The sequence below is a fragment of the Streptomyces sp. NPDC102283 genome (assembly GCF_044766265.1).
GTDB lineage: Bacteria > Actinomycetota > Actinomycetes > Streptomycetales > Streptomycetaceae > Streptomyces.
Genome location: NZ_JBIWLQ010000005.1, coordinates 402,504 through 457,824, shown reverse-complemented (window position 1 = coordinate 457,824; position 55,321 = coordinate 402,504). Strand labels below are relative to the sequence as shown.

General features: G+C 71.5%; 52 protein-coding genes and 1 pseudogene (2 of these 53 only partly in view). 23 read left to right on the top strand and 30 right to left on the bottom strand.

Features of this window, described 5'->3' with window-relative positions:
- From ACIRJT_RS13515 to ACIRJT_RS13500, 4 genes are all read left to right on the top strand, one after another.
- Positions 1–541 carry the 3' portion of a TIGR03089 family protein gene (locus tag ACIRJT_RS13515; protein WP_403908190.1) on the top strand. It extends 212 nt beyond the left edge of the window, so 541 of the gene's 753 nt are visible here — the last part of the coding sequence; its start codon lies beyond the left edge, outside the window; the stop codon is at positions 539–541.
- 177 nt (positions 542–718) lie between these two features.
- The gene (locus tag ACIRJT_RS13510; protein WP_403908188.1) at positions 719–2,245 is read left to right on the top strand and encodes an LCP family protein; all 1,527 of its coding nucleotides are present in this window, start codon (positions 719–721) and stop codon (positions 2,243–2,245) included.
- A gap of 224 nt (positions 2,246–2,469) precedes the next feature.
- A complete protein-coding gene (locus tag ACIRJT_RS13505; protein WP_403908186.1) occupies positions 2,470–4,281 on the top strand; it encodes an LCP family protein in 1,812 nt (603 codons plus the stop codon).
- 37 nt (positions 4,282–4,318) lie between these two features.
- On the top strand, positions 4,319–6,070 hold the full coding sequence (locus ACIRJT_RS13500; protein ID WP_403908184.1) for an LCP family protein: 1,752 nt from the start codon (positions 4,319–4,321) through the stop codon (positions 6,068–6,070).
- Positions 6,071–6,175: 105 nt separating this feature from the next.
- Here the strand turns inward: ACIRJT_RS13500 and ACIRJT_RS13495 are convergent, their stop codons facing one another.
- The gene (locus ACIRJT_RS13495; RefSeq protein WP_403908182.1) at positions 6,176–7,204 is read right to left on the bottom strand and encodes a glycosyltransferase family 2 protein; all 1,029 of its coding nucleotides are present in this window, start codon (positions 7,202–7,204) and stop codon (positions 6,176–6,178) included.
- 342 nt (positions 7,205–7,546) lie between these two features.
- Between ACIRJT_RS13495 and ACIRJT_RS13490 the strand changes: the two genes are divergently transcribed.
- A complete protein-coding gene (locus ACIRJT_RS13490; RefSeq protein ID WP_403908262.1) occupies positions 7,547–8,929 on the top strand; it encodes an LCP family protein in 1,383 nt (460 codons plus the stop codon).
- Positions 8,930–9,049: 120 nt separating this feature from the next.
- Here ACIRJT_RS13490 and ACIRJT_RS13485 read toward each other — a convergent pair whose 3' ends face one another.
- Positions 9,050–9,598 carry an acyl-CoA thioesterase gene (locus ACIRJT_RS13485; RefSeq protein WP_018961270.1) on the bottom strand — a complete coding sequence of 183 codons (549 nt, stop codon included), beginning with the start codon at positions 9,596–9,598 and terminating at the stop codon, positions 9,050–9,052.
- A gap of 117 nt (positions 9,599–9,715) precedes the next feature.
- Here ACIRJT_RS13485 and ACIRJT_RS13480 point away from each other — a divergent pair, with 117 nt between their 5' ends.
- Positions 9,716–11,011: an LCP family protein gene (locus ACIRJT_RS13480; RefSeq protein ID WP_403908180.1), complete on the top strand. Its 1,296-nt coding sequence runs from the start codon at positions 9,716–9,718 to the stop codon at positions 11,009–11,011.
- A 70-nt stretch (positions 11,012–11,081) separates the two neighbouring features.
- Here ACIRJT_RS13480 and ACIRJT_RS13475 read toward each other — a convergent pair whose 3' ends face one another.
- The 3 genes and pseudogenes from ACIRJT_RS13475 to ACIRJT_RS13465 all read right to left on the bottom strand — a co-directional run.
- Entirely contained in the window at positions 11,082–12,128 is a 1,047-nt protein-coding gene (locus ACIRJT_RS13475; RefSeq protein WP_403908178.1) for a DUF5954 family protein, read from the bottom strand.
- A gap of 143 nt (positions 12,129–12,271) precedes the next feature.
- Positions 12,272–12,454: a DUF397 domain-containing protein gene (locus ACIRJT_RS13470; protein WP_403908261.1), complete on the bottom strand. Its 183-nt coding sequence runs from the start codon at positions 12,452–12,454 to the stop codon at positions 12,272–12,274.
- A 35-nt stretch (positions 12,455–12,489) separates the two neighbouring features.
- Positions 12,490–13,347: pseudogene (locus ACIRJT_RS13465) on the bottom strand (helix-turn-helix domain-containing protein); the annotation flags it as partial.
- 382 nt (positions 13,348–13,729) lie between these two features.
- Between ACIRJT_RS13465 and ACIRJT_RS13460 the strand changes: the two are divergent.
- Together ACIRJT_RS13460 and ACIRJT_RS13455 are read left to right on the top strand one after the other, a co-directional pair.
- Positions 13,730–14,689 carry a hypothetical protein gene (locus ACIRJT_RS13460; protein ID WP_403908176.1) on the top strand — a complete coding sequence of 320 codons (960 nt, stop codon included), beginning with the start codon at positions 13,730–13,732 and terminating at the stop codon, positions 14,687–14,689.
- A 66-nt stretch (positions 14,690–14,755) separates the two neighbouring features.
- Positions 14,756–16,048 (top strand): erythromycin esterase family protein, encoded by a 1,293-nt coding sequence (locus tag ACIRJT_RS13455; protein WP_403908174.1) that lies wholly within the window; start codon positions 14,756–14,758, stop codon positions 16,046–16,048.
- A 45-nt stretch (positions 16,049–16,093) separates the two neighbouring features.
- Here ACIRJT_RS13455 and ACIRJT_RS13450 read toward each other — a convergent pair whose 3' ends face one another.
- Positions 16,094–16,663 carry a TetR/AcrR family transcriptional regulator gene (locus ACIRJT_RS13450; protein ID WP_403908172.1) on the bottom strand — a complete coding sequence of 190 codons (570 nt, stop codon included), beginning with the start codon at positions 16,661–16,663 and terminating at the stop codon, positions 16,094–16,096.
- A 103-nt stretch (positions 16,664–16,766) separates the two neighbouring features.
- On the opposite strand from ACIRJT_RS13450, the gene ACIRJT_RS13445 reads away from it, so the two are divergent.
- Positions 16,767–17,708, top strand: a complete 942-nt coding sequence (locus ACIRJT_RS13445) for an alpha/beta hydrolase family protein (RefSeq protein ID WP_403908170.1) — start codon at positions 16,767–16,769, stop codon at positions 17,706–17,708.
- A gap of 22 nt (positions 17,709–17,730) precedes the next feature.
- Here ACIRJT_RS13445 and ACIRJT_RS13440 read toward each other — a convergent pair whose 3' ends face one another.
- From ACIRJT_RS13440 to ACIRJT_RS13430, 3 genes are all read right to left on the bottom strand, one after another.
- Positions 17,731–18,345, bottom strand: coding sequence for a hypothetical protein (locus ACIRJT_RS13440; protein WP_403908168.1), 615 nt, complete (start codon positions 18,343–18,345; stop codon positions 17,731–17,733).
- A 122-nt stretch (positions 18,346–18,467) separates the two neighbouring features.
- On the bottom strand, positions 18,468–19,346 hold the full coding sequence (locus ACIRJT_RS13435) for a class I SAM-dependent methyltransferase (RefSeq protein ID WP_403908166.1): 879 nt from the start codon (positions 19,344–19,346) through the stop codon (positions 18,468–18,470).
- Positions 19,343–19,813 carry a hypothetical protein gene (locus tag ACIRJT_RS13430; protein ID WP_403908164.1) on the bottom strand — a complete coding sequence of 157 codons (471 nt, stop codon included), beginning with the start codon at positions 19,811–19,813 and terminating at the stop codon, positions 19,343–19,345. Before ACIRJT_RS13430 ends, ACIRJT_RS13435 begins: the two co-directional genes overlap by 4 nt.
- 159 nt (positions 19,814–19,972) lie before the next feature.
- On the opposite strand from ACIRJT_RS13430, the gene ACIRJT_RS13425 reads away from it, so the two are divergent.
- Positions 19,973–20,545: a dihydrofolate reductase family protein gene (locus ACIRJT_RS13425; RefSeq protein WP_403908162.1), complete on the top strand. Its 573-nt coding sequence runs from the start codon at positions 19,973–19,975 to the stop codon at positions 20,543–20,545.
- A 64-nt stretch (positions 20,546–20,609) separates the two neighbouring features.
- Here the strand turns inward: ACIRJT_RS13425 and ACIRJT_RS13420 are convergent, their stop codons facing one another.
- Positions 20,610–21,134, bottom strand: a complete 525-nt coding sequence (locus tag ACIRJT_RS13420; protein ID WP_403908160.1) for an AAA family ATPase — start codon at positions 21,132–21,134, stop codon at positions 20,610–20,612.
- A 133-nt stretch (positions 21,135–21,267) separates the two neighbouring features.
- Here ACIRJT_RS13420 and ACIRJT_RS13415 point away from each other — a divergent pair, with 133 nt between their 5' ends.
- The gene (locus tag ACIRJT_RS13415) at positions 21,268–21,852 is read left to right on the top strand and encodes a 1,4-alpha-glucan branching protein (protein WP_403908158.1); all 585 of its coding nucleotides are present in this window, start codon (positions 21,268–21,270) and stop codon (positions 21,850–21,852) included.
- Positions 21,853–21,931: 79 nt separating this feature from the next.
- Here ACIRJT_RS13415 and ACIRJT_RS13410 read toward each other — a convergent pair whose 3' ends face one another.
- Entirely contained in the window at positions 21,932–23,089 is a 1,158-nt protein-coding gene (locus ACIRJT_RS13410; RefSeq protein WP_403908259.1) for an acyl-CoA dehydrogenase, read from the bottom strand.
- Positions 23,090–23,296: 207 nt separating this feature from the next.
- On the opposite strand from ACIRJT_RS13410, the gene ACIRJT_RS13405 reads away from it, so the two are divergent.
- On the top strand, positions 23,297–24,640 hold the full coding sequence (locus tag ACIRJT_RS13405) for a UDP-glucose dehydrogenase family protein (RefSeq protein ID WP_403908156.1): 1,344 nt from the start codon (positions 23,297–23,299) through the stop codon (positions 24,638–24,640).
- A 98-nt stretch (positions 24,641–24,738) separates the two neighbouring features.
- On the opposite strand, the gene ACIRJT_RS13400 is transcribed toward ACIRJT_RS13405, so the two are convergent.
- From ACIRJT_RS13400 to ACIRJT_RS13390, 3 genes are read right to left on the bottom strand one after another with little or no spacing between them, the layout of a single operon-like run.
- Positions 24,739–25,938, bottom strand: coding sequence for a dipeptidase (locus ACIRJT_RS13400; RefSeq protein WP_403908154.1), 1,200 nt, complete (start codon positions 25,936–25,938; stop codon positions 24,739–24,741).
- 10 nt (positions 25,939–25,948) lie between these two features.
- On the bottom strand, positions 25,949–26,497 hold the full coding sequence (gene purE / locus ACIRJT_RS13395; RefSeq protein WP_403908152.1) for a 5-(carboxyamino)imidazole ribonucleotide mutase: 549 nt from the start codon (positions 26,495–26,497) through the stop codon (positions 25,949–25,951).
- Positions 26,494–27,624: a 5-(carboxyamino)imidazole ribonucleotide synthase gene (locus tag ACIRJT_RS13390; RefSeq protein WP_403908257.1), complete on the bottom strand. Its 1,131-nt coding sequence runs from the start codon at positions 27,622–27,624 to the stop codon at positions 26,494–26,496. Before ACIRJT_RS13390 ends, purE begins: the two co-directional genes overlap by 4 nt.
- A 199-nt stretch (positions 27,625–27,823) precedes the next feature.
- Here ACIRJT_RS13390 and ACIRJT_RS13385 point away from each other — a divergent pair, with 199 nt between their 5' ends.
- Positions 27,824–28,348 (top strand): GtrA family protein, encoded by a 525-nt coding sequence (locus ACIRJT_RS13385; RefSeq protein WP_403908150.1) that lies wholly within the window; start codon positions 27,824–27,826, stop codon positions 28,346–28,348.
- Positions 28,349–28,442: 94 nt separating this feature from the next.
- Here the strand turns inward: ACIRJT_RS13385 and ACIRJT_RS13380 are convergent, their stop codons facing one another.
- A complete protein-coding gene (locus ACIRJT_RS13380) occupies positions 28,443–29,708 on the bottom strand; it encodes an ATP-binding protein (protein WP_403908148.1) in 1,266 nt (421 codons plus the stop codon).
- A 106-nt stretch (positions 29,709–29,814) separates the two neighbouring features.
- Positions 29,815–30,492 (bottom strand): response regulator transcription factor, encoded by a 678-nt coding sequence (locus tag ACIRJT_RS13375; protein WP_007450117.1) that lies wholly within the window; start codon positions 30,490–30,492, stop codon positions 29,815–29,817.
- A 489-nt stretch (positions 30,493–30,981) separates the two neighbouring features.
- Between ACIRJT_RS13375 and ACIRJT_RS13370 the strand changes: the two genes are divergently transcribed.
- Positions 30,982–32,481, top strand: a complete 1,500-nt coding sequence (locus ACIRJT_RS13370; protein WP_403908146.1) for a peptide MFS transporter — start codon at positions 30,982–30,984, stop codon at positions 32,479–32,481.
- Positions 32,482–32,630: 149 nt separating this feature from the next.
- Here the strand turns inward: ACIRJT_RS13370 and ACIRJT_RS13365 are convergent, their stop codons facing one another.
- The 6 genes from ACIRJT_RS13365 to ACIRJT_RS13340 form a co-directional block, all read right to left on the bottom strand.
- Entirely contained in the window at positions 32,631–33,995 is a 1,365-nt protein-coding gene (locus ACIRJT_RS13365) for a hypothetical protein (RefSeq protein ID WP_403908144.1), read from the bottom strand.
- Positions 33,996–34,009: 14 nt separating this feature from the next.
- Complete coding sequence (locus ACIRJT_RS13360) at positions 34,010–35,155, bottom strand: hypothetical protein (RefSeq protein ID WP_403908142.1); 1,146 nt, start codon at positions 35,153–35,155, stop codon at positions 34,010–34,012.
- The gene (locus tag ACIRJT_RS13355) at positions 35,152–36,252 is read right to left on the bottom strand and encodes a hypothetical protein (RefSeq protein ID WP_403908141.1); all 1,101 of its coding nucleotides are present in this window, start codon (positions 36,250–36,252) and stop codon (positions 35,152–35,154) included. The genes ACIRJT_RS13360 and ACIRJT_RS13355 overlap by 4 nt, the downstream gene beginning before the upstream one ends.
- Before the next feature lie 51 nt (positions 36,253–36,303).
- Entirely contained in the window at positions 36,304–37,026 is a 723-nt protein-coding gene (locus tag ACIRJT_RS13350) for a peptidase (RefSeq protein ID WP_403908139.1), read from the bottom strand.
- 203 nt (positions 37,027–37,229) lie between these two features.
- A complete protein-coding gene (locus tag ACIRJT_RS13345; protein ID WP_403908137.1) occupies positions 37,230–37,721 on the bottom strand; it encodes an ATP-binding protein in 492 nt (163 codons plus the stop codon).
- 202 nt (positions 37,722–37,923) lie between these two features.
- Complete coding sequence (locus ACIRJT_RS13340; RefSeq protein WP_403908135.1) at positions 37,924–38,292, bottom strand: STAS domain-containing protein; 369 nt, start codon at positions 38,290–38,292, stop codon at positions 37,924–37,926.
- A gap of 286 nt (positions 38,293–38,578) precedes the next feature.
- On the opposite strand from ACIRJT_RS13340, the gene ACIRJT_RS13335 reads away from it, so the two are divergent.
- A complete protein-coding gene (locus ACIRJT_RS13335; RefSeq protein WP_403908133.1) occupies positions 38,579–39,550 on the top strand; it encodes an RNA polymerase sigma factor SigF in 972 nt (323 codons plus the stop codon).
- Between the two features lie 194 nt (positions 39,551–39,744).
- A complete protein-coding gene (locus tag ACIRJT_RS13330; protein ID WP_403908131.1) occupies positions 39,745–40,326 on the top strand; it encodes a hypothetical protein in 582 nt (193 codons plus the stop codon).
- Between the two features lie 8 nt (positions 40,327–40,334).
- Here the strand turns inward: ACIRJT_RS13330 and hutI are convergent, their stop codons facing one another.
- The 4 genes from hutI to hutU form a co-directional block, all read right to left on the bottom strand.
- Positions 40,335–41,507, bottom strand: coding sequence for an imidazolonepropionase (gene hutI / locus ACIRJT_RS13325; RefSeq protein WP_403908129.1), 1,173 nt, complete (start codon positions 41,505–41,507; stop codon positions 40,335–40,337).
- A gap of 74 nt (positions 41,508–41,581) precedes the next feature.
- The gene (locus ACIRJT_RS13320; RefSeq protein ID WP_403908127.1) at positions 41,582–42,949 is read right to left on the bottom strand and encodes a formimidoylglutamate deiminase; all 1,368 of its coding nucleotides are present in this window, start codon (positions 42,947–42,949) and stop codon (positions 41,582–41,584) included.
- Complete coding sequence (locus ACIRJT_RS13315; protein ID WP_403908126.1) at positions 42,940–44,253, bottom strand: allantoate amidohydrolase; 1,314 nt, start codon at positions 44,251–44,253, stop codon at positions 42,940–42,942. Before ACIRJT_RS13315 ends, ACIRJT_RS13320 begins: the two co-directional genes overlap by 10 nt.
- A complete protein-coding gene (gene hutU / locus ACIRJT_RS13310; protein WP_403908124.1) occupies positions 44,253–45,911 on the bottom strand; it encodes a urocanate hydratase in 1,659 nt (552 codons plus the stop codon). Before hutU ends, ACIRJT_RS13315 begins: the two co-directional genes overlap by 1 nt.
- A 145-nt stretch (positions 45,912–46,056) precedes the next feature.
- Between hutU and ACIRJT_RS13305 the strand changes: the two genes are divergently transcribed.
- From ACIRJT_RS13305 to ACIRJT_RS13285, 5 genes are all read left to right on the top strand, one after another.
- The gene (locus ACIRJT_RS13305; protein WP_403908122.1) at positions 46,057–47,457 is read left to right on the top strand and encodes an APC family permease; all 1,401 of its coding nucleotides are present in this window, start codon (positions 46,057–46,059) and stop codon (positions 47,455–47,457) included.
- 151 nt (positions 47,458–47,608) lie between these two features.
- Entirely contained in the window at positions 47,609–48,022 is a 414-nt protein-coding gene (locus ACIRJT_RS13300; protein WP_265601218.1) for a hypothetical protein, read from the top strand.
- The gene (locus ACIRJT_RS13295; RefSeq protein WP_403908120.1) at positions 48,019–48,828 is read left to right on the top strand and encodes a winged helix-turn-helix domain-containing protein; all 810 of its coding nucleotides are present in this window, start codon (positions 48,019–48,021) and stop codon (positions 48,826–48,828) included. Before ACIRJT_RS13300 ends, ACIRJT_RS13295 begins: the two co-directional genes overlap by 4 nt.
- 38 nt (positions 48,829–48,866) lie before the next feature.
- The gene (locus tag ACIRJT_RS13290) at positions 48,867–49,337 is read left to right on the top strand and encodes a roadblock/LC7 domain-containing protein (protein ID WP_403908118.1); all 471 of its coding nucleotides are present in this window, start codon (positions 48,867–48,869) and stop codon (positions 49,335–49,337) included.
- Between the two features lie 143 nt (positions 49,338–49,480).
- Entirely contained in the window at positions 49,481–49,855 is a 375-nt protein-coding gene (locus ACIRJT_RS13285; protein WP_398068452.1) for a hypothetical protein, read from the top strand.
- A 57-nt stretch (positions 49,856–49,912) separates the two neighbouring features.
- Here ACIRJT_RS13285 and ACIRJT_RS13280 read toward each other — a convergent pair whose 3' ends face one another.
- The 3 genes from ACIRJT_RS13280 to ACIRJT_RS13270 form a co-directional block, all read right to left on the bottom strand.
- The gene (locus ACIRJT_RS13280; RefSeq protein ID WP_403908116.1) at positions 49,913–50,452 is read right to left on the bottom strand and encodes a hypothetical protein; all 540 of its coding nucleotides are present in this window, start codon (positions 50,450–50,452) and stop codon (positions 49,913–49,915) included.
- Positions 50,453–50,596: 144 nt separating this feature from the next.
- Positions 50,597–51,442 (bottom strand): MurR/RpiR family transcriptional regulator, encoded by an 846-nt coding sequence (locus tag ACIRJT_RS13275; protein WP_403908114.1) that lies wholly within the window; start codon positions 51,440–51,442, stop codon positions 50,597–50,599.
- Between the two features lie 206 nt (positions 51,443–51,648).
- Positions 51,649–51,792, bottom strand: a complete 144-nt coding sequence (locus ACIRJT_RS13270) for a hypothetical protein (RefSeq protein ID WP_403908112.1) — start codon at positions 51,790–51,792, stop codon at positions 51,649–51,651.
- Between the two features lie 326 nt (positions 51,793–52,118).
- Here ACIRJT_RS13270 and ACIRJT_RS13265 point away from each other — a divergent pair, with 326 nt between their 5' ends.
- Positions 52,119–52,538 (top strand): hypothetical protein, encoded by a 420-nt coding sequence (locus ACIRJT_RS13265; protein ID WP_403908110.1) that lies wholly within the window; start codon positions 52,119–52,121, stop codon positions 52,536–52,538.
- 422 nt (positions 52,539–52,960) lie between these two features.
- Here ACIRJT_RS13265 and ACIRJT_RS13260 read toward each other — a convergent pair whose 3' ends face one another.
- Positions 52,961–54,367 carry a cystathionine beta-synthase gene (locus ACIRJT_RS13260; RefSeq protein ID WP_403908108.1) on the bottom strand — a complete coding sequence of 469 codons (1,407 nt, stop codon included), beginning with the start codon at positions 54,365–54,367 and terminating at the stop codon, positions 52,961–52,963.
- A gap of 159 nt (positions 54,368–54,526) precedes the next feature.
- Here ACIRJT_RS13260 and ACIRJT_RS13255 point away from each other — a divergent pair, with 159 nt between their 5' ends.
- On the top strand, positions 54,527–55,321 hold the 5' portion of the coding sequence (locus ACIRJT_RS13255) for an SGNH/GDSL hydrolase family protein (protein WP_403908255.1). Its footprint extends 207 nt past the window's final position; only the first 795 of its 1,002 coding nucleotides appear in the window; the start codon lies at positions 54,527–54,529; its stop codon lies beyond the right edge, outside the window.

Here is a 55,321-nt window from a genome sequence, read left to right as displayed (position 1 = left end):
CGCGCACTGGCAGTCCGCGGTCTGGCTGCTCGCCTGTTCCTCCGTCGGGGTCGTCGCCGAGGTCCAGGGCGACCCGGCCGCCGCCGACCTCGTCGTGACCGGCCCGGACACCCTGGAGCGGGCGCGGGCCTGCCGGGGCGAGCGCGTCGCCCTCGCACTGCGGCCGCTGGGCGGCCGGTTCCCGCAGACGCCCGAGGGGTTCATGGACTACGCGGTGGAGGTGCCGAGCCAGGGCGACCGCTTCGCGCCCTTCGCCCCGGTGGACCCGGACGCGCCCGCGCTGGTCGTCGGCGGGATCGAGCTCACGGGCGCGCGGCTCGTCGCCCGGGCCCGCGAGGACGCCGACGCCCTCGGACTCGTACCGGGGTCCCGGCTGCTCACCGGGCGTACGTACGACAGCTGGGAAGGGCTGAGCGCCGGGCTCTTCGCGCCACTGGCGGCCGGGGGTTCCGTCGTGCTCTGCCGCCACCTCGGGCAGCTCGGCGGAGACGGACTGGCCAAGCGGACCGAGAGCGAGCGGGTCACCAACACCGCGGTATGACAAGCGCTCTGAGGTGCACTCGTCCGGCCCACAGCGGGCCGAGTCCTCGGTAATCGGCTCCGGAGCGGGTAGATGATCGGGCGGTACAGACCACTCTCCTGGCCGTGCACAACCAAGCGTGAGTTTCAGCCGTCTACTCCTGCGACCGGCGGCCCCTCGCGCCGCCGAACGTGAAGGATGGACGCAGACGTGACCGACAGTGCTGGCCCGCCGTCCGACCCGGACCACTCGGCCGGGGACAAGCCGCAGGGCAGGTCGCAGGAAGAGCCCGGACCCGAGGACGCGAACCCCGAGAAGGGGACCCCCAAGGACGGGACCCCCGAGGATGTGAACCCCGAGGACGGAGCCCCTGAGGGCGGGACACCGGCGGCCGGGGAGGAGACCCCGGCCGCCGCGGATCCCGAGCCCGAGGCGGGCTCCGAACCCGAGCCGGGCGCCGAACCCGAGCCGGATCCCGCGAAGGCCGGCAGCGGCGAGAGCGCCGGGGAAAGTGACGGCGCACCCGAGGCAGGGGGCGACGCCGGCGTGCGGACCTGGGCCGACCGGCCCAAGGACGGCATCGTCGCGGCCCGCAAGCGCCGCTGGCTGCGCTGGACCGCGCTCGGCGCCTCGTTCCTCGTGCTGGTCGCCGCGGGCGTGGGCTGGTGGATGTACCAGAAGCTCGACGGGAACATCACCACCGACACGAGCGCCGCCGCCGAACTCAAGGCGTACGAGAAGGAGCGGCCGACCCCGGTCGTCATGGACGCCCAGAACATCCTGCTCATCGGGTCCGACAGCCGGGCCGGGGACAACCGGAAGTACGGCCGGGACGACGGCGGCAGCCAGCGCTCCGACACCACGATCCTGCTGCACCTCGCGGCGGACCGGAAGAGCGCGACCGCCGTGTCCCTCCCCCGCGACCTGATGGTGGAGATCCCCAGCTGCCGCACCGAGGACGACAAGGAGACGCGGGAGCAGTTCACCCAGTTCAACACCGCGTTCGAACTCGGTGGAACCGCCTGCACCATCCGCACCGTGGAGCGGATGACCGGCATCCGCGTCGATCACCACATGGTCGTCGACTTCAACGGCTTCAAGGACATGGTCGACGCCGTCGACGGGGTCGAGATCTGCCTCAAGGAGCCGATCGACGACAAGGACGCGCACCTGGAGCTCCCGGCGGGCCGGCAGACGCTGAACGGCGAGGAGGCCCTCGGCTACGTACGGGCGCGCAAGACCCTCGGCGACGGCAGCGACACCGAACGCATGGAGCGCCAGCAGCAGTTCCTGGGCGCCCTGGTGAACAAGATGCAGAGCAACGGCGTCCTGCTCAACCCGACGCGGCTCTACCCGGTGCTGGACGCGGCGACCAAGTCGCTGACCACGGACCCGGGGCTGGACTCGCTGCGCGACCTGTACGACCTGGTGCGCGGGATGCGCAACGTGCCGACCGAGCAGGTGCAGTTCCTGACGGTGCCCCGGCAGCCGTACCGCAACAACGCGAACCGGGACGAACTCGTCGAACCGGACGCCGGTGACCTGTTCAAGCAACTCCGCGAGGACCGGCCCGTCGCCGTGGTCCCGGCAGACGAACTCAAGGAAGCGCGGCAGGGCCAGGAGGGGAAGCAGGACGGGAAACCGGACGACACGGGGTCCGGGAGTCCGACGCCCACACCCACCTATTCGGGGTCGAGTGCGGCAGACGACCTGTGCAAGCAGTAAAGCAATTGCCAAGACACAGAACACAATCGACGCCTAATGGGAAGAATGCCCGGTTGTAAGGGGCGTGGAATGTGTCACGCACGTCGCTCGACGCGGAATCGGCCGGATAGTGTGACGCGATCCGGTGCTTCCGGCCGTCAGGTCGTGCACTGCTGGAGCGAAGGAACGAGCGCCTTGCCGGGGGAGGGCGCCTCGCGTGGCACCGACGGAGGACGCAGGCAACCGTGGACGCGCACAGTCGTGGACGGGCGGACGATATCGACCCCGCCGACCAGTGGGTACTCAACCCGCACACCGGCAATTACGAACTGCGACTGGATCACTCCACTGGGGAGTCGAGCAGTCCTTCGCGTACGGCCACAGCCGAGGGAACCGGTCGCCGCGGCGGCTCCCGGACCGGTTCGTCCCGCGAGGGCTCGTCCCGCGAGGGCTCGGGACGCGAGGGCTCGGGACGCCGCGGGTCCGGTTCGCGTGAGCGCGAGGGCGCCCCGGACGGGCCGCGGCAGGTACCGGGTCAGCGCAGCCGCCGCAGCTCCCCGGGGGGACGCGGGGCCGCCGAACCGCCCTCGGCCGGCCGCCGGAAGCGCAAGCCCCAGAAGTCGCGCAAGAAGAAGGCGCTGCTGTGGACCGGCGGGGTCATGGCGTTCGTCGTGGTGGGCACCTCGCTCGGCGCGTACCTCGTCTACCAGAAGCTCAACGGGAACATCGACGCCATCGACGTGGGCGACGCCGGCAGCAAGAACGTCGTGACCGACGGCCCGATGAACATCCTGATCATCGGCACCGACAAGCGCACCGGCAAGGGCAACGAGGGGTACGGCGACAAGGGCAGCGAGGGCCACGCCGACACCACCATCCTGTTCCACGTCTCCGAGGACCGGACCAACGCGACGGCGATGAGCATCCCGCGCGACCTGATGACCGAGATCCCCGAGTGCGAGTCGAAGAACGGGGACGGCACCTCCACGGTCATCCCCGGCACCCCGAACCAACGCTTCAACACCAGCCTCGGCCAGAACGGCCGCAACCCCGGCTGCACCATGAAGACGGTCGAGAACATCACCGGGGTCAAGCCCCACCACTTCATGATGGTCGACTTCAACGCGGTCAAGGACCTCACCACCGCGGTCGGCGGCGTCAAGGTCTGCATGGCGAAGCCGATCGACGACCCGAAGTCGCATCTGAAGCTGCCCGAGGGCGAGTCGAAGGTGCAGGGCGAGAAGGCGCTGGCCCTGCTGCGCACCCGGGACAGCTTCGGCAACAGGAGCGACCTCGACCGGATCAAGGTGCAGCAGCAGTTCCTCGGCTCGATGATCCGCGAGATGAAGTCGAACGACACCCTGACCAACCCGAAGAAGCTGTACAAGCTGGCCGACGCCGCCACCAACGCGCTGACCGTCGACACGGCCATCGGCGACGCGACGAAGCTGATGACGCTGGCCGAGGAGATCGGCAAGGTCGACACCAAGAACATCAGCTTCCTCACCATGCCGGTCATAGACAACCCGGCCGAGCCGAAGCCCGTCACCGTGGTCGTGGACCCGGTCAAGGGCGAGCAGCTCTTCGCAATGATGCGCTCGGACACCTCGCTGACCGAGGTGAAGCAGAAGGAGAAGGCCGCCAAGGGCAAGCAGGCGGCCCTGCTCAAGGGGCCGAAGGCCGAGGCCGCCGACGTACGCGTGGACGTCCTCAACGGCGGTGAGATCCCCGGCGCGGCGGGCTCGACCGTCACCTGGCTCCAGAACGAGCAGGGGGTGCTGAAGTCCACCAACAAGGCCAACGCACCCGAGAAGATCAAGAAGACGACGCTGGAGTACGCGCCCAACCAGGCCGATCAGGCCCGGGCGCTCGCCGAGATGATGGGACTTCCCGCAACGGCCATGAAGCAGGGCACCGCCGACGCCGAGGGACTCGAGGCGATGGTGCTCACGCTGGGGGCGGACTTCAAGGGCGCGGGCCAGCTCATCACCGGACCGGCGAAGCCGCCGAAGGACATCGAGAAGGCAAGCGCCGACAAGGCGGTATGCGCCCAGTGACACCGGGTCACCGCGTCACAGCGGAAATCTGAACAGCATGGGGGGTCCGGTGGGACGGAGCAGCACGCCCGGGGCGAGGACGCGATCACGCGGCCGCCGCGCCGATCAACTCGGCCGGGACGGGAGCCCGCACGGCGACGGCGGACGGAGCGGGGGCGACGGGCCGGGGGACGGCGACGGGCCGGGTGGCCGTGAGGTGCCGGAGGGCGGCCGTGAGGTGCCGGAGGGCGGCCGTCGGACGGCGCGGGGCCAGGGTGGGAGCGGGGGCGGCGTCCAGGGGCGCAGCAGCCGCCGCGCGCCCAAGAGCGCCAAGCGGCGCGTGCTGCGCTGGAGCGCCTCCGTGCTCTCGGTGGTCATACTCGCCACCGGCGCGACCGGTTACCTCTACTACGAGCACCTCAACGGCAACATCAAGAAAGAGGATCTGACCCTCGGCGACAAGCAGATGGCCGATCACAAGGCCAACGCCGCCGGGCAGACCCCGCTCAACATCCTGCTCATCGGTTCCGACGCCCGGGACTCCAAGGCCAACCAGAAGCTGGGCGGGGCGAAGGAGACCTTCGGCGCACCGCCGCTGGCCGATGTGCAGATGCTGCTCCACATCTCCGCGGACCGCAGCAACCTCTCCGTGATCAGCATGCCCCGCGACACCATGCTGAAGATGCCCAAGTGCACGGCCCCGGACGGCGAGGTCTTCCCGGCCAGCACCACGGAGGTGCAGACCAACCAGAGCCTGGGCCGCGGTGGTCCGGGGTGCACGGTGGCCACCTGGTACGAGCTGACCGGCATCAGGATCGACCACTTCATGATGATCGACTTCGCCGGTGTGGTGTCCATGGCCGACGCCATCGGCGGCGTCCCGGTCTGCGTCGACGCCAACATCAACTCCCGCGGCCGGGACGGCAAGGGCTCCGGGCTGAAGCTGGAGAAGGGCACCACCTCCGTCCAGGGCGAGCAGGCCCTCCAGTGGTTGCGCACCCGGTACGGCTTCGAGGACAACACCGACCTGGGGCGGGCGAAGGCCCAGCACCAGTACATGAACTCGATGGTGCGTCAGCTGCGCAAGGGCACCAAGCTCACCGACCCGGCGAAGCTGATGAACCTCGCCGAGGCGGCCACCGAGGCGCTGACGGTCGACAAGGGCCTCGACACGGTCAAGAAGCTCTACGACCTGGCCGAGGAGTTCAAAAAGGTCCCCACGAAGCGCATCACGATGTCGACCATGCCCAACGTGTACGGCACCGGCACGAACAACGGCCGGGTCTACCCGAAGGCGGGCGACGCGGAGCAGCTGTTCCGGATGGTCCGCGACGACGTTCCGCTGGACGGCAAGGCCTCCAAGCGGAAGAAGCCGGAGGTCACGAAGGACCCGTCGGCGCCGGTCGGCGAGATCGCGGTCGCCGTGCGGAACGGGACCGCCACGGACGCGCTCGGGTCGGCCTCGGGGCGCGCCGGTGACGTGATGGAGCAGCTGAAGGACGCGGGCTTCGCGAAGGCCACCGTCGACCCGGGGAACGTGACCGGGGCCGCGCGGACGGCGATCCTGTATCCGAGCGCGGATCTGGAGGGGGACGCGCAGGCGGTCGCCAAGGCGCTCGGGATTCCGCTGTCGCAGGTGAAGAAGTCCACCGATGTCTCGGGGATCTCGCTCGCCGTGGGCGCGGACTGGCGCGAGGACGGGACGTACCCGGTGTCCAAGGGCAAGGAGAAGACCCCGGATTCGGCGGGCGCCCTCAACGGCGACGACGAGAAGGCCTGCATGAAGGTGAACCCGAACTACACCTGGTGACGTCGCGAACGGCACGTGTACGCGGCCGAAGGGCCCCTGGAAACCGCTGGAACTCCAGGTCCCGGCGGTGGCGGTGGGGCCCTTCTGTCGTGTACGGCTGCCGGGTCAGACGGTCTCGCTGCTGCCGGTCATCGCCGGGCGGCGGCTCGCGATGACCCGCTTGGCCAGGGACCGGGGGCTGGTGAGGAAGCCGAAGCCCCAGCACATGTGCATCGTCGCCAGCGCCACCGGGATCTGTGCGCGGGCCTTCAGCGAGAGGCCCTTGCCCGCGGGCAGCGACCCGGCGACGATCGCGGCCACGTAACCGCCGGGGACGATCAGGGCCCACGGGGTGACGGCCGCGCCCAGGACCAGGCCCGCCGCGATGGCGACGACGGCGGTCGGGGGTGCCAGGTAGCGGAGGTTGATCGAGCCGGAGTGGTAGCGGGCGACGACGTGGCGCCAGCGGCCGTAGTCCTTGTACTGCTTGGCGAGCGCCTTCACCGTGGGGCGCGGGCGGTACTGGACCTTCAGCTCGGGCGAGAACCAGATCAGCCCGCCGGCCTCGCGGATGCGGAAGTTCAGCTCCCAGTCCTGGGCGCGGATGAACTCGACGTTGTAGCCCTCCGCCCGCTCCAGGGCCTCGCGGCGGAAGACGCCCAGGTAGACGGTCTCGGCCGGGCCGGCCTGGCCGCCGGTGTGGAAGGCTGCGTTGCCGACGCCGATCTTGGAGGTCATCGCGGCGGCGACCGCGTCCTCCCAGGCGTTCTCGCCCTCGGCGTGCATGATGCCGCCGACGTTCTGCGCGCCGGTCTCCTCCAGGAGGCGGACGGCGGTCGCGATGTAGTTCGGCGAGAGCATGCCGTGGCCGTCGACCCGTACGACGACGGGGTGGCGGGAGGCCTTGATCGCCGCGTTCAGGGCGGCGGGGGTGCGGCCGGTGGGGTTGGGCACGGTGTGGACCCGGGGGTCCTCGGCGACCAGCTCGGCGGCGATCTCGTCGGTACGGTCGGCGGAGGGGCCGAGCGCGATCACGACCTCCATCTCACCGGGGTACTCCTGCTCCAGGATGTGCCGGACCGAGTTCCTGAGATGACGTTCCTCGTCGAGCACCGGCATGATCACGGAGACGGCGGGGTACTGCGCGGCAGACATGTGGTCCTCGGGTGGTCCTCGGGGGCGCCGGGGGTGCCGCACCGCTGGAGGCGGGCGCCCCGGGAGGTGGCGCTATTCGGCCGCCACGTTACCGCGAATGGGGGATACCGGTGCGCGCCGCCGGGTCGTGGGCCGGGACGGAGATCGTATGGGCCTACCGTGCGATGGTCCCCTTGCACCGCAGAGGTGTCTCCCTTGCACCCCGGAGGTGTCTCCCCCGTGCCCGCACCGCAACGACCGCAGCGTCCGCCGCATCCCCGCTCCACTCCCCCGCGCCGCCGCCCGCCCCAGGGCACCCGGCCGGTCCGCCGCCGCAAGCAGGACGAGCGGCCGCGCTGGGGCATGCGGGTGGCCACGGGCCTGTCGGTGCTGGTGCTGGGGGCCGGCGGGATCGGGCACGCCGTGGTGAGCAGCCTGGAGGGCGGGATCGGCCGGGTCGATCCGTTCAAGGACATGAAGAACCGCCCGCAGGGGGGCCACGGCACGAATCTGCTGCTCGTCGGCACCGACGGCCGGGACACGATCACCGAGGCCGAGAAGAAGAAGTACCGGCTCGGCGGTGCGCCCTGCCACTGCACCGACACGATCATGCTGGTCCATCTGTCGGCCGACCGGCAGCGGGCGAGCGTCGTGAGCCTCCCCCGGGACAGTTACGCCGAGATGCCCGCCCACACCGACCGCACCACCGGCAAGCACCACGAGAGCCATCCGGTGAAGCTGAACGCCGCGTACGCGGAGGGCGGGCCCACGCTGACCGTGCGGACCGTCGAGAGCATGACCAAGGTCAAGATCGACCACTATCTGGAGGTCGACTTCACCAGTTTCATGAAGACGGTCGACGCGGTGGGCGGGGTGAAGATCTGCACGGCGCGGCCGATGAAGGACTCGTACACCGGGCTGGACCTCCCCGCGGGCACCCATGAGCTGGACGGCGGCCGGGCGCTCCAGTACGTGCGCTCGCGCCATGTGGACGTCGGCTCCGACCTGGGCCGGATGCAACGCCAGCAGAAGTTCGTGGCGGCACTGATCAAGCAGGCGACGAGCAGCGGGGTGCTGCTGAACCCGGTGAAGTTCCAGCAGGTCTCGGCCTCGGCGCTCGGCTCGGTCCGGGCGGACGAGGGATTCGGTACGGAGCAGATGCTGGCGCTCGGCAAGGCGATGAAGGACTTCGGGCCCGAGTCGTCGGAGTTCGCCTCCGTGCCCGTCGGCAACCCCAGCTTCCCGGTCAAGGGCATCGGTTCGACGGTTCAGTGGGACGCGGAGAAGGCGGAGAAGCTGTTCCGGGCCCTGCGCGAGGACAAGCCGCTGGCCCCGGCGAAGCAGAAGCCCGCGGCCGGTCCGGAGAAGCCTCCGGCCACGCTCGTGGACGTGGCGCCGAAGCAGGTCCGGGTGCAGGTCTACAACGGGACCCCGAAGGACGGTCTCGGCCGGACGGTGGACGAGGCGCTGCGGGCGACCGGTTTCGCCACCACCGAGGCCCCGCTCAACGGGGAGGCGCGGGAGCTGAAGCGGACGCTCGTGGAGTACGACCCGCGCTGGGACCGGTCGGCGAAGTCGCTGGCCACGGCGCTGCCCGGGAGTGAGCTGAAGGCGGTGAAGGGCCAGGGCCCGCAGATGAAGGTGACGGTGGGCTCGGACTTCACGAAGGTGCAGCGGGTGAGGGCGGAGAGCCGGCAGACGGGCGACTTCTCCACGGTGCGTGGCGACGAGGTGGTCTGCCCGTAACCCGGTGACGGCGAGTCGGGGGCCGTACGGGCGGGTCCAGCCGGTGACCGCGACTCGGCAGCCGTACGCGCGGGTCCAGTCGTCACCGGTGACCGCGAATCGGCAGCCGTACGCGCGGGCTCAGTCGTCGATGCCGTCGGCGGCGCGCTTCTCGCGCAGTTCCTTGATCGCGCGGCGGCGGGCCAGCCGGTGGGTGCGCCGGATCTGCGCCTCCTGGTAGCGCCGGTTGTCGCGCTCGGTCTCGGGGATCACCGGCGGTACGCGGCGCGGCTTGCCGTCCCCGTCCACGGCGGCGAAGACGAGATAGGCACTGCCGACCTGCTGGGCGGGGGTCGACTCGTTCCAGCGTTCGGCCATCACCCGGACGCCGACCTCCATCGAGGAGCGGCCGGTCCAGTTGACCTGAGCGCGTACGTGAACGAGGTCGCCGACCCTGACCGGCTCCAGGAAGACCATCTCGTCCATCGAGGCGGTCACCGCGGGCCCGCCGGAGTGCCGGCCGGCCACCGCGCCGGCGGCGTCGTCGACCAGTTTCATGATCACGCCACCGTGCACCGTGCCGAGGAGGTTGGTGTCGCTGCCGGTCATGATGTGGCTGAGGGTGGTCCGGGACGCCGCGGTCGGCTTGCCCGGAATCTCGCCCTCCGGGCGGGTGGCCTGATCTGTCATACAGTCCACCTTATGCGGGGGCCCGCGTCCCGCAGAATGCATCAGGTTCGCAACAGCCCTGGTGCGATTTCCCTTACACCCTGTAATACCTGTGGGCCGGGACGGCACACTGTGCGGATGAACGATTGGCCCGATCGACGGACCGGCGACCGCAGCGAGCGCTACGGGCGGGGCAGTGCCAACCCCCAGCCCGAGAGTGCGCGGGCGATGCCGCACATCCAGCGCCGCCCCGCCCCGCGGAGGCCGTCGGCGCCGCCGCAGAGGCCGCAGGTGCCGCAGCAGGGCCAGGGATACGACGACCGCTACGGCAACAGCCCCGACCCCGGGTACGACAGCGGCTACAACACGGGCCAGGTCTACGGCTCGGGCGGCGGATCGGGCGGCGGCGGAGGCGGTCGTCGCGGCGGTGGTGACGGGGGTTACGTCCACGGCCGCCCGGACTGGCGTCGCCGGATCAAGCTCGGCGCGCTCACCCTGGTGGTCGTGGTGCTCGCGGTCTCGATCTCGACGTACTTCTGGGCCGACTCGAAGCTGAAGCGCGAGGTCGACCTCTCCAAGGTCATCGAGCGCCCGGAGTCCGGCGACGGCACGAACTACCTGATCGTCGGCTCGGACAGCCGTGAGGGCATGTCGGCCGAGGAGAAGAAGCGGCTGCGCACCGGTTCCGCGGAGGGCAAGCGGACCGACTCGATGATGATCCTGCACGACGGCTCAGGCGGCCCGACGCTGATCTCACTGCCGCGCGACTCCAACGTCGAGATCCCGTCCTTCGTGGGGTCGGAGTCCGGGAAGAAGTTCCAGGGCACCGGCCGGCAGGTGAAGCTGAACGCCGCTTACGCCGAGGACGGCCCCGAACTCCTGGTCCGCACGGTCGAGTTCAACACCGGGCTGCACATCGACCACTACGTCGAGATCGGCTTCGGCGGCTTCGCGAAGATCGTGGACGCGATCGGCGGGGTCGAGCTGGACATCCCGAAGGCCTTCAAGGACAAGAAGTCCGGGGCCGACTTCCAGGCGGGCAAGCAGACGCTGAACGGCGAGCAGTCCCTCGCCTTCGTCCGGACGCGGTACGCGTTCGCGGGCAGCGACCTGGACCGTACGAAGAACCAGCAGAAGTTCCTCGCGGCGCTGGCGAGCCAGACGGCGACCCCGTCCACGATCATCAACCCGTTCAAGCTGTACCCGACGATGGGCGCCGGCCTGGACACGCTGATCGTGGACAAGGACATGTCCCTCTGGGCACTGGGCAACATGTTCTTCGCGATGAAGGGCGTCACGGGCGGTGAGGGCACGTCGATGAACATCCCGATCTCGGGCAGCGTCGGCGGCAACCTGGTCTGGGACAAGGCCAAGGTGAAGCAGTTGGTGGAGCAGCTCAACAACGACGAGAAGGTCACGGTCAAGGGCAACTGAGGCCGCGAGCAGAGCCGTTGAGGGGCGCCGGGCTGTTGCCCGGCGCCCCTCTTCCGTCTGCCGGGGCAGCCTACGAGCCGTGGGTGATGTTCCCCTTCTCGTCCATGAGGGGGTGGATCTGGGAGGGGCCGTAGTCGTCCACGTCGGAGGGGCGCGACTTCTCCGGCCCGTCCGGACCGATCCGCATCACCCTCTCGACCCGGACCACCTCGAACCGCCGGCCCCGCAGGACGAGTTCGTTGGGCCTCCGGCGCGCGGTGAACTTCTTCGCGGCCCGCGCGCGCAGGGCCGCCTCCTTCTCGTCCACCTTCATCCAGGCGGGCAGCTCCGGCGTGTCCGGCAGATCCGGAAGCTGGGGCACGGGCCGGGTGAGGTGGTGGACGAGGGCACGGCGGGCTCCCTGCGGGGTCGAGTACTGCCCGGTCACCATCGACCAGGTCAACTCCTTCCGCTCCACCACCCGGAACGTCGTCGGGAGGAGCACGACCCCGGGATGAGTGGTCAACGCCCGCCGGGAGTCGGCCCGTACGTCCTCGGGGAAGCGGGTGGCGGTGTAGGAGAGCCCCAGCAGCCCGGCCCGGTCGATCCCCTCGGTCAGCCCGACGGCGGCCGCGTGGTCGACGACGAAGCCCTCGGTGCGACAGGTGTCGGGTGCGTCCAGGTCCCAGCTGTCGTCGTCCGGGTCGGTGGCCCGGGGCGGCTCCAGGCGGTCGCCGCCGATCCGGGCGAACTCGTCGGCGCGCACGACCCGGTAGCGGACTCCGTCCGCCGACACCTCGTCGGTCGCCTCGACCTCCAGCCGCGCCACGGCGTCCAGCAGCGACCTCCGCACCGCCGGGTCCTCGGTGTCGTCCCTCGCCCTGAACCACAGGAGCGAGTTGAGCTCGTCCCGGGCCATCTGCGGGAAGCCGCAGTCCAGTTCGCCCAGCAGCCGCCAGCGCGGCCGGTCGCCGCGCCGCTGCTCGGCAAGCCCGAACAGGGGCCCCCGGACCACGATGTTCGGGTACTTGCGGACCGAGGCGAAGGCGTCCGCCTCGGTGACCTCGGAGACCGGGTCGTCGTGACGGGTGACGTTGATCGTGAGGTGGTCCGGCGATTTCTCCGGGTGAGCATTCATGCACTCAGTGTGCCGAAGGGGGGTGTCGGTGTCAGGGTTTCCGCCGTAAAGGGTCCCCGTCGAACGGAGTTGACGCCGACGAGCGCGCCCGGCCGTCCGTGGGGGCCGAGCGCGCTCGGAGCGTGCGGGTTGGCGCGTGAGCTTCAGCTGCCGGAGGCCGAACCGGAGGCGTACGGGACGAAGTCGGCCCAGGCGGCGGAGGTGAAGCCGAGCTGCGGCCCGGCCAGGTCCTTGGAGTCACGGACGTGCACGGCGCTGCGGGCGGCGGCGACCTCGACGCAGGCAGGGCCGTCGTTGCTGCTGTAGCTGCTCTTGAACCACTCCAGAGCGGAGCTGTCTCCACCCGTGTTCTTGCGCGTCTTGTCTCTCCCAGCACTTTCTCGACGAAGGCCATCGACTCCCGGGGAGTGAGACCCTGCGCCCGGACGAGACCGAGCCGCTGCTCCAGGACCCTTAGCCCCTTGGGGGCGAAGGTCAGGCAATTGAACAACTGTCCTTCCAAGTGCCCCACCGCCGTTCCGTCCTTGAACTTGAGGAGCTGGAGCCGGCCGCCCATTCCGGCGTGATCCTCCCGGTCGGTCGGCATCACCTGGATCTCGACGTTCCGCAACTGTTGCAGCTCCACGATGTGTTCGAGCTGGCGGCGCAACACCGGGCGCCCACCGAGCGGCCGCCGGATCGTCACCTCCTCCTGGACGAAATTCAGCATGGGCAGCGGCTTCCGGCGGAAGATCTCCTGCCGTGCCATGCGTGCCGCGACGTACCGCTCGACCTCGTCGGGCGCGAAGGACGGCCGCCGCATCTCGTAGAGCGCACGGGCGTATTCGGCGGTCTGGAGAAGCCCGTTGATGTTGTGATCGTCGTACGCGCCGAACTCGACCGCCGCCCGTTCGAGCTTGGCGAGGTCCTTCACCTTCTTCGGGTACCGGGCCTCCGCTACGTCCTGCTTCATCGCGGAGATCTTGCCGCCCGCCCCCACGGCTCGGTCCGTCCCGTCCAGGAACTCCGGCTTGGGGATGCGCCGTCCGCCCTCGACCTTGTAGACGAGGTCCTCGCCGTATCCGATGGCCGTGCCCAGTTCGGCGGCGCGCAGCCCCGCCGCCTCCCGCCAGAGTCTGATCTGCCGCCCCACGGCGGCCATCACCGCGCTCGAATCGTCCGCCGGATCGATGTCCAGGTCGAGATCCGGCTCGGGCTCGGTCACGTCTTCGTCAGCCATGGTGCGCAGCGCAGGGACGGCGGACCGGGCCGAGTGACGGACCCTCGGAAATCCACCCGGAATCGCTGCTCACACCGGGTCGCGGCGCGCCACGACCCGGTGGAGGCCGACCGGATCGTGGTCCACCGCGACCCGGTGGACCACGACGTCAACTACTCAAAGAACCAAGAGAAATTACCCAACCCCACCCCACCCGATCCCGGTGGTCAATTGCGGGACGGGCCGGTCACCCACATGGGTGAGATTCACCAACTGGTGTGGATTTCGGCCGGGTTGGCAGGCATATGCTCGCGCTGACACACAACCCCAGACATGAGACGGCCCCCGCCGGGACGGCAATCCCGAGCGAGGACCTGACCACCAAGGAAGAAGTAGCTTCCCCATGGATACCCAGCACGATATCGCCCTCACCCGCGCCCTGGCGGAGATTCCCGGACCGCTGCCGTTCTCCGGCGTCATCCACGTCGCGATCCCGCACACGAGCCGCTTCACGGTCGTCGGCAACCACCTCGCGCAGCACGCCGAGCTCTCCCTCACCGCGATCGGGATCGGCGTACACATCCAGTCGCTGCCCGCCGGGTCCAAGGTCGGCATCAAGGCGCTCGCGGCCCGCTTCGCCGAGGGCGAGACCACGATCGCCGCCGCCCTGCGCGAGCTGGAGACCCACGGCTATCTGCACCGGACCCGCGAGAGGCTGGCGAACGGCCGGATGATCACCCGTACGGTGTTCTGCAACCGGCCGGGGGCGTTGCTGCGGGGCGGGACCGTGGTGCCGGTAGGGGTGGCACCAGGGCCAGCGCCAGGGCCAGTGGTGACGTCCGTGGTGCCCGCATCTGCGCCCGCGCCCCCACCTGCGCCCGAGCCCACCCCCGTACCGGAGGAAGCACACCCGCCGGCCCGCTTACCGTCGCGCAGCGCGCCCAAGCCTCCGCGCAGGCCGCTCCCGCAGCCCCGCGAGCTCACCCCGGAACTGCACCGGGCCGCATCCGCACTCCTCGCCGACCTCCGGCGTCACGCGCCGGAGCTGGTGCTCTCCGAGGACGACGTCGAGGAGCTCGTCCCCGGCGCTGCTGCCTGGCTGGAGCGGGGCGCGCACCCCGACGCCGTCCGCCACGCCCTGACGGCCGAGCTCCCGCAGCCGCCCAAGTACCCGGCGAAGATCGTCAGACACCGCCTCACCGCCCTCCTGCCGCCACCGCTCCCCGGAGCCCAGGAGCTGGCCCCGGTCCGCCGGACGCCCGTCACCCCCTTCCAGACCTGCGAGGGCTGTGACCGCGCCTTCCGCTCCCCGGCCCCGGGCCACTGCCGCGACTGCCGGGCCCAGTACGGGGAGGCGGCCTAGGCGTATCACCCCGCAGCGCCCGGACGGGCTTGACCTCAACCGGAGTTGAGGCTTGAGGGTGACGCCATGACGATCTCGACGGAACAGCGCGCGGCGGTTCGGAACTGGATCAGGGAGACAGCGCATTCCCTGACCACCGTGGACGCGTCGGAGCCCTTGGACGACCTACGGCCGCTGCTCGGCATGGTCCCCGAGCGAACGGTCGTGGTGGGCCACGGCGCCGGGACGCGCGGCGCACACCAGGTCTCCGCTCTCCAGACGCGCATGGCCCGTCTGCTGGTCGGCGAGGCGGGCTTCCGAACGGTCGCCCTCGACCAGGACTGGACGCTCACCGCCCGGCTCGACACCCACATCCGCACCGGGGCCGGGGACCCCGTGGCACTGCTGGAGGCGGCCGACCCGTTCTGCCGCACCGAGGAGATCCTCGCCCTCCTCCGGTGGATGCGCGCCTTCAACGAGACGCACCCGGGTGATCCGGTCCGCTTGATCGGGGTCAGCCCTCATGGGACGGGGGCGTCGACGTACGACACGGTGGCCGACTACGTGCGCGGAACCGAACCCGAGCTGATGGACGAACTGGAGCGGCACTACGCGGACCTCCGCCCCGCGGGTGACGTGTCCGCGCACACAAGCCGATTCCGGGCGCTGTCCGACAGGCGGCCCTGGCGCGACCGCGCACAGGCGGCGCACGACCTGGTGGCGGGAGCGCCGATCCACGACGGACACGCTTGGGCACTCCACAACGCGCGGCTGATCGTCCAGTACTACGAGCTCCACGACCACGACGACGATCCGCTGGACCCGCACAACATGGCGTACTACGAGCGGTTCTTCGCCGAGAACGTCCTGTGGTGGCAACGGCACACCGGCCACCGGACGCTGTTCTGGTCCTCCAGCTCCCACACCGCCGACGCGCGCACCAGGGTCGTCAGCTTTCCGCCGGACCCGGCCTCTCCGTCCCGTAACGCGGGAAGCCACCTGCGCGAACACCTCGGCACCCGGTACCTGTCGATCGGCCTCACCTTCGGTGCGGGTGAACTGGCCACCTACACCGACGCCCCGGCCTTCCGGGTGCCCGGCCCCGTACCACCGTTGATGGAGTCGGTGCTGGACGACGAGGCCACGGGCGACTACCTGCTGAACCTCCGCGCGGAGGCTCCGCGGGAGGTCGCCGACTGGCTCACCCGGACCGCCGTGTCCCGGCTCATCGGACCACGCCACGACCCTCGACGCGACACCGATCACCACATGACGGGCGGTTCTCCGGGCGAGTGGTTCGACGTACTCGTCCATCTACGGCAGGTGACTCCGGCGCGCCCCTTCCACACGGTGAGCCCTCCGGCGAAGAAGCAACCGTGACGTGTGCCGGCCGTCACGCCCCGGGCGCGCGGCCGGGTCCTGCCGCTACGCCTGGCGACGACATCCGGCGAGGAGGATCGCCACCATGCGCGCGGCGTCCGCCCGGTCGTAGTCGGGGCCGGTGATGCAGAGGTTCCCGATGGCGCGCATGAGCGTGTACGCGGTGATGTCCGGGCTGACCTCGTCGGCGGCGACGCAGGCGTCGAGCAGCGTCGCGCAGGCCGGGACCAGGGTGTCGAGCATGAGGGCGTGGAGCTTCTCCAGCCCCGGATCACCGGATCCCAGGGCGGCGCCGAGGCCGTGCTTCGTCACCAGGAACTCGACGAACGCGTCCGCCCAGCGGGTCAGGGCGGTGAACGGGGAGGCCGATTCCTCCAGGAGCCGGGGCGCGAGTGCGGTGCAGGTGTCGATCTGGTGCCGGTAGACGGCGGTGACGAGGTCCGCCCGCGTCGGGAAGTTCCGGTAGATCGTGCCGACACCGACGCCGGCCCGTTCGGCGATGTCGCGGATGGGGGCTTGGACGCCCTGATCCACGAAGACCGCCGACGCCGCCGCCAACACGCCGTCGCGGGTGCGCTGCGCCTGCGCCTGGCGTACTCCGACCGGTTCCGGCACGAGGCTCCCCCTTTGCTCGCGGAACAATGTTCCGCTAAGTTGGCGGAACGCTGCTCCGCCAAAGTATGGCAGAGCGACCTCGTACAGAGAGCGCAGGTCCCCCATGCCCTCCAGCCACCTCGGCCTCGGCCTGGTCCGCGGCCCGGACCGCGACCAGCGGATCGTCGCGATCAAGCCCATCACCGTTCCCGCGCCCGGCCGCAGCGTCGGCCTCCAGGTGAAGGTCACCGCCCCCCTGTCGGGCCACGACCTTCCCGTCATCGTGTTCTCCCACGGCAACGCATGGTCCCTGGACGGATACGAGCCCCTCGTCGACCGGTGGGCGGCCGCCGGGTTCGTCGTCGTACAGCCCACCCACCTGGACTCCCGCCGCAACGGCATCGGGTGGGACGATCCGCGCTTCGCCACCGTCTGGCGCGTCCGGATCGCCGACCTCCACGCGGTCCTCGACGGCCTCGGCGACCTCCTCGCCCAGGCCGGCGGCCTGGAGACCCGCGTCGATCAGGAGCGCATCGCGGTCATCGGCCACTCCTGGGGCGCGCAGACCGCCGGGGCGATCCTCGGAGCTCGCGTGCTGGACGCCGACGGGGTTCCAGGAGAGGACTTCTCCCACCCCGCCGTCTCGGCCGGCGCGCTGATCGCCGCGACCGGAACCGGCGACACCCTCACCCCGTTCGCGGCCGAACACCTTCCGTTCATGAGGCCGGACTACTCCACGATGACCACCCCGGCCCTGGTCGTCGCGGGCGGCAAGGACCAGTCCCAGCTCTCCACCCGGGGCCCGGAGTGGTTCACCGACGCCTACCACCTCAGCCCGTCCCCGAAGAGCCTGCTCACCATCGCCGAGGGCGAGCACACCCTGGGCGGCCTCGCCGGCGAGAGGGCCGCCGAGACCACCGACGAGGACCCCGACCGCGTCGCCCTCGTCGCCGACGTAGTCTCCGCCTACCTCCTCGACGCCCTCAAGCTCGACGACGCCGCGTGGGCCGCCCTCGAGCGCACCGCTGCGGCCGACGACGGCGTGTGGAGCGTCGTCGGCAAGTGAACCCGCACCAGCCCCGTGGCGGTCAGGCGCCGCAGCCGTACCGCTCGGCGAGCCTGGTGGCCACTTCCCGCATCACGGTCGCGTTGTTGCGCTGCGCGGTGTCCGGGTCGACGAGGCCCGGCTTCTCCTTTCGCGAGGCCAAGCCCTCCTCGTCCTGCGAGGGCACCTTCAGCGACGCCGCGATGTACGGGGCGGTCGAGCCCATACGGGCGGCGCAGCCGGCAGGCAGGGTGACGTGGGCCGAGTCGGGACGCGCCCAGCCGGTGAACCCGGGACCGAGAGGGACGGAGTCCTTCTTGTCGCCAGGGGCGCTCCGGGTGTCTTCGATGAGCAGTTGGTAGACCCCGCGCGGGTAGTCGCTGTCGGGGCCGGCGCGCAACACGGAGCACCCCTTGAACACCGCGTAGTCGGTGCTCCTGCCCTTCCTCTCCCACTCCTCCGTGCTGACCTCACCGCCCTTGCCGTCGTCGATCAGTCCGGCCGTCTCCCGGCTGAGCGCACCGTGACACAGGCTCTGCGGCAACGGCGGCTCCTCCTCGCCGTCCGGCCAGACACTCGCTGTCACCACGGCCACCCCGGCAACGCCGAGCACGACGGTCAGCGGCAGCCACTTCTTGTCCATCGGTTCCTGTCCCATCCACTCATCAGCATCCACTCATCAGCATCCGCTCAGGCATCCGCATCGGCGTTCGCATCGTTCAGGCGCCCGTCAGACACCTGTCGGGCCCGCCCGGACGCCCGGCCTGACGCCCCGCCCCTCTACGCTCTCCCACTTGCCAGCAACGCGGCGTGCGGCAGCGTCAACAGCCCGTCCGCAGAACGGAATTCGGCGCACAGCTCGTCGTACACGCGCCTGGCCGCCGCCACCCCCTCCGCGCCCCCGCTGTTGAGGACCTGGCCGATCGCGCCGATCCCCCGCTCCGCCCCCGCCCACCAGGTCTCGGGGTCACAGCGGTGCTCCCACACCGCCTCGGAGCACTCCGCGCCGAGAAGCCCGGCCCCGTCGAGGAGGGCGGCGAGCCCTTCGGGCGTACGGGGGAAGTCGTCCTCGGGGGCGAGTGCGGGGAGCCAGTCGGGGCGGGTGAGCCCGGCCGCCCGTACCGCGCGGCCGATCAGCGCCTGACCGGGGGCTCCGGGCGACCTCCAGACGGTGACCGCGACCCGGCCGCCGGGGCGGGCGATCCGGCGCAGCTCGGCCAGCGCCTCGCGCGGGCGGCCCACGTGGTTGAGCACGAAGTTGCCGACGACCGCGTCGAACGTGTCGTCCGGGTAGGGAAGTTCGGGCAACCCTGCCGTGCGCACCTCGGCTTCCGGGACCGCCCGGCGGGTCGCCTCCGCCATACCGGGCTCGGCGTCGACGGCGTGCACCCTCGCACCGCGCCCGGCGGCGAGAGCGCTGATGGTGCCGCTGCCGCAGCCCACGTCGAGGACGCGGCTGCCGGGCCCGGCCCCGGCGGCGTCGAGGAGGGCCGCCGCCGGGTGGGCGCAGAGCAGGGCACAGGTGCGGGCGTACGCCTCGGCCTTGCCGGACCAGATGCGGCGTTCGGCGCGGTCGAAGGGGGTCGGGAAACGCTCCGCGTCCGCACCCGGGGAGACGGCCACCGCGCCCGTTGCCCGTGGCACCGAGGAGGCGGTCATGACACGGCTCCCTTCGGTTCGAGTTCGGCGAAGTCCTCGTGGAGGGCGTCGAGATGGCGGCCGGTCGGTGCGCCGGCCGGGGTCAGCTCCGCCAGCCGCCAGCCGGGCAGTTGCGCTTCCACCTCGGCCGGGAGCGACCCGTCCGCCGGGTCCGCCAGGGCGTGCAGCACCCCGAACACGGTCTCCCTGGCGACCTCGCGGGCCAGTGCGCCGAGGTCCTCGGGGGCGAGCCCGGCCGCGAGGGCCCGGGCGACGGCGTCGGCGGCCGCCCCGTCGGTGCGGTAGGCGTCGACCCACTGCGGGGCCGCCGTGCCCCAGGCCTCGACGTCCTGCCACACCGTCCGCAGGAGGCGGTAGCGGGCGAGCTGCGGCAGCCCCTCCTCGGCCTCGGACTCGGCCCAGTCGCGGGCGTCGTCATCCGCCCCCAGGGCGCTGAAGAGGGCGGTCAGCCTGTCGAGTTCGGTCATGGGGAGGGAGGCTACCGGCCGGGGCCGGGGTGCGGTCGGGGACGGTGCGCGGTGCGGGACCGATGAGTTCTCGCGGGGTGCGCGGTCTGCACTTCCGTAAGACTGAGAGGCGACGCCGGGCGCCGGCCTGAGCCCGCCACGACACAGCCAGGAGACCTGATGCGCACCCTGATCAGTACCGCCTTCGTTTCGCTCGACGGCGTCATGGAGGCCCCGGGCGGCGAGCCCGGCTACCGGAACTCGGGGTGGACGTTCAAGGACGTGGAGTTCCTGCCGGAGGCGTACGCCATCAAGGGCCAGGAACAGGAGGAGGCCACCGCCCTGCTGCTGGGCCGGGCGAGCTACGAGGCGTTCAGCCCGGTGTGGCCGGGCATGGAGGAGTTCACGGGGTACAGGGCGATGCCGAAGTACGTCGTCTCCACCGAGCTGACCGAGGGCGACCTGGTGGCCGACTGGGGCGAGACCACGATCCTGCGGTCGCTCGACGAGGTCGCCGCCCTGAAGAAGACCGAGGGCGGCCCGATCATCGTCCACGGCAGCACCGATCTGAACCGGAACCTCGCGGACGCCGACCTGATCGACCGGTACCACCTGCTCGTCTTCCCTCTCCTGCTCGGCGCGGGCAAGCGCCTGTTCAGCGACACGGACAAGGACGCCCAGAAGCTGAGGCTGGTCGAGCACGAGGCGTACGCCAACGGCATCCAGAAGAACGTCTTCGAGGTCGTCCGCTGACGCGCCCGGAAGGGGCGCCTCCCCGGACGCGGCCGGACCGGCGCCCCCGCCCCTGCCCGGCCGGTCAGCCCGCGCGCACCCCTCGCAGGACGGTCTCCGCCACCTCGGCGGGCACGACACCCGTCGTGTCGACCAGCCGAGCCTCCCGGCGCAGCCACGGCAGGGCCCGTTCGTAGTCGGACAGATGGTCCAGCCGCCACTGCCGGGCGCCGGCGCTCTCGGGCTTGCTGTCGGTCTCGATACGTTCGACGAGGGTGTCCCGGTCCGTGTACAGCAGGACGTGGTGCACGGGGATTCCGGCCCGCGTCAGGCCGGCGTGGATCTCCTGCCAGTACGACTCGACCAGAACCGTCTGGGTGACCACCAGCGTTCCGCCCACGTGGTCGAGCACCTGCCGCGCGGTCTCCACCACCAGGCCCCGCCAGGGCGGGAAGTCCTGGAAGTCCTTCTCCGGCACTCCGAGCACGTGCCAGAGCATCTCGCCGACCTTCTCGGTGTCGAACAGCCGGGACTCCGGGAGGAGCGAGGTCACCTCCTTCGCGGTGGTGGTCTTGCCCGCGCCGAAGGTTCCGTTCAGCCAGATGATCATCGCTCCACCTTAGGCGCGGCCGAGCACTCCGGGTCCGGCGCGGCTGAACACCCCGCCCCCGGAGCGGCCGTTCACCGTAGGTTCGGACACACCCGTCGTGAGGACGGACCGGCCTACGTATCAGGGAGCCCGCATGGCAACCATCCACCACACCACCTTGACGCCCAGCAAGCTGGAGCTCCTCACCGCCTGGCTGCCGGGGCAGAGCTGGTACGCGGGCTCCGGGGAGACGCCGGAGCTGGTCAAGGCCGGCGGGTTCCGTCTGGACGATCCGGAAGGAGAGGTCGGGATCGAGTTCATGGTCGTGGCGGACACGGCCGGGCAGGAGCCGGTGGCGTATCTCGTGCCGCTGGGCTACCGCGGCGCGGCGCTGGAGGACGTCCCCGGCGAGGCGCTGATCGGTACCTCCGAACACGGGGTGCTCGGCACCCGATGGATCTACGACGGCGCCCACGACCCGGTGGTGCTGGCGCGGTTGCGCGCCCTGCTCGGCGGCGAGGCGAAACCGCAGCAACAGAACGTGAGCGACACCCCCGACCCGACCGTCATCGTGCACGGGGCCGGTGCCGGTGCCGGCCAGGGGGCCGACGTCCGGATCAACCGCGTTCTGCGGGCGACGGAAGCCGAGCAGGGGTCACCGGGAAGCCTCGTCGCCGGCTGGACCTGGCCGGACGGGACGGCCGCACGGGGAGAGATGGCGGCCGTGACACCGCGGTAGTGTCCGTCACTCCGCTGTGGGCTGGGCCCTTGCGAACGGTCCCCGGCGTTCTCCACCGGGGACCGTTCGACAGAAGGCGTTACGGCAGGTTGCGCGCCATCACGATGCGCTGGACCTGGTTGGTGCCTTCATAAATCTGGGTGATCTTGGCGTCGCGCATCATGCGCTCGACCGGGTAGTCCCGCGTGTAGCCGTAGCCGCCGAGCAGCTGGACGGCGTCCGTGGTGACCTCCATGGCGACGTCGGAGGCGAAGCACTTGGCCGCGGCGCCGAAGAACGTGAGGTCGCCGTCGACGCGCTGGGACTTGGCGGCGGCCGAGTAGGTGAGCTGGCGGGCCGCCTCCAGCTTCATCGCCATGTCGGCGAGCATGAACTGGATGCCCTGGAAGTCCGCGATCGGCTTGCCGAACTGCTTGCGCTCCTGGACGTACCCCTTGGCGTAGTCCAGCGCGCCCTGGGCGATGCCGAGGGCCTGGGCCGCGATGGTGATGCGGGTGTGGTCCAGGGTCTTCATCGCGGTGGCGAAGCCGGTGCCCTCCTCGCCGATCATCCGGTCGGCGGGGATGCGCACGTCGTCGAAGTAGACCTCGCGGGTCGGGGAGCCCTTGATGCCGAGCTTCTTCTCCGGGGCGCCGAAGGAGACGCCCTCGTCGGACTTCTCGACGACGAACGCGGAGATGCCCTTGGAGCGCTTGGTCGGGTCGGTGACGGCCATGACCGTGTAGAACTCGGAGACGCCCGCGTTGGTGATCCAGCGCTTCACGCCGTTGAGGACCCAGAAGTCGCCGTCGCGCACGGCCTTCGTCTTCATGCCCGCCGCGTCGGAGCCGGCGTCCGGCTCGGAGAGGGCGTACGAGAACATCGCGTCGCCCTTGGCGAGCGGGCCCAGGTACTTGCGCTTCAGCTCCTCGGAGCCGGAGAGGATCACCGGGAGCGAGCCGAGCTTGTTGACGGCGGGGATCAGGGAGGAGGAGGCGCAGGCGCGGGCCACCTCCTCGATCACGATGACCGTGGCGAGCGCGTCGGCGCCGGCGCCGCCGTACTCCTCCGGGACGTGGACGGCGTGCAGGTCCGAGGCGACCAGGGCGTCCAGCGCCTCCTGCGGGAAGCGGCTCTCCTCGTCGACCGCGGCGGCGAAGGGGGCGATCTTCGTCTCCGCGAGCGCGCGGATGGTCTCGCGGAGCATGTCGTGCTCCTCGGCCGGACGGTACAGGTCGAAATCGGTCGAACCCGCCAAGACGCTCACTCCCCAGATGCTAACTACCGTTAAGTAACTCAATTTTAGTGCGCAGACCGCCGGACGGCATACGTGCCGCGTACGTGAGCTTCCCGACAGGGGTGGGACATATCCGATACGGCGGACAGATCGAGCGGTGAATTCCGGCCTTCCGCTGCCCGACTATGCTCGGTCCGCACGTCCGTCCGCACCTCCCAGGAGCACTCCATGGCCCTCAGGATCACTGTGATCGGCACCGGCTATCTCGGCGCCACCCATGCCGCGGCCATGGCCGAGCTGGGCTTCGAGGTCCTGGGGCTCGATGTCGTCCCGGAGAAGATCGAGCTGCTCTCCACCGGCCGCGTGCCTATGTACGAGCCGGGCCTGGAGGAGATGCTCCAGCGGCACGTCGCCGGTATCGAGGGATCCACCGGGCGGCTGCGCTTCACCACCTCCTGGGAGGAGGTCGGGGAGTTCGGCGACGTCCACTTCGTCTGTGTGAACACCCCGCAGAAGCACGGCGAGTACGCCTGCGACATGAGCTATGTCGACAGCGCCTTCGATTCGCTGGCCCCGCACCTGACCCGGCCCGCCCTGGTCGTCGGCAAGTCGACCGTCCCGGTGGGCTCCGCCGCCCGGCTCGCGGACCGGCTCGCGGAGCTGGCTCCGGCGGGGGCCGCCGCCGAGCTGGCCTGGAACCCGGAGTTCCTCCGCGAGGGCTTCGCCGTGAAGGACACGCTGCATCCGGACCGGATCGTCGTCGGCGTCACGAGCGAGAGGGCCGAGAAGCTGCTGCGCGAGGTGTACGCCGTGCCGGTCGCGGAGGGCTCGCCGTTCGTGGTGACCGACTTCCCGACCGCCGAGCTGGTGAAGACCTCCGCCAACTCCTTCCTGGCCACCAAGATCTCCTTCATCAACGCGATGGCCGAGGTGTGCGAGGCCGCCGACGGGGACGTCGTGAAGCTCGCGGAGGCCATCGGGCACGACGACCGCATCGGGAAGAAGTTCCTGCGGGCCGGGATCGGCTTCGGCGGCGGCTGCCTGCCCAAGGACATCCGCGCCTTCATGGCGCGCGCCGGCGAGCTGGGCGCGGACCAGGCGCTCACCTTCCTCCGCGAGGTGGACTCCATCAACATGCGCCGCCGCGGCCACATGGTGGAGCTGGCCCGGGAGGCGGTGGGCGGCGACTCGTTCCTCGGCAAGCGGGTGGCGGTGCTGGGCGCCGCGTTCAAGCCCGACTCCGACGACGTACGCGACTCCCCCGCGCTCAACGTCGCCGGGCAGATCCACCTCCAGGGCGGCCAGGTGACCGTGTTCGACCCGAAGGGAATGGACAACGCCCGGCGGCTGTTCCCGACGCTCGGCTACGCGGACTCCGCACTGGAGGCCGTGCGCGGGGCCGACGTGGTGCTGCACCTGACGGAGTGGCGCGAGTTCCGGGAGCTGGACCCGGCGGAGCTGGGCGAGGTGGCCGCCCGCCGGATCATCCTGGACGGCCGCAACGCCCTGGACAGTGCGGTGTGGCGCGAGGCCGGGTGGACGTACCGGGCGATGGGCCGCCCGAAGGCCTGAAGGCCGACGCCCACCGCCACGGGGCGAGCGCTTCGGGGCGCTCGCCCCGGTCCTCGCGGACCGTTCGCGGCGGTGGGCGCGGAGAGGGGCCCCCGGCCTCAGCCGAGCGGGCCGTCCAGCTCCGTGATCGTCGCGTGGGACGGGCCCCGCCCGCTCTGCTCGTCGCGGGCCACGGCTTCCGCGTCGCGCAGCACCCGCACGGAGTTCTGCCAGGTCAGCTTGGCGAGGTCGCCCTCGGACCAGCCGCGCCGCAGCAGTTCGGCGATGAGGTTCGGATAGCCGGAGACATCCTCCAGGCCGCGCGGGGTGAACGCCGTGCCGTCGTAGTCCCCGCCGACGCCGATGTGGTCGATGCCCGCGACCGCGCGCATGTGGTCGAGGTGGTCCGCGATGGTCGAGACGGTGGCCTCGGGGCGCGGGTTGGCCGCCTCGAAGTCCTCGTGGATGCGCATCGCGGTCGGGGTGGTGTCCAGGTGGTGCAGGCCGTGCTCGCGCATGTTGCGGTCGGCGGCCAGGGTCCAGGCGACGGCCTCGGGCAGCACGAACTTCGGGACGAAGGTCGCCATCGCGACGCCGCCGTTGGCCGGGAGGGCCGCGAGCACGTCGTCGGGGATGTTGCGCGGGTGGTCGCAGACGGCGCGGGCCGAGGAGTGCGAGAAGATCACCGGCGCGGTGCTGGTGGCGAGCGCGTCGCGCATGACGCCGTCCGCGACGTGGCTGAGGTCGACCAGCATGCCGACGCGGTTCATCTCGCGGACGACCTCGTGGCCGAAGGCCGAGAGGCCGCCGAGGCGCGGCAGGTCCGTCGCGCTGTCGGCCCAGTCGATGTTGTCGTTGTGGGTGAGCGTCATGTAGCGGACGCCCAGGTCGTACAGGGCGCGCAGGGTGCCCAGCGAGTTGTTGATGGAGTGGCCGCCCTCGGCGCCCATCAGGGAGGCGATACGGCCCTCGGCGCGGGCCTTCTCCAGGTCGTCGGCGGTGAGCGCGCGGCGCAGGTGCGTCGGATAGCGGGCGATCAGCTCGCCGACGACGTCGATCTGCTCCAGCGTGGCACTGACGGCCGCGTCGCCGGTCAGGTCGGTGCGGACGTACACCGACCAGAACTGGCCGCCGACCCCGCCGGCCCGCAGCCGGTTCAGGTCGGTGTGGAGGAGGCCGCGCTGGTCGGCGGCGATGTCCCGGGCGTCGAGGTCGTAGCCGACCTGTTCGCGCAGGGCCCAGGGCAGGTCGTTGTGGCCGTCGACGACGGGGTGGACGGCGAGGAGTTCGCGGGCTCGCGCCAGGTAGGCGTCGTTCATGTGCCGCCCCCTACTTTCCGAAGCCGAAGGAGTCCGCGCCCTGGACCTTGGCGCGCAGACGTTTGCCCTTCTCGGTGGCCTGGTCGTTCAGCTCCTGCAGGAACTCCCGCATCCGTTCCTGGAGCGCGGGGTCGGACGCGGCGAGGATCCGCGCGGCCAGCAGGCCCGCGTTGCGCGCGCCGCCGACGGAGACGGTGGCGACGGGGACCCCGGCGGGCATCTGGACGATGGAGAGCAGGCTGTCCATGCCGTCCAGGTACTTCAGCGGTACCGGCACGCCGATGACCGGCAGCGGGGTGACCGAGGCCAGCATGCCGGGCAGTGCGGCGGCTCCGCCCGCGCCCGCGACGATCGCCTTCAGGCCGCGTCCGGCAGCGTCCTCGCCGTACGCGATCATCTCGTGCACCATGCGGTGGGCGGAGACGACGTCGACCTCGTAGGGGATCTCGAACTCGTCGAGCGCCTTGGCGGCGGCCTCCATGACGGGCCAGTCGGAGTCCGAGCCCATGACGATGCCGACGAGAGGGGCGGCGGGGGATCCGGTGCCGGGGGAAGTCATTCGGTGATCGTTCCTCGCAGGTAGTCGGCCGCGTGCCGGGCGCGCTCCCGCACGTCCGCCAGGTCATCGCCGTAGGTGTTGACGTGTCCGACCTTGCGGCCGGGCTTCACGTCCTTGCCGTACATGTGGATCTTGAGCTGCGGGTCGTGGGCCATGCAGTGCAGATACGCCTGGTACATGTCCGGGTAGTCGCCGCCCAGGACGTTGCACATGACCGTCCAGGGCGCGCGCGGGCGGGGGTCGCCGAGCGGGAGGTCGAGGACCGCCCGCACGTGGTTGGCGAACTGGGAGGTGATCGCGCCGTCCATGGTCCAGTGGCCCGAGTTGTGCGGGCGCATCGCCAGCTCGTTGACCAGGATGCCGGGCTTCCCGTCGGGTCCGCGGGTCTCGAACAGCTCCACCGCGAGGTGTCCGACGACGCCCAGCTCGTCGGCGATGCGCAGCGCGAGCTGCTGGGCCTCGCCGGCCAGCGCCTCGTCCAGCTCGGGGGCGGGGGCGATCACCGTGTCGCAGACGCCGTCCACCTGGATGGACTCGACGACCGGGTAGGCGACGGCCTGGCCGTGCGGCGAGCGGACGATGTTCGCCGCCAGCTCCCGTACGAAGTCGACCTTCTCCTCGGCGAGGACCGGGACCCCGGCACGGAACGGGTCGGCGGCGTCCGCCTCGGAGCGGACCACCCACACGCCCTTGCCGTCGTAGCCGCCGCGCACGGTCTTGAGGATGACGGGGAAGCCCCCGGCCTCCTCGGCGAACGCGGCGGCGTCGGCCGGGTCGCTCACGATGCGGTGGCGGGGGCAGGGTGCGCCGATCTCCAGGAGTTTGGCACGCATCACCCCCTTGTCCTGGGCGTGCACCAGGGCGTCGGGGCCGGGGCGCACGGGGATACCGTCCGCCTCCAGGGCCCGCAGGTGCTCGGTCGGCACGTGCTCGTGATCGAAGGTGATCACGTCGCAGCCGCGCGCGAAGGCGCGCAGCGTGTCCAGGTCGCGATAGTCGCCGATGACGACCTCGCTCACCACCTGGGCCGCCGAGTCCTGGGGAGTGTCACTGAGCAGCTTGAATTTCAGGCCGAGGGGGATACCCGCCTCGTGGGTCATGCGGGCGAGCTGACCGCCGCCGACCATGCCGACTACCGGGAACGTCACGTCTTCAAGGATATCCGCCACGCCGGTGCTCCCCGGACGGCCGTACGGATGCCGTGCGGCCACGACCCCTGCGGACTCACGGGCGTCACACGGGTGGGCTGGTTAGCATGGCGGAGTTGACGTGCTTGCGTCGACACGTCTTCCAGACGCCTTCCGACGGACGGGGCCAGCGATCACCATGAGCGAACGGGGCGCACTGCGGACCCGGCTTGAGCTGCTGGCCCGGGAGGTCGCCAAGTTCGGCGCGGTCGGCGCTTTCGGCCTGCTGGTCAATATCGCGGTCTTCAACCTGCTGCGGCACACGACGGACCTCCAGGTGGTCCGGGCGAGCGTGGTGGCGACGTTCGTCGCGATCCTCTTCAACTACGTGGGCTTCCGCTACTGGACCTACCGGGACCGCGACAAGACCGGCCGGACCCGTGAGCTGGCCCTCTTCCTGCTGTTCAGCGCGGTGGGAGCGGTGATCGAGACGGGCGTGCTGTACCTGGCGACGTACGGCTTCGGCTGGAACACCCCGGTCCAGAGCAACGTCTTCAAGATCGTCGGCATCGGGGTCGCCACTCTGTTCCGCTTCTGGTCCTACCGGACCTGGGTCTTCAAGACCCTGCCCGCCAAGGAGGCCGTGCTGAACGCGGAACGGTTTCTGGAGCAGCGCGGGCCGACGGCGGAAGAGCGGGTAGCGCCCGGCCCCGTACGGAACTGACCCTCCGACCTCGTACGGGACCGGTCCTCCGGCCTCGTACGGAACCGACCCGCCGCGCCCGTGACGGGAACCGGTCCCCGGCGCCCGTCGTTGTTCAGCGCACCGGGCGCTCGGGGGTCCTGCGGTCGGCCGGGACCCGGCTGAGGAAGAGCGCGAAGACCGCCGGATGCTGCTGGAGCAGCTCCAGCCGGCCTCCGTCCGCCTCCGCGAGGTCGCGGGCGACGGCCAGGCCGATGCCGGTGGAGTTGCGGCCGCTGATGGTCCGCTCGAAGATCCGCGCGCCCAGTTCGGCGGGGACGCCGGGGCCCTCGTCGGTGACCTCGATGACCGCCTGGTTGCCGGTGACCCGGGTGCGCAGGGCGACGGTGCCGCCGCCGTGCATGAGGGAGTTCTCGATCAGCGCCGCCAGGACCTGGGCGACCGCTCCCGGGGTGCCGACGGCCTTCAGCCCGTGCTTGCCGGAGCCGACCAGTGCGCGGCCCGCGCTGCGGTAGGCGGGGCGCCACTCCTCGATCTGCTGTTTGACGATCTCGTCGAGGTCGAAGACGACGGCGGAGCCGGTACGCGGGTCGCGGGAGTTCGTCAGGAGCCGCTGGACGACGTCGGTGAGGCGCTCGACCTGGGTGAGGGCGATGTTCGCCTCCTCCTTCACCGTTTCGGGGTCGTCGGTGACGGAGATCTCCTCGATCCGCATGGAGAGCGCGGTCAGCGGCGTCCGCAGCTGGTGCGAGGCGTCCGCGGCGAGCCGGCGTTCGGCGGTCAGCATCCGGGCGATCCGCTCGGCCGAGGAGTCCAGGACGTCGGCGACCCGGTCCAGCTCGGGCACCCCGTACCGCTTGTGGCGCGGGCGGGGGTCCCCGGAGCCGAGGCGTTCGGCGGTCTCGGCGAGGTCGGTGAGCGGGGAGGTGAGCCGGTTCGCCTGGCGTACGGCGAGCAGCACGGCCGAGACGATCGCCAGCAGCGCCACCGCGCCGATGATCAGGAGCGTGCGCCCGACCTCGCGGGTGACGGCCGAGCGGGACTCCTCGACGGTGACCTTCTCACCCTGGTCCCCGGTCTCGACGGCGCGCAGCACGCTGCCGACGGGGCGTTCGCCGACGGCGATGGGCTCGCGGCCGGGGATCTCGACCAGCGCGTACCGCTTGGGGTCGATCTGTTCGGCCAGCACCCCGGGGTTGATCCGCTCCGCGCCCAGCAGCCGGCTGTCGACCACGCTGATCAGCCGGAGCGCCTCGGACTCGACGCTCTCCTGGGCGCTGGCGCTGATGGTGCGCGTCTCGACGATCACCAGCGAGACGCCGAAGACGGCGATGACGACGAGCACCACGGCGAGCGTGGAGTTGATCAGCCGACGGCGCATGCCCGCCTCGTCGTCACGTCGTCGGGGCGCGGGTGGCGGCGCGCGTGGGGGCCCGCGTCGGGGCGGTCACCGGAGCGGTCTTCAGGGTGCATGGAGGTTTCGTACGTCAGCTCTTCTCGAACCGGAAGCCGACGCCCCGGACGGTGGCGATGTACCGCGGATTGGCGGCGTCGTCGCCGAGCTTCTTGCGCAGCCAGGAGATGTGCATGTCGAGGGTCTTGGTGGAGGACCACCAGGTGGTGTCCCAGACCTCACGCATCAACTGGTCGCGGGTGACGACCCGGCCGGCGTCCCGGACCAGGACCCGCAGCAGGTCGAACTCCTTGGCGGTGAGCTGGAGTTCCTCCTCGCCCATCCAGGCCCGGTGCGACTCGACGTCGATCCTGACCCCGTGGGTGGCGGGCTGCGGGACGGGCTCGGAGGCGCCGCGGCGCAGCAGCGCGCGGACCCGGGCGAGCAGCTCGGCGAGCCGGAACGGCTTGGTGACGTAGTCGTCGGCGCCCGCGTCCAGACCGACGACCGTGTCGACCTCGTCGGCGCGGGCCGTCAGCACCAGGATCGGGATGGTGTGGCCGCCGGCCCGGAGCCTGCGGGCGACTTCGAGACCGTCCATCCCGGGCAGCCCCAGGTCGAGGACGACCAGGTCGATGCCGCCCTGGAGTCCGGCGTCGAGCGCGGTCGGACCGTCCTGGCGGACCTCGACCTCGTAACCCTCCCGACGCAGTGCGCGGGCCAGTGGCTCCGAGATGGATGCGTCGTCCTCGGCGAGCAGTACACGGGTCATGGACTGATGGTAGTCCGGACAGGGGGCCCGAAGTGAGGCCCACGACGCCGCCTGCGGGTCAGCGCCACAAAGCGGGCGAGGACCTTTGAATGTGGGAGTGTGGTTCCACTAGAACCTGTGATCCATGTCTCAAGTCCTTTCATATCCCGCTGTGTCGTGTCGTATGGTGTCCCAACGCCTGTTGCACCACTCAAGGACCTTTGGGCTGCCACGAGCGCCAAGGGTCCCTTCTGTGTGCGGGGCCGGTTCCCGCCGGCTCTTCGAGTGAATGACCTGTGAGCCGGGCCCGGAGCGCGATGACGTGCGACGGGCGTGGATCCCGACGCGGTTCTTCCCCGCTCCGCCGCCGGGTCTCCGTCAGGAGCCCGGCCGCACGGAGCACGTCCCCCCTCAGGCGTGGGGACGGGGTATGCCGCGCCGGTGCCGGCTGCCCCCCACCGGGCGCGTACAGCCCACGAGGCGTCGCGTCCCGACCAGCAAGGATCGACCATGGCGTCCAGCCTGACGAAGGACTCGCCCAGTTCCGGCGAGAAGACCTTCTTCGGCCACCCCCGCGGTATGGCCACCCTGTTCCTGACGGAGATGTGGGAACGCTTCTCCTTCTACGGGATGCGCGCCATCCTCACCCTGTACTTGGTGGCCGCCGTGCTCGACGGCCCCCTGGAGGGCCGGGAGGCGCTCGCCGCCTCCATCTACGGTGTCTACAACGCCGTCGTCTACATGGCCGCGATGCCCGGCGGCTGGGTCGCCGACCGCCTCTGGGGCGCCCGCAAGGCCGTGCTGGTCGGCGGGATCATCATCGCGCTCGGCCACTTCGCGCTCGCGCTGCCGAGCGACATCACGTTCTTCTTCGGCCTCGCGCTGATCGCGGTCGGTACGGGTCTGCTGAAGCCGAACATCTCGGCGATGGTGGGCGCGCTCTACGAGGACCAGTCCAGCGCCCGCAGGGACGCCGGTTTCACCCTCTTCTACATGGCGATCAACCTCGGTGGCTTCGCCGCTCCGCTGCTGGTCGGCTACCTCGGCGAGAACATCAGCTGGCACCTCGGCTTCGGTGTCGCCGGCGTCGGCATGACCTTCGCGGTCATCCAGTACGCGCTCGGCTCCAAGCACCTCGGTGACATCGGCAAGCTGCCCGCGAAGCCCGCCTCCCCCGAGGAGCGGACGCGGATGCTGCGCAAGGTGGGCCTCTGGTCCGGCGTCGCGGTCGCCGCGCTGCTGATCGACCTGGCGCTGGGCACGTACGACATCGAGCACATCGTCAACGTCCTGGCCGTGCTGGGCGTCGTCGTGCCGATCGTCTACTTCGTCACGATCTTCCGGGACCCGGCGCTCACCAAGGAGGACCGGCCGAAGATCAAGGCGTACGTGTGGTTCTTCATCACGGCCGTGCTCTTCTGGATGATCTACGACCAGTCCGGCTCGCTGCTGACGATCTTCGCCGACAACAAGACGGACCGCTTCATCGGCGGCTGGGAGTTCCCCGCCTCCTGGCTGCAGTCGGTCAACCCCGCGCTGGTCATCATCCTGGCCCCGATCTTCGCCGCGGTCTGGGTCAAGCTGGCCACGCGCAACCGTGAGCCCAGCACCCCGATGAAGTTCGCGCTGGCGATGCTCCTCATAGGCGGCTCCTTCGGCATCATGGGCCTGGCGGGCGCGGCCGCTGCGAACAGCGAGACCGGCAAGGTCACCGTCTTCTGGCTGCTCGCCGTCTACCTGGCGCAGACCATGGGTGAGATGTGCCTCTCCCCGGTCGGTCTTTCGCTGTCCACGAAGCTGGCGCCGAAGATGTTCATGGGCCAGATCATGGGCCTGTGGTTCCTGGCCACGTCGACGGGCAACGCGCTGAACGGCTGGACCACGAAGCTCAACGCCCCGTTGGGCGATGCCGCGTACTACACGTTGCAGGCGGTGGTGGCCGTCGCGGCGGGCCTCGCCTTCATCGTGGCGGGACGCAAGATCCGCGCTCTCATGGGCAACGTCAAGTAGCTGCCCCGATCACGCCCGGCACACGACAGCGGGTCCGCACGATCACCTCGTGCGGACCCGCTGTCGTTCGGTTCAGGCGGTCGCGACGGCTCCTCGGTCCCGACCTCGGCGGTTCCTCCGGTCGGCGACGCCGCGTTCGTGGTCCCGGCTCAGCGTGTGCCGCGCAGCCTCCGCCACGGGGTGAACGTGAACACCGCGCCGCCCAGCAGGATCGCCGTGCCGGCGACCAGGCCGAGCGCCCTCAGCGCACCGTCGCCCTCGGCCCCGGTGGCGGCCAGGCCGCCGCCGGAGTCCGTGCCGCCGCCGGACGCCGCGGCTCCGCCGGAGTCCGCCGCGCCGCCGCTCCCGCTGCCTCCGGACGCGCCGCCCGGCTGGGCGGAGGTGTCCAGCTCCAGGGAGGCGGCCACACCCGCGGGCGGGGTGCAGGTGGTCGTCGTACCGGCGGCCATCACCGTCAGGACGCCGGGGCTGAGCGTGGACTTGCCGCTCGCGCCGGGTTTGTACGTACCGGTGAGATCGGGGATCTCGATCGGGGCGCCGGTCTTGATGACCTCCTTGTTCACCGGCCCCTCGACCTTGACGGTGCCCTTGTCCGCCCCGCCGAGCTTGACGTCCATGGACGGCTTCACCTGGCCCGCCGGGATGTCGATCGGGCTGTCCATCACGGACTTGCTGAACTCCACCGTCAGGTCGTAGTCGCCGCCGCTCTTCTTGGCGCTGATCTTGACCGGCGAGGTGGCGTTCTTGTCCCCGATCGGGGTCTTGCACGCGTAGGCGACGGACACCTCCTTACCGGGGAAGTCGGTCTCCCCGCCCCCACCGCCGGTGCCCCCGCCGCCGGTGCTGCCACCGGACGTGCTGCCACCGGACGTGGTGCCGCCCGAGTCCGTGCCGCCGGACGTGGTGCCGCCGGAATCCGAGCCGCCGGACGTGGCTCCTCCGGTGTCGGCGCCGCCGGAGGTCGTGCCGCCCGTGGTGGAGCCGCCGCCCTCGGTGACCTTGATCGTGGCGCCCGCCTCCACCTCTTCCTTCGGCGCGCACTTGGTGTCCGTGGAAATCGGCTTGGACACGTTGATGTCGTACGCGCCCGGCGTCAGGGTGATCTCCCCCGCGGCCTCCAGCTTCAGCGTGCCCTTCATGTCGGACAGCACCATGGGACTGTTCTTGGGGATCGGCGGATTCTCCCGCGGGCCCTCCAGCTTCAGCTCGCCGCTCGCCGCACCGCCCAGGGTGATGGTCCCGGTCGGCTTGACCGTGTCCGCTCCCAGGTCCAGCACGTCAGGGTTCTTGGACGCGGCCGCGACCGTCTTCCAGACGACCTCGATCTCGTCGCCCACCTTCGCCTCGGCCGGGGCGGTCAGCTCCACCTTCGTGGTGCCCTGCACCGCGGGCAGCCCCGAGATCGGCGGCGGAACGCACTCCGTCGCGTAACTGACCTCGGCGGCCTGGGCCGGACTCGCGGCCATCAGGATGCCCGCGCCGCCGAGCATCAGCGCGACTCCGGCCGCGCTCATCCTCCGTTGCGTACTCACGCTTGTCCCTTCGTCGTGGGTCGGGGTCGGTTCTCCGACGGTGCGGAATCCGGGGTGAACCACGGCAGCACGGCCGTGGTCGCGTTGGTGGTCGCGGCCGCGTTCCCGGCCGCTCCCGCGGTCGGGCCCGTGGCCGTGGTCGCGTCCTGGCCGGCGCTCGTGCCCGAGCGCCCGCGCCGCTTCGGCCCCCGTCGCGTGGTGGGCGGACGCGTACGGTGCGAGCCGGCGGGACGCGGCCGGACCTTGTCCACCACCGCCATGCCGATACGGAAGACGGCCGCCGGGACGACCAGGCAGAGCAGGGCCCAGAAGAGCGTGACGCCCCAGGGGCGGCCGACGCCCCACGGCTGTTCGGCCAGCACCTTCTGCCCGTACCGCAGGGACACCTGGTAGTCGCCGTGCGCGCCCGCCGGCAGTTCGACCGGCAGTTCGATCCGCGCCTTGGCGCCGGGGGCGACCGTGCCGCGCCACTGGCGCTCCTCCCACTGCGGGGCGTAGACGCCGTGCGCGGTGCCGATCTCGAAGACCGGGTCCTTGACGGGCGCGGACCCGAGATTGCCCACGGTGAAGACGAGCCCGCGGGCCGGCGGGGCCCCGAACCAGGTGAGCAGGGAGCTGTCGCCCTCCAGCCGCGTGGTGGCCAGCACCGCGAGTTTTCCGCCACCGGTCTGCTTCGGCAGATCCTTGGCGGGGTGCCCCGCAACCGTGAACACCGCGTCGGCCAGAGCCTGTTCGCCGGTGACCGTGGCGACGTGCACCACGCAGGGGCACGGCTTCGGCGGTTCGGTGACCGGCAGCTTCTTGCTGAAGGCGCCCTTCTTGTCGGTCGTGACGGCGCGGCCGTCGGCGTTGGCGCAGGCGTTGGTGCCGCCGATCACGCCCCGCTCCGGCGTGGACTGACCGCAGATCAGCAGCATCAGCAACGCCTCGGCACGCCAGCCGCTTCCACTGACGGTGATCTCTCCGCCCTTGCCCGCCTCCTTCTTGGACAGGCTGACGGTGGGATCTCCCTCGGCCGCCCGCGCGCCCGGCGCGGTCAGGACGGACAGGGCGGGCAGGAGGGCCAGGAGGACGGCCAGCAACAGGAGAGGGGCGGACGACGCGGTACGCCGGGAGGCCCGGAGGCCGGTCTGCCGCTTCACGATTCCGCTCCCGTCTTCACCAGGGGACCCGTCTCGACCAGAGGGCCCGTCTCAACCAGGGGTCCTGCCTTCACCAGGGGTCCCGCCTTCACCACGGGCCTCGTCTCTGTGGTCGGTTGCCTGCCGTCGGCCGGTTTCGCACCCGGCGGTTCCGGATCGCCCCGCCGGGCGCGTCGCCGCCGGTACGCGCCGGAGCCGAGCAGGGCCAGGCCGCCCAGGACCAGCAGCCCGCCGCCGACTGCCGGGGCGACCGGGACGTACGTCGCCGAGGCCTCCGCCTCGTCCCGCGCGCCCCCCGCGGCGGTGACCCGCAGCCGTACGGTGACCGCGTCCAGGGCCGGGGGGTCGGGCCAGGGTTCGGTCCGCTCCACCCGGCGGCCGGGGGCCAGCTCCAGCGGCAGGGGCCGTTCCGGGCGGTCCAGCAGCGTGCCGAACATCCCGTCGGCGCGTACCGCGAGCCGGGGCTCCAGCATCGCGTTGCCCCGGTTGACCAGGGCGTACCGAATGGTCCCGCCGGATATCTCGACGTCCTCGACGGTGAGCGCCGCCAGCGTCGGGCCGCCGATCCGGACCCGGACCGGTACGCGGACCTCCTCGTCCCCGTCGTCGGCCACGACCGCCCCGGACGCGTCGCCGGGCACCGCGTCGGGCGGCACCGTGAGGGCGAGCGGCACCTCGGCGCGGGTCCGGGCCGGGACGGTGACGGTGTCCGCGGCGAACCCGATCCAGGCCCCCGCCCGGCCGTCGCCCCGCAGCCGCACGGTCAGCGGGGCGCGGCCGGTGTTGGTCACCGCGAGACGGTCCTGGAGCGCCGTGCCGGGGGTGCCCTCCAGATAGACGTACGGCCGGGCGTCCCGGTCGGCACCCGAACCGGCGGGCCGGGCCGTCCAGTCCGCCGGACCGTCCTCGGCGGCCCGGGTGGCGGTGTCGGCCGGGGTGGCGCTGCCGGCCGGGGTGGCGCTGCCGGCCGGGGTGGCGCTGTCGGCCTGGCCGTCCGCCGCGGCGGACGGGAGCGGGGTGAGCGCGCACAGCAGCACGGCGAGCACCGCCGTGAGGTCGAGCAGCGCCCGGCGGAGGCGCGGGGTGGATGGCGACATGGGCGGCTCCTCTGCCTTCCGGCGGCGATGCTGCGCTGAGCTGTGCCGGTCTCAGCCCGCGGAGCGCTGTCCTCGCCGGGTCAGCCAGAGCACTCCGGCGGCCCCGCTCAGCAGCACCGTGCCGCCGAGCGTGCCGAGCGCCGTCGCCGAGTCCAGCGGGCCGGTGCGGGGCAGCTCACCGCCTCCCGAGGCGCCGCCGGTCGAACCGCCGGTGGACGCGCCGCCCGTGGAACCGCCGTCGGTGGAGCCGCCGTCCGATGAACCGCCCGCCCCCTGGACGTCGAGTTCGAGGGAGAGGCCGGGGCTGTTCTTCGGCGTGCAGGTGGTGGTCGTACCGAGGGCCTTGATGGTGAGGACCCCGGCCGTGAAGGTGACCTTGCCGCTCTTCTTCGGGGTGTACGTCCCCGACAGGTCGCTGATCTTGATCGGGGTGTTGGCGGGAATCGCCTCGCTGTTCGCGGGTCCGGTGACCTGGACCTTCCCCTGCTCCGCGCCGCCCAGTTCGATTACGGCGCTCGGGTTCATGGCCCCCTTGCCCAGCTCGACCGGGCTGGAGGAGACGCCCTTCTGGAAGGACATGGTGAGCTTGTAGGCGGCGCCGCTCCTGACGCCCTTGATATCGATGGGCGAGACCGCCCCTTTGGGCCCGATGGGCGTCACGCACTGGTAGTTGACGTCCACGACCTCGGCGTGCGCGGCGGGCGCGCCCGCCACCACGATCGAGCCCGCCAGCGCAGCCGCCAGCGCGAGAGTGGTCCGCTTCTGGTTCGACACCTCGTGTTCCCCTCATGCCGGACGCCGCCGCGCGCCACGACCCGTACGGGCGCACATTACTGACGGCACATCAGATTTGGCGCTCAAGGTACGCCCGGGGCCTGATGGAGGGAAGACAAAGAGCGCGCTGATCCGGCGCGCTCTTGTCGGTGCGGGTGACGCACTCTCGTCGGTGCGGGTGAGGGGTGCGGGCGGGGGCGCGACTAGGCGGGGGCGGCCAGCTCCGCCCAGACGGTCTTGCCGGGGGCGTCCGGAGTGCGCAGGACACCCCAGTCGAGGCAGAGGCGCTGCACGATGAACATGCCGTGCCCACCGGGCCGGCCGGCGCGGTGCGGCGTACGGGGTGCGGGCTGACCGGCTCCCCGGTCGACGACCTCCACCCTCAGGACCTTGGGCGTGTGCCCGATCCGAAGCTCCTCGGGACCCTCCGCGTGCAGACAGGCGTTGGTCACCAGCTCGGAGACGACCAGCAGGACGTCCTCGGCGGCGGCCCTGCGGTCCGCGGTGGACGCCGGGAGCCAGCCCCAGTCGTGCAGCGCCTGCCGGGCGAAGTCACGAGCCGTCGGAACGATGCCGCTGGCCTGTCCGAGTGAGAGCGTGCGCCACTGCCGCTCGGCCGGGACGGTCGGGGCTGCGCCCGCTCCGTCCGGCTCGCGACCGAGGTCGCCCGGCGGATGCTGCCGGGTGGTGCTCATCAGCGCTTCACCTCACCGATTCGCCATGTCGCCATGTCGCCGTTCAACAGATAGTGATCAGTTACCGAGTGTGCCGGAGCCTTTGCGGGGCGCCGCCGGGGTGTCTCCTGCCCTGCCGTGTCGCAACAACACCCACTTGAGGCACACGATCGCGTGACACGGCCGACATCGGAGACGTCCGCGGCCGCACGCTCGTGCCGGGTCAGGTGGCCAGGGCCTCTTCGAGCGTGGCGTGGACGGTGAAGACCGCCTCCGCGCCGGTGATCTCGAACACCCTCGCCACAACGGGCAGCATTCCGGCCAAATGAACCCCTCCGCCGACCGCCTCCGCCTTGAGGCGGGCGCCGAGCAGGACGTTCAGCCCGGTGGAATCACAGAAATCCAGCCGAGAGCAGTCGACCACCAGGCGTGACCGCCCCTGCTCGACCGCACGCTCCAGGGGCTCGCGCAGCAGATCAGCGGTGTGGTGGTCGAGCTCACCCACCGGCGTCACGACTTCGCTGCGCCCCTCGGTCCGGGCCTCGACCTGAAGTCGACCCCGGTTAGCACTGCCGACCGTCCCGCGGTCCATGCCTGTCCCTCTTCGCCGTTCGTCACTGTGCGCGTCACTGCCTGTGCGGCTGTATGCATAGCTACCGCCGACGTGCCTAAAACAGTACGCGTTTCGTTGGCCACGCGGTAGTCGGAGACCTCAACAAACCGGACATATAGCGGCAATTGGCGCTTGTCACTGCTGGCCAGGACCGGGTATGGGTAGAGGGACACCAGAAACACGACCGGCTTTGGAGGCGCCGCTTCACCGCAGGAACACGTAGGGGCATCGGCAGCCATATGCCGAGAACGATGGAGGAGACCGCATGTCACCCCGGCTCGACGAAGCGCGTACCCACGACGCGCCGTCGGCATGTCCTCAGGGACCGACCAATTCCGACTCCCCCGCCGCGAGCGCCGTTCCCGGCCCGCGCACCAGCACCACCAGCACCACCAGCACCACCTCAGACTTCTCCGGCGCGGCCGGCGAGGGACTCGAAGGACTTCCCGAGATCCCGCCCTACGCCGAAGTAGGTGCTCTGGACGCCAGGGCCCTGTCGAAGACGCTCTTCGAGCGGCTGGAGTCCCTCGAAGAGGGCACCCACGAGTACAGCTACGTCCGCAACACCCTCGTCGAGCTCAACCTCGCACTGGTCAAGTTCGCCGCCTCCCGGTTCCGCTCCCGCAGCGAGCCGATGGAGGACATCGTCCAGGTCGGCACCATCGGCCTGATCAAGGCGATCGACCGGTTCGAGCTGAGCCGCGGGGTGGAGTTCCCCACGTTCGCGATGCCGACGATCGTCGGCGAGATCAAGCGCTTCTTCCGTGACACCAGCTGGTCCGTGCGCGTGCCGCGGCGGCTTCAGGAGCTGCGGCTCGACCTGGCGAAGGCCGGCGACGAGCTCTCCCAGCAGCTGGACCGCGCGCCCACCGTGGCGGAGCTGGCCGAGCGCCTCGGCATCACCCCGGAGGAGGTCGTCGAGGGCATGTCCGCGAGCAACGCGTACACCGCGAGCTCGCTGGACGCCAAGCCCGAGGAGGACGACAGCGAGGGCGCCCTCGCGGACCGCATCGGCTACGAGGACCACGGTCTCGAAGGCATCGAGTACGTCGAGTCGCTGAAGCCGCTGATCGCCGCGCTGCCCTCCAGGGACCGGATGATCCTCTCGCTCCGCTTCGTCAGCAACATGACGCAGTCGGAGATCGGCGAGGAGCTGAACATCTCGCAGATGCACGTGTCCCGGCTGCTCTCCAGGACGCTCACCAAGCTCCGCAAGGGTCTGACCCTGGAGGAGTGACCCCGACGCGGCCCGCTGTCCCGCCATGGGGCTCCACGGCCGTTCGAGCAGCACCGCGGAAGGACCCGCCCCGGATGCCGGGAGCGGGTCCTTCCGCGTGCGAGGGGGCGCGCGCCGGGGCCGGACCGGCTACTCACCGACTCTGAGTACGCCACCGGAGGCGTCCGGTGACCGCCGGCTCGTAGCGTTCGATCATGAACGCACCCCGGCCCCGTCCCCGGCTCCGGCCCTGGTACCGCGCGGCGCTCGTCGCGGTGGCAGTGGTCGCCGCCCTCGCCTGGCTGTGGAACGGGACGCCGTATCCGAGGACCGACCCCGACCGCGTCGCCGTCCGGCTCAAGGACCTGGCCCAACGCGCTTACGACGAGGCCGCGTTGCCCGGCAGGCCCGAGGTGGGGCCCGTCCGGGTGGAGACGGGCTCCTGCTCCTACCGAGGGCTGCGGAGCGTGGCCCACATCGACCGGGGCCGCCGCGACGTCAGGAGGTTCGACCTCGACTGGCGGGTGACGGGGGTCCCGGAGGACGTGGCCCGGTCCGGTCTGCACCGTACGCGCACACGGCTGGAACGCGAGGGCTGGACCCGCGTCGAGACCCGCGTCGACAGGCCCGGCTTCCGCTTCCGGAACCCGGACGACGAGGACCTCGTGGACGCGCACTGGTCCCGGGAGACGGGAACGTACGCCGTCAGCGCCTACGCGGGGTGCGGGAAACTCCCCGACGGCTTCGACTCGTACGCGTGGCCGGAGGCCCGCTGGGCCCCGGCTCCGCCCCGCTGACCCGCCCGTCACACCACCCGCTGCCCGCTCCGCCAGACCGCGCTGATGAGCGGGACGCCCGGGCGGTAGGCGAGGTGGACGTGGCTCGGGGCGTCGAGGAGGACCAGGTCGGCGCGGGCGCCGGGGGTGATCCGTCCGATGTCCGGGCGCCGCAGAGCGGCGGCCCCGCCCGCGGTGGCCGACCAGATCGCCTCGTCCGGGGTCATCCCCATGTCGCGTACGGCCAGCGCGACGCAGAACGGCACGGACGAGGTGAACGACGAGCCGGGGTTGCAGTCCGTGGAGAGGGCGACGGTGGCCCCCGCGTCGAGGAGGCGGCGGGCGTCGGGCCAGGTGGCGCGGGTGGAGAACTCCGCGCCCGGGAGCAGCGTGGCCACCGTGTCGCCCTGGCCGAGCGCGTCGACGTCCGCGTCGGTGAGGTGGGTGCAGTGGTCGGCCGAGGCGGCGTCGAGCTCGACGGCGAGCTGGACGCCGGGGCCGTACGTCAGCTGGTTGGCGTGGATCCGGGGGTGCAGCCCCTTGGCGCGGCCCGCCGTGAGGATGGCGCGGGCCTGGTCGCCGTCGAAGGCGCCCTGCTCGCAGAACACGTCGATCCAGCGGGCGTGCGGGGCGCAGGCCTCCAGCATCGGGCCGGTGACCAGGTCCACGTAACCGGCGGGGTCGTCGGCGTAGTCGGGGGAGACGATGTGGGCGCCGAGGTAGGTGACCTCGTCGGTGTGGCGGGCCGCGATGCGCAGGGCGCGGGCCTCGTCCTCGACGGTGAGGCCGTAGCCGGACTTGGTCTCGAAGGTGGTGGTGCCCTGGCGCAGGGCCTCGACGAGGTAGCGGGCGACGTTGGCGGAGAGCTCCTCGTCGGAGGCGGCGCGGGTGGCGGCGACGGTGGTGCGGATGCCGCCGGCGCGGTAGGGCTGCCCGGACATGCGGGCGTTGAACTCCTGGGTGCGGTCGCCCGCGAAGACCAGGTGGGAGTGGGAGTCGACGAAGCCCGGGATCACCGCGCGGCCGGCCGCGTCGAGGACGTTGTCAGTGGCGGGTGCTTTGCTGGATTCACCGGTCCAGACGATGCGGTCGCCGTCGATGACGACGGCCGCGTCCTGGATCAGGCCCAGGGGGGTCCCGTTGCCGAGGGAGGGGTCATTGGTGACCAGGCTGGCGATGTGGGTGACGGCGGTGGTCGTCATCTGGAGAGTGTTCTCCTTGCGTTCCGGTAGGTCCGGGGAGTGCGGGGGGCGCGCGGTTGTCGGGCGTTCCGCGGTCAGCCGTGCAGGGCGGCCACGGCCTCGGCGAGCGCCCGCGGCACGTCCTCGATCCGGGTGTGACGGCCGTCCCGGACGATGTGCCGACCTGCCACGACCGTGTGCCGCACATCAGCGGCGGAGGCGGCGAATACGGCGGTCTCCGCTGCCAGTCGGGGCACCGGTCCGGCCGTCCTGACGGAGTCCAGGGCGACGGTGGTCAGATCGGCGGGGGCGCCCGGCTCCAGCACGCCCGCGTCGGGGCGGCCGAGTGCGGCGTGCCCGTCCGCGGAGGCGGCCCTGAGCAGGGCGGCGGCCGTCCAGTGGCCCCGGATGTGCGTGCGCAACCGCTCGTTGAGCTCCATCGCGCGCGCCTCCTCGAAGAGGTCGATCACGGCGTGGCTGTCGCTGCCCAGCGAGAGCGGCGAGCCCGCCTTCTGGAGGGCGGCGGCGGGCCCGATGCCGTCGGCCAGGTCGCGTTCGGTGGTGGGGCACATACAGGTGCCGGTGGCCGAGGAGCCGAGCAGTCCGATGTCCGCCTCGGTCAGGTGCGTGTTGTGGATGCCGGTGGTGCGCGGGCCGAGGACCCCGTGGTCGGCCAGCAGCCGGGTGGGGGTGCGGCCGTGGGCGGCCTGGCAGGCGTCGTTCTCCGCGGTCTGCTCGGAGAGGTGGACGTGGAGCGGGGCGCTGCGCTCCTCGGCCCACTGCGCGACGGTGGCCAGCTGTCCGGCCGGGACCGCCCGGACGGAGTGGACGGCCGCGCCGATGAGGGTGTGGTCGTCGCCCTTGAGGAGGGAGGCGCGCTCCGCCCAGGCCTCGGCGGTGGTGTCGGAGAAGCGCAGCTGGTGCCGGTTGGGCTTCTCGCCGAATCCGGCGGCGAGATAGGCGGTGTCCAGCAGGGTGATCCGGATCCCGGCCTCGGCGGCGGCCGCGATCAGCGCCTCGCCCATGGCGTTCGGGTTGGCGTAGGGGGTGCCGCCGGGGGCGTGGTGCAGATAGTGGAATTCGCCGACGGCGGTGATCCCGGCCAGGGCCATCTCCGCGTAGGTGGCGCGGGCCAGGTCGAAGTAGGTGTCCGGGGTGAGCCGGGAGGCCGTCCGGTACATCAGCTCGCGCCAGGTCCAGAAGGTGCCCGAGCCGACCTGGACAGTGGCGCGCAGTGCCCGGTGGAAGGCGTGGGAGTGGGTGTTGGCGAGGCCGGGGACGGTCAGGCCGCGCAGCGCGGTCGCGCCGGGCGGCGGGGCCTCGACCCCGGTCCTGATTCCGGCGATCCGGCCGTCCGCGACGTCCAGGGTGACGCCCGGCTCGACGTGGGTGCCGAGCCAGGCGTGGTCCATCCAGTACGTCGCGGTGACGGGTGCGCCCGCCGTCCGGTGTGTCAGCTGCACGCGAGACCTTCCAGTACGTCGGCGAGCGCCCCGACCCCGGCCGTGCAGTCGTCCTCGGTGGCGTGCTCGGCGGGTGAGTGCGAGATGCCGGTGGGGTTGCGCACGAAGAGCATGGCGGTGGGCGCCGAGGCGGACAAAATACCCGCATCGTGGCCTGCGCCGGTGCCGAGGACGGGCAGGGGACGCCCCGTGTCGCCGCTCGCCTCCAGGATCTTGCCGAGCTCGTCGCGCAGGGCGTGCTCGAACGCGACGACGGGCGTGAACGACTCGCGGACGACGTCGAGGTCGATCCCGGCCCGTTCGGCGTACTCCCGGGCGGCCCGCTCGATTCCGGTGACGACGGCGTCGAGGGTGGCCTGGTCGGCGGCGCGGGAGTCGAGCCAGCCGCGGACGAGCGAGGGGATGGCGTTGACGCCGTTGGGCTCGACCGCGATCTTGCCGAAGGTGGCGAGAGCGCCGGTCAGTTCGGCCTCGCGGCGGGCGGCGAGGACGGTCTCGGCGTACGTGAGCATCGGGTCGCGGCGGTCGGCGAGGCGGGTGGTGCCCGCGTGGTTGGCCTCGCCCCGGAAGTCGAACCGCCAGCGGCCGTGCGGCCAGATGGCGGAGGCGATACCGACGGGGTCGCCGGTCAGGTCGAGGGCGCGGCCCTGCTCGACGTGGAGTTCGACGAACGCGCCGATCCGGGCGAGCCGTTCCGGGTCGGGGCCGATGGTCCCGGGGTCGTATCCGGCTCGCTCCATGGCGGCGGGCAGGGCGGTCCCGTCCGCGTCGCGCAGCCGGTGGGCGTCGGCGACGGCGAGCTGTCCGGCGGCCAGCCGGGACCCGACACAGGCCAGGCCGAAGCGGGCGCCCTCCTCGTCACCGAAGTTGGTGATCGCCAGCGGCCGGGTGAACTCCACTCCCCTGCGGTGGAGTTCGTCGAGCGCGGCGAAGGAGGACACCACGCCGAGCGGCCCGTCGAAGGCGCCGCCGTCCGGGACGGAGTCCAGGTGCGAGCCGGTGACGACGGCATCCCCGGCCAGGGGGTCGCCCAGCCAGGCCCACTGGTTGCCGTTGCGGTCGGTCTCGTACGCGAGACCGCGCGCCTCGGCCTGCGCGCGGAACCAGGCCCGGCAGTCGAGGTCCGCCGGTGACCAGGCGTAGCGCCGGTAGCCGAGGCTGTCGGAGTGGCGCCCGACGGTGGCCAGCTCCCGCCACATCGAGAGGAAGGAGTCACCCGCGCGCCACTGCTTCCGGGTGCCGGGAGACGTGACGGGCTCGCCTCCGGGCGTGCCGGGGGTGTTCCCGGGCGTGCCGGACGGCATCAGTTGCCCTCCGTCATGGGGACGCGTACGCCCTGGTCGGCGGCGACGTTCTCGGCGATGTCGTACCCGGCGTCCACGTGGCGGATGACGCCCATGCCCGGGTCGTTCGTCAGCACGCGGCGGATCTTCTCGCCCGCGAGCTTCGTGCCGTCCGCGACGGAGACCTGGCCCGCGTGGATGGAGCGGCCCATGCCGACGCCGCCGCCGTGGTGGAGGGAGACCCAGGAGGCGCCGGAGGCGACGTTGACCATGGCGTTGAGCAGCGGCCAGTCGGCGATGGCGTCGGAGCCGTCGAGCATGGCCTCGGTCTCGCGGTACGGGGAGGCGACCGAGCCGCAGTCCAGGTGGTCGCGGCCGATGGCCAGCGGGGCGGCCAGCTCGCCGCTCGCGACCATGTCGTTGAAGCGCTCGCCGGCCTTGTCGCGCTCGCCGTAGCCGAGCCAGCAGATGCGGGCGGGCAGACCCTGGAAGTGGACGCGCTCGCCGGCCATCTTGATCCAGCGGTGCAGCGACTCGTTCTCCGGGAACAGCTCCAGCATCGCCTTGTCGGTCTTGTGGATGTCGGACGCCTCGCCGGAGAGCGCGGCCCAGCGGAAGGGGCCCTTGCCCTCGCAGAAGAGGGGGCGGATGTAGGCGGGGACGAAGCCGGGGAAGTCGAAGGCGCGGTCGTACCCGGCGAGCTGGGCCTCGCCGCGGATGGAGTTGCCGTAGTCGAAGACCTCGGCGCCGGCGTCCATGAAGCCGACCATGGCCTCGACGTGGCGGGCCATCGACTCGCGGGCTCGCTGGGTGAAGTCGGCGGGCTTGTCGGCGGCGAGGTCGGCCATGTCGTCGAAGTCGACGCCGAGCGGCAGGTAGGCCAGCGGGTCGTGGGCGCTGGTCTGGTCGGTGACGATGTCGACGGGCGCGCTCTCGGCGAGCATCCGGGGCAGCAGTTCGGCGGCGTTGCCGAGGAGACCGATGGAGAGCGGGCGGCGGGCGTCGCGGGCCTCGACGGCGAGCTGGAGGGCGTGCTCCAGGCTGTCGGCCCGCACGTCCAGGAAACGGTGCTCGATCCGGCGCTCGATGGCACGCGGGTCGCAGTCGATACAGATGGCGACGCCGTCGTTCATGGTCACGGCGAGCGGCTGGGCGCCGCCCATGCCGCCGAGCCCGGCGGTCAGGGTGATCGTCCCGGCCAGCGTCCCGCCGAACTTCTTCGCGGCGACGGCGGCGAAGGTCTCGTAGGTGCCCTGGAGGATGCCCTGGGTGCCGATGTAGATCCAGGACCCGGCGGTCATCTGGCCGTACATGGTGAGTCCGAGCGCCTCCAGGCGGCGGAACTCCTCCCAGTTGGCCCAGTCGCCGACCAGGTTGGAGTTGGCGATGAGCACGCGCGGCGCCCATTCGTGGGTCTGCATGACGCCGACCGGCCGCCCGGACTGGACGAGCATCGTCTCGTCCTGCTTGAGCGTCCGAAGGGTGCGGACCATCGCGTCGAACGAGCGCCAGTCGCGGGCGGCCTTCCCGGTGCCGCCGTAGACGACGAGCTTGTCGGGGTGCTCGGCGACCTCGGGGTCGAGGTTGTTCTGCAGCATCCGCAGGGCGGCTTCCTGCTGCCATCCCAGGGCGGTCAGTGCGCTGCCGCGCGGTGCCCGTACGGGGCGGGGTCCTGACATGGCGGTGCCTCCTCGCGACGGTGAAAATCTATTCACATCCTGATGCTCTGAATAGTCGTAGTCAACAGGTGCGGTTCGCGCCGCGACCGGGAACAGGTTCTGCCAGGACGCCCCCACCCACGCGCAGGACGAACCGGAGGCATTCATGGGCACTGCCGACACACCCGCGCCGACGGAACCCGGGGGCCGTGGCACCCGGGAGAACCCCGGAGCATCGCCGCCGCTCAAGCGCGCCCTCGGCACCAAGCTGCTGATCCTCTTCGTCATCGGCGACATCCTGGGCACCGGCATCTACGCGACCACCGGGAACGTGGCGGGCAAGGTCGGCGGCGCGCTGTGGCTGCCGTTCGCGATCGGTTTCGCCGTCGCCCTGCTGACGGCGGCCTCGTACGTGGAACTCGTCGGCAAGTACCCGAAGGCGGCCGGGGCCGCGCTCTACACGCAGAAGGCGTTCAAGGTCCCGTTCCTGACCTTCGTCGTCGCCTTCATGGTCATGTGCTCGGGCCTCTCCTCGGCGAGCGCGGCGGCGCGGGCGTTCAGCGGCGACTACCTGGGGGAGTTCACCGACGCGGTGCCGCCGACCCTGATCGCGATCCTGTTCATCCTCGCCCTCGCCGCGATCAACCTCCGCGGGGTCGCCGAGTCGGTGAAGGCGAACGTCGTCCTGACCCTCGTGGAGGTCAGCGGACTCGCGGTGATCCTCGCGATCGGCGCGTACGCCGTGTTCAGCGGCGACGGGGAGCCCTCGCGGCTGACCCAGATCGAGACCGGCGGCACCGGGTACGCCCTGGTCACCGGGGTGCTCGGCGCCACCGCGCTGGGCTTCTTCGCCTTCGTAGGCTTCGAGGACTCGGTCAACATGGCCGAGGAGACCAAGAACCCCGCCCGCGCCTTCCCCCGCGCGATCTTCATCGGGGTGGGCATCACCGGCACCGTCTACGTCCTGGTCGCCCTGGTCTCCTCGCTCCTGGTCGACTCCCGCACCCTGGCGGGCTCCAGCGGCCCGCTGCTGGAGGTGGTGAAGGCCGGGGGCGTCGATTTCCCGCCGAAACTCTTCGCGCTGATCGCCCTGTTCGCCGTCACCAACTCGGCGCTGATCAACATCATGATGGCCTCACGGCTCTGCTACGGCATGGCCAACGAGCGCATCCTGCCGCCCGCGATGGGCAAGGTGCTGGCCGGCCGCCGCACCCCCTGGGTCGGGATCGTCTTCGTCTCCCTCCTGGCCATCGGCCTGGTCTCCACCGGCGAGATCGAGGGGCTCGGCGACACCACCTCGTTCCTGCTGCTCTGCGTCTTCGCCGTCGTCAACATCGCCGTGCTGGTGCTCCGCAAGGACCGGGTGGACCACCGCCACTTCCGTACGCCCACGGCGCTTCCGGTGCTCGGCGCCATCACCTCGCTGATCCTGGCGAGCCCGCTCGCCGACCGGGGCTCCGACGTGTACGTCCGGGCCGGAATCCTGCTGCTGACCGGGATCGGGCTGTGGGCGCTCAACAAGGCGGTGATGACGGCCCGCGAGAGGTCGGGCGCCCCGAACGCCTGACGGGCCGCCGCCCCCGCCACCGCGTTCCGGCCGCTCCTTTACACCGCGGGCGGCATGTACCAAAGGAAAATGCCGGAACCTCCACCTGCCGTGAGCACGATGCGTAGCCTCTGCGTTACAGCCGTACGCCACGCCGGGAGGGGAGATCCGCGTGCCCGGAATCGACGAGTGCCTGCTCGAAGTCATGAGACTGCCCGGTGCCCGGGGGGCCTCGGTGGTCGACTGGACGAGCGGTCTCGCCCTCGGCACCATCGGGGAATCCCCCAACGGCGACCACGAGGCGACCGCCGCCGAGACGGCGGAGGTCGCCCGGATGACCGCCGAGCAGCCGGCCTTCGCCCACCTCGCCCCGGACGGCGGCGCCCAGCACCCCGGACAAGCGCCGAGCACCCCCGTCGAGGACGTCATCGTCACCACCCGCGACGGTTACCACATGCTCCGGTTCGTCGAGACGGACTTCGACAGCAGCGTCTTCCTGCATCTGTGGCTGGACCGCTCCGAAGGCAATCTCGCGCTCGCCCGGATGCGGCTGGGCGAGCTGGCCGAGCGCCTGGTGCTGGCATGAGCGCGATAGCCGCCGACCCCGAAGCCCCCGGCACGGACCGGCTCCCGGTGCTCTCCCCGATGCTCCAGCGCCTCGCCGCCGAACGCGCCACCGGCGCCCTGATGCGCGACCGCGGCACGCTCTACCTCGCCGACGGCCAGGTGGTGCACGCCGAGAGCCCCGCCACCCCCGGCATCGACGTCCTGCTCACCGCCGGCGGCACCCTGCGGCACGAGGGCTGGTGGGACGCGGTGGCGCAGGCCGGGGCGCAGCGCCGGGTCGGCCGCTATCTCGTCGACAGCGGTCATGTGCCGGGCGGCGCACTGGAGTTGTGCCATCTCGGCGCGCTGTACGACGCCGCGTTCTTCGCGCTCGCCCCGACCGGGACGCCCGCCCGCTTCCGCTACGGGGTGGCGCACTGGATCGGTCCGGTGCGGCCGGTCCCGGTGGCCGCCGTGGAGCGCGAGACGCTGCGCAGGCGGGAGTTCCTGGACCGGATCTGGCCCGACCCCGCCTGCGACGGCGCGCCACTGCGACGGACGGCCGCGCATCCGTCCGACGCCCCGGTCCCGGCCCGGCAGCGTCGGCTCCTGGAGCTGGCCGACGGGGTCCGTACGGCCTCGGACATCGCGCAGGCGCTGGGCCGTTCGGCGTTCCACATCCTGGTCGACCTGCGGCGGCTGGCGGCGGCCGGCCTGGTGGAGGCGGTCCGCGCCCAGCCCCTGCCGGCCTCTTCGGCGTCCGGCCGGATCACGCTCCCCGAGGTGACGGCCGACCCCGACATCGCCCTGTTGCGCCGGCTCCGAGACGCATTGGAGGCCCTGTGATACGCGCGCTCAGACAGCGTGCCGGGAGGAGACAGCTGATGGTGCCCGAGGCCGAAGTGCGTGATGTCCTCGTCGAGCTCCAGCGGTTACGCGCCCGGGTCCCGCTGCTCTCCGGGGCGCTGGCGGCCTCCACCGACGGTCTTGTCCTGGCCCACGACACCCCGGACGTCGAGGCCGAGGGCGTCGCCGCCCTCACCGCGGCCGCCCTCGGCATCTCCATCCGGATGACCGACGCCACCGGCCGGGGTGGCTTCCGCGAACTGCTGGTCCGCGGCGACAACGGCTACATCGCCACCTACGCCGCGGGCTCCTCCGCCGTCCTGACCCTGCTGGCCGAGGACCGCATCAACGTCGGCCGGCTCCATCTGGAGGGCCGCCGCGCCGGCGCCCGTATCGGCGGACTCGTCGACGCCGCGCTGGAACGCACCGAGCGCCCCGCCACCGCCCGCGCCGCACCCCCGCGCCCCGCCACGCCGCCCGGCCGCACCCTGCCGCAACGCCCCACGTAGGCGGCCCGGCCCACTCCCCCACCCGCACCGTCACCACCGGGACTCACGCCATCACGCAGAAGCCCGCGCACCGGCCCGCACAGCAGCCACCACAGAAACGGCCCCGGTCACCGCGACCGGCCAGGGAAAGGAAACGAGCCTCCATGGCGAACACCGAAGCGACACTGAAGGAAGCGATGAGCTCGATCGAGGGCGCCACGGGTGTCGCCCTCGTCGACTACACGAGCGGGATGGCCCTGGGCACGCTCGGCGGCGGCAAGGACTTCAACCTGGAGGTCGCCGCCGCGGGCAACACCGACGTGGTCCGCGCCAAGCTCCGCACCATGGAGCACCTGGGCATCAAGGACGAGATCGAGGACATCCTGATCACGCTCGGCACCCAGTACCACCTGATCCGGCTGCTCAAGACCCGTGGCAACAACGGACTGTTCCTGTACCTGGTGCTGGACGCGAGCCGGTCGAACCTGGCGATGGCCCGCCACCAGCTGAAGAAGATCGAGGCGGGCCTGGAGGTCTGACGCGGGCACGGCCCGACCTCTGCGAGGTCTTCGGCCCGGCCCCCGGAAGGCCCGGCCTCACCGGCGGCGACGCCGCGCCCCGCCCGGCGCGGCGTCCCCCGCCTCCGGCCCCGTCGTCCGGTACGCCTTCACCCGCTTGCCCGCCGGGCCCCCGTGCCCGGTCCAGTCGGTGCGCACCCAGTACAGGACGTCGTCACGGCGCTCCCGCTGTCCGATGCGCACGGCCTTCAGCCACAGGCCCGCACCCGCCCCGGCGAGCAGCAGCCCGCCGGTCCCCGGCAGCGCGAACGAGGACGCCACCGCCGCGACGAACGCCCCCAGCAGCCACCACCTGCGCCCGCGCCGCCACATCCGTACGGTCACGGCCCGGTCCTGGAGGAAGTCGCCCCGCCCGGCGCGGGAGGCGCTCCTGGCCAGCTCCGCGTACCGCTTGCCGCGCGCCAGGGCCACGACGGCCGCGGTGACGAGGAAGAGCGCCGCCCCGGCCAGCAGCCCGACCCGACGCCCGGTCAGGCCCGGAGCGAACGCCCCCGCCGCGGCCGCCACCAGGCCCGCCCACCACAGCGGCGCCGCCCCGGCCCGTACGACAACGGCCACTCTCGCCAGCGACTGCCCTCCGCGCCCCACGTCCGTACCCCTCTCGCTCCACGACGCCGCGGGGTCGCGGCGCCTCTGGGCGCGGAGGTTAACGGCCGCAGATGAGCGATGCCTGAGAATCCGCGGAAGGACGGGCGCGGGCCCTCACTCCACGAACAGACCGCGCGCCACCGCCCGGGCGTCGAACTCCTCCAACCGGGCCTGGGCGTCGGGAAGTCCGTCGCACATCGCCTCCAGCAGCACCCGGCCGAGCAGCATCGGCGCGCAGACGGTGTCGAAGGAGAGCCCGGAGCCGATCGCCGCCGGGAGCAGCAGATCACTGTGCTTGGCGACGGGCGCGAAGGCGGAGTCGGCGACCGTCACCACGGTCAGCCCCTGGTCCCGGGCGTACGCGAGCGCGTCCACGCTCTCCTTGGGGTGGCGCGGCAGCGCGAAGCACATCAGGGCGGTGGCTCCGGCGCGGCGGGCGGAGTCGATCCGGTCGGGCAGCATGCTGCCGCCCTCGTCGAGGACCCGGACGTCGGGGTGCACCTTGGCGGCGAAGTACCCGAAGCCGCGCGCCTGAGAGGAGGCGGCGCGCAGCCCCAGCACCGGCAGCGGACGGGAGTCGGCGAGCAGCCGGCCGGCCCGCTCGACGGGCGCGGGGTCGGCGAGCACGTCACAGAGGTGCTGGAGGTTCTCGATCTCGGCGCGGACCGCCTGCTGGTACTCGTTGTACGTCTCCCCCGGGTCCTCCTGCTCCCCGTCGGCGGGCGCGACCTCGCGCAGGTGCCTGCGCAGCGCCGGATAGCCGTCGAAGCCGAGGGCGACGGCGAAGCGGGTGACGGAGGGCTGGCTGACCCCGGCCAGCTCGGCCAGCTCGACGCTGGAGAGGAACGGCGCGTCGGCCGCCCGGCGGACCATGCAGTGTGCGATGCGCCGCTGGGTGGGCGTGAGCCGGTGCCCCTCGAAGAGCCGCTGCAACCGTGCGGCGGGGCTGCTCCCACTCATCCCTGTCCCCTTGCTGGATCCGTCGCGCCACGACCGGCGCCGACCGTTCTATTCAGCCAGGAAGGTCGCTGTATGTCCATATGCAGTGCGGTGGGGGCGGGCGGGGAGGGGTGTTCCGGTTCGCGAGCCGAAGCCTGGAAGGCGGGAGTGATGTGGCGGTTGCAGTGGGGGCTGCATGTGTAGGGATGGCACAGGGCCAACCACCGCTAACGCCACTCCACCGGGATGCGGGCCAATTGCTCGAGGAGGTCCCAGTCCCGGGGCTTGAGGGAGGGGGAGTGCCATGCCGCACCGGTCCCCGTCCAGTAACCGCGGTAGTTCCGGACCCCCATGAGGCTGGTGTCGGACACATCTGACTCGTTTCCGCAGCACACACAGATGAGCGCTGTGGGCCATCCGTCTTCCCAGAAGAGGTCGCCGTCGTCGTGTCCGCACGTCCGGCAGGCAGATTCCTCGTCCGGACCGGGGGGAACGAGGCCGTCCGGTGGCACGGAGTCGCCTTTCATCCCTGTCAGCGCTCTCGCCGGCCTTTCGCCTTGAGGTAGTCCTCCAGCGTAGGCCACCCGCCGGAGTCGAAGCCGCGTGGGTCGGCAGGACTCAGAGGGGGGGTTAGCCCCACAAAACTCGGGGGCCAGCCCCACTGTCACCGCGCCTCGGCCTCCGTACCGTCGTAGGCATGGAAGCCCGTGACCACGAGCTCAAGAAGGAGCTCGCCGCCACCCTCCAGGCCCGTGGCGAGCTGGGCGCGGAGTACGAGAGCGCACTCATCGACTCGTTCCTGGAGAAGGTCGAGCAGCGGCTCGACACCACGCTCGACCGCCGGGTCCGCCGTCAGCTCGCCGAGCAGCAGATGTCCGCCGCCCGGGGGGTTCGTCCGGCGGAGCCGGGGAGCAGCTTCGGGGAGCGGCACGGTCTGGGGATCGTGTCGCTGATCCTGGCCGTCCCGCTGTCCGCGATCGGCGTCGTGAACGCCGGGATCGAGGGGCTGGTCGTGGCCTGGCTCGGCATCGTCGGCGTCAACGCGTTCCAGGCGGCGCGGGGCGGCGGCCTGTTCCGCCGCCGGGAGGAACGCGCGCCGTCCGACTGGAGGGACTGAGCGCCGCCACGATCGTCCACGACGGGCGCGAGCCTCCCGCAGCCTGGCCGAGGTCCGGGCATGACAGCGCGGCCGGGCCCACGGGGAGTCCGGCCGCGCTGTCGTCTGCGAAGTCTGCGAGGTCTGTCGCGGGGACCGCCGCACCCCCGGTCGCCCGGGGGGCGGGACGACGGCGGTCCCCGCGAGGGACGCGGTCCGGGTCAGGGCCGGTTGCCCGCGTCCGGGCGACGGTGGAGGTCCGGGAGCCGCTCCGTAGTCCGGTGTCGCCGTTCTGGGTGCCGGCGGGTTTCCCTGCCGACATCCACCAATGTGCCGGAGCCGTGTTAAGCGGGTGCTGCGCGGACGTGACGCGCTCGTACCGTTTTCGCGAAGGCCCGCCACCGGCCCGTCAGGCACCCCGGCCGGGCCCGGCCACCAGCCCGTCAGGCCTTCGCCGTACCCGCGTCCTTGGCGAGGAACGCCAGCAGGTCCTGCCTGCTCACGACACCCTTGGGCTTGCCCTCGACGAGCACGATCGCCGCGTCGGCCCCGTCCGTGCCGCTGAGCACGGCCATCAGGTCCTCGACCGGTTCGCCGGAGCCGACCTGCGGCAGCGGAGCCGACATGTGCTTCTCCAGCGGGTCGGTCAGCGAGGCGCGCTGGGTGAACAGCGCGTCCAGCAGCTGCCGCTCCACGACGGATCCGATGACTTCGGCGGCCATCACGTCCGGGTGGCCGGCGCCCGGCTTCACGATCGGCATCTGGGAGACGCCGTACTCGCGGAGCACCTCGATGGCCTCGCCGACCGTCTCCTCCGGGTGCATGTGGACGAGGGAGGGCATCGGGCCCTCCTTGAAGTCCAGGACCGCGCCGACGTTGGCGGAGGTGCCGGTGTTCTCCAGGAAGCCGTAGTCGGCCATCCACTCGTCGTTGAAGATCTTGCTCAGGTAGCCGCGTCCGCTGTCGGGGAGCAGCACCACGACGACGTCCTCGGGACCGAGCCGCTTGGCGACCTCCAGGGCCCCGACGACCGCCATGCCGCAGGAGCCGCCGACGAGCAGCCCCTCCTCCTTGGCGAGCCGCCGCGTCATCTGGAAGGAGTCCTTGTCGGACACCGCGACGATCTCGTCGGTGACGTTCCGGTCGTAGGCGCTCGGCCAGAAGTCCTCGCCGACGCCCTCGACCAGATACGGCCGCCCCGAGCCGCCGGAGTAGACCGAGCCCTCCGGGTCCGCGCCGATGACCTGGACCGCGCCCTCGCTGATCTCCTTGAGGTAGCGCCCGGTGCCGCTGATCGTGCCGCCGGTGCCGACGCCCGCGACGAAGTGGGTGATCTTCCCCTCCGTCTGCTCCCACAGTTCGGGACCGGTGGTCTCGTAGTGCGAGCGCGGGTTGTTCGGGTTGGAGTACTGGTCGGGCTTCCAGGCGCCCGGCGTCTCGGTGACCAGCCGGTCGGAGACGTTGTAGTACGAGTCCGGGTGCTCGGGGTCAACGGCGGTGGGGCAGACGACGACCTCCGCGCCGTACGCGCGCAGCACGTTGATCTTGTCCGTGGACACCTTGTCCGGGCAGACGAAGATGCACTTGTAGCCCTTCTGCTGGGCGACGATGGCGAGTCCGACGCCCGTGTTGCCACTGGTCGGCTCGACGATCGTGCCGCCGGGCTTCAGCTCCCCGCTCTGCTCGGCCGCCTCGATCATGCGCAGCGCGATGCGGTCCTTCACGGACCCGCCGGGGTTGAAGTACTCGACCTTGGCCAGGACCGTCGCCTGGATGCCTGCCGTGACGTTGCGCAGCCTCACCAGCGGGGTGTTGCCGACAAGACTGATCATCGAATCGTGGAATTGCACCGTGTACTCCGGGATCTCCGAGATGGTCCGGCCCAGAGTATGCGTACAGGACGCGCTCTGCGTACGGGAAGGAGTACACCGAGCCCCGAGCGGGGCAAGTAGGTACGTGTACGGCTGTACGGCGAGGAGGAGGTGGACCGGACTGTGTCGAGAGCAAGGGTGGCACGGCGGATCGCGGCGGGCGCGGCCTACGGCGGTGGCAGCATCGGGTTGATCGGTGCGGCGGCCGTGGGCGTGTTCCTGGCGGAGGTCCAGCTCGCGAAGAGGCAGGTGGGCGGTGGGACGGCTCCGGTTCCGCCGAGCGCGGACGGGCGGTACGGAGTGGCGTTCGCCGGGCCGAACGACGCGATGCGGCTCGGGATGCTCGGGGACTCGACGGCCGCGGGCCAGGGGGTGCGGCGGGCCGGGCACACGCCGGGTGCGTTGTTGGCCTCGGGGCTCGCCGCGGTGGCCGAGCGGCCGGTGGACCTGCGGAACGTGGCCCTGCCGGGGGCCAGGTCGGACGATCTGGAGCGGCAGGTGTCGCTGCTGCTGGCCGATCCGGCACGTGTCCCGGACGTCTGCGTGATCATGATCGGGGCCAACGACGTCACCCATCGGATGCCCGCGACCCAGTCGGTGCGCTGTCTGACGACGGCGGTGCGCAGGCTGCGGACGGCCGGGGCGGAGGTGGTCGTCGGGACCTGCCCGGACCTGGGCACGATCGAGCCGGTCTACCAGCCGTTGCGCTGGCTGGCCCGGCGGGTGAGCCGGCAGCTGGCGGCCGCGCAGACCATCGGCGCGGTGGAGCAGGGCGGGCGCACGGTGTCGCTGGGCGATCTGCTGGGCCCGGAGTTCGCGGCGAACCCGCGCGAGCTGTTCGGCCCGGACAACTACCACCCCTCCGCCGAGGGCTACGCCACGGCGGCCATGGCGGTGCTGCCCACGCTGTGCGCGGTGCTGGGCCTGTGGCCG

Coding starts and splice junctions, on each gene's coding strand:
- purE (WP_403908152.1), bottom strand. CDS start 26,497: ATGACTTCCCCCGGCACCGGATCCCCCGCCGCCCCTCTCGTCGGCATC.
- ACIRJT_RS13415 (WP_403908158.1), top strand. CDS start 21,268: ATGGCAACCATCCACCACACCACCTTGACGCCCAGCAAGCTGGAGCTC.
- ACIRJT_RS13495 (WP_403908182.1), bottom strand. CDS start 7,204: ATGTCTGCCGCGCAGTACCCCGCCGTCTCCGTGATCATGCCGGTGCTC.
- ACIRJT_RS13435 (WP_403908166.1), bottom strand. CDS start 19,346: ATGACCGCCTCCTCGGTGCCACGGGCAACGGGCGCGGTGGCCGTCTCC.
- ACIRJT_RS13385 (WP_403908150.1), top strand. CDS start 27,824: ATGAGCGAACGGGGCGCACTGCGGACCCGGCTTGAGCTGCTGGCCCGG.
- ACIRJT_RS13480 (WP_403908180.1), top strand. CDS start 9,716: ATGAACGATTGGCCCGATCGACGGACCGGCGACCGCAGCGAGCGCTAC.
- ACIRJT_RS13380 (WP_403908148.1), bottom strand. CDS start 29,708: ATGCGCCGTCGGCTGATCAACTCCACGCTCGCCGTGGTGCTCGTCGTC.
- ACIRJT_RS13485 (WP_018961270.1), bottom strand. CDS start 9,598: ATGACAGATCAGGCCACCCGCCCGGAGGGCGAGATTCCGGGCAAGCCG.
- ACIRJT_RS13285 (WP_398068452.1), top strand. CDS start 49,481: ATGGCGAACACCGAAGCGACACTGAAGGAAGCGATGAGCTCGATCGAG.
- ACIRJT_RS13365 (WP_403908144.1), bottom strand. CDS start 33,995: ATGAGCGCGGCCGGAGTCGCGCTGATGCTCGGCGGCGCGGGCATCCTG.
- ACIRJT_RS13340 (WP_403908135.1), bottom strand. CDS start 38,292: ATGGACCGCGGGACGGTCGGCAGTGCTAACCGGGGTCGACTTCAGGTC.
- ACIRJT_RS13420 (WP_403908160.1), bottom strand. CDS start 21,134: ATGATCATCTGGCTGAACGGAACCTTCGGCGCGGGCAAGACCACCACC.
- ACIRJT_RS13440 (WP_403908168.1), bottom strand. CDS start 18,345: ATGGGACAGGAACCGATGGACAAGAAGTGGCTGCCGCTGACCGTCGTG.
- ACIRJT_RS13400 (WP_403908154.1), bottom strand. CDS start 25,938: ATGAACGACGCCTACCTGGCGCGAGCCCGCGAACTCCTCGCCGTCCAC.
- ACIRJT_RS13510 (WP_403908188.1), top strand. CDS start 719: ATGGACGCAGACGTGACCGACAGTGCTGGCCCGCCGTCCGACCCGGAC.
- ACIRJT_RS13370 (WP_403908146.1), top strand. CDS start 30,982: ATGGCGTCCAGCCTGACGAAGGACTCGCCCAGTTCCGGCGAGAAGACC.
- ACIRJT_RS13345 (WP_403908137.1), bottom strand. CDS start 37,721: ATGAGCACCACCCGGCAGCATCCGCCGGGCGACCTCGGTCGCGAGCCG.
- ACIRJT_RS13460 (WP_403908176.1), top strand. CDS start 13,730: ATGGATACCCAGCACGATATCGCCCTCACCCGCGCCCTGGCGGAGATT.
- ACIRJT_RS13430 (WP_403908164.1), bottom strand. CDS start 19,813: ATGACCGAACTCGACAGGCTGACCGCCCTCTTCAGCGCCCTGGGGGCG.
- ACIRJT_RS13290 (WP_403908118.1), top strand. CDS start 48,867: ATGGTGCCCGAGGCCGAAGTGCGTGATGTCCTCGTCGAGCTCCAGCGG.
- ACIRJT_RS13375 (WP_007450117.1), bottom strand. CDS start 30,492: ATGACCCGTGTACTGCTCGCCGAGGACGACGCATCCATCTCGGAGCCA.
- ACIRJT_RS13305 (WP_403908122.1), top strand. CDS start 46,057: ATGGGCACTGCCGACACACCCGCGCCGACGGAACCCGGGGGCCGTGGC.
- ACIRJT_RS13445 (WP_403908170.1), top strand. CDS start 16,767: ATGCCCTCCAGCCACCTCGGCCTCGGCCTGGTCCGCGGCCCGGACCGC.
- ACIRJT_RS13490 (WP_403908262.1), top strand. CDS start 7,547: ATGCGGGTGGCCACGGGCCTGTCGGTGCTGGTGCTGGGGGCCGGCGGG.
- ACIRJT_RS13475 (WP_403908178.1), bottom strand. CDS start 12,128: ATGAATGCTCACCCGGAGAAATCGCCGGACCACCTCACGATCAACGTC.
- ACIRJT_RS13425 (WP_403908162.1), top strand. CDS start 19,973: ATGCGCACCCTGATCAGTACCGCCTTCGTTTCGCTCGACGGCGTCATG.
- ACIRJT_RS13335 (WP_403908133.1), top strand. CDS start 38,579: ATGTCACCCCGGCTCGACGAAGCGCGTACCCACGACGCGCCGTCGGCA.
- ACIRJT_RS13355 (WP_403908141.1), bottom strand. CDS start 36,252: ATGTCGCCATCCACCCCGCGCCTCCGCCGGGCGCTGCTCGACCTCACG.
- ACIRJT_RS13265 (WP_403908110.1), top strand. CDS start 52,119: ATGGAAGCCCGTGACCACGAGCTCAAGAAGGAGCTCGCCGCCACCCTC.
- hutI (WP_403908129.1), bottom strand. CDS start 41,507: ATGACGACCACCGCCGTCACCCACATCGCCAGCCTGGTCACCAATGAC.
- ACIRJT_RS13500 (WP_403908184.1), top strand. CDS start 4,319: ATGGGGGGTCCGGTGGGACGGAGCAGCACGCCCGGGGCGAGGACGCGA.
- ACIRJT_RS13275 (WP_403908114.1), bottom strand. CDS start 51,442: ATGAGTGGGAGCAGCCCCGCCGCACGGTTGCAGCGGCTCTTCGAGGGG.
- ACIRJT_RS13330 (WP_403908131.1), top strand. CDS start 39,745: ATGAACGCACCCCGGCCCCGTCCCCGGCTCCGGCCCTGGTACCGCGCG.
- ACIRJT_RS13295 (WP_403908120.1), top strand. CDS start 48,019: ATGAGCGCGATAGCCGCCGACCCCGAAGCCCCCGGCACGGACCGGCTC.
- ACIRJT_RS13405 (WP_403908156.1), top strand. CDS start 23,297: ATGGCCCTCAGGATCACTGTGATCGGCACCGGCTATCTCGGCGCCACC.
- ACIRJT_RS13390 (WP_403908257.1), bottom strand. CDS start 27,624: ATGGTCGGCGGCGGTCAGCTCGCCCGCATGACCCACGAGGCGGGTATC.
- ACIRJT_RS13455 (WP_403908174.1), top strand. CDS start 14,756: ATGACGATCTCGACGGAACAGCGCGCGGCGGTTCGGAACTGGATCAGG.
- ACIRJT_RS13315 (WP_403908126.1), bottom strand. CDS start 44,253: ATGCCGTCCGGCACGCCCGGGAACACCCCCGGCACGCCCGGAGGCGAG.
- hutU (WP_403908124.1), bottom strand. CDS start 45,911: ATGTCAGGACCCCGCCCCGTACGGGCACCGCGCGGCAGCGCACTGACC.